Source organism: Brevibacterium luteolum (assembly GCF_025147615.1).
GTDB lineage: Bacteria > Actinomycetota > Actinomycetes > Actinomycetales > Brevibacteriaceae > Brevibacterium > Brevibacterium luteolum.
On the sequence record NZ_JALXPM010000015.1, the window covers coordinates 1 to 54,150 of the forward strand.

The window sequence follows — 54,150 nt, forward strand, 5'->3', positions numbered from 1 at the left end:
TGGTCGGCACTCCGATCGGCAACCTCGACGACGCCTCAGCCCACATGCGGGCTGCGATCGAGTCCGCCGACGTCATCGCCGCTGAGGACACCCGCCGGTTCCTCGGCTTGGCCGAACGCCTCGGACTCCGCCACACCCGGGAGATCACCAGCCTGTTCGATCACAATGAGGCGACCAAAGCCGAAGCCCTCATCGACGAGGTCGCAGCCGGCAGGCATGTCGTGCTCCTCACCGATGCCGGGATGCCGGCCGTCTCCGATCCCGGATACCGGGTCGTCGCCGCCGCCTACGCCCGCGGCGTGATCGTCACCACCGCCTCGGGCCCGTCAGCCGTCATCACCGCACTCGCCCTGTCCGGGCTGCCGAGCGATCGGTTCGCCTTCGAGGGGTTCCTGCCCCGCAAGGCAGGGGAGCGGCGCAGGAAGCTGGGCGCACTGGCCGCCGATGAGCGCACACTCGTGTGCTTCGAAAGTCCCCACCGGCTCGTCGACGCGCTCGCCGACCTGGAGGCCGCATGCGGACCCGACCGGCAGATCGCAGTGTGCCGGGAGCTGACGAAGACCTACGAAGAGGTCATCCGCGGCACCATCACCGAGGTGCGCGCGCGAGTCGGCGACGGGGTGCGCGGGGAGATCACCCTCGTGATCTCCGGCGCCTCACCCGAGGCCGCCGACGCCGGTGACTACATCGAGGAGATGCGCAGGCTCGTCGACGCCGGCATGCGGGTCAAAGACGCTGCCGGAGAAGTCGCCACCCGGCACGGGGTGTCCAAGCGGCAGGCGTATGAAACGTACCTGCAGGCGGAGCGTTAGACTGAGCGTCTATGACGTTCTACCTCACCACAGCGATCGCCTACCCCAACGGCACCCCGCACATCGGCCACGCCTACGAGTACGTCGCCGCCGACATCATCGCCCGGTTCAAGCGACTCGACGGCGAGCAGGTGTTCTTCCTCACCGGCACCGATGAGCACGGGCTGAAGATGCAGCAGACCGCCCAGCGTGAGGGCATCACCAGCCGCGAGCTCGCCGACCGCAACGCCGCCGAATTCCGGCACCTGCAGGATGTGCTCGGCTCGACGTACGACCGGTTCATCCGCACCACCGACACCGACCACTACGCGGCCAGCCAGGAGCTGTGGCGGCGGATGGAGGCCGCCGGCGACATCTACCTCGACTCCTACTCGGGCTGGTACTCCGTGCGCGATGAAGCGTACTTCGCCGAAGACGAGACCGAGGTGCGCGACGGCGTGCGCGTGGCGGTGTCCTCCGGTGCCGAGGTGACGTGGACGGAGGAGGAGTCCTACTTCTTCCGGCTCTCCCGCTACGCCGAACCGCTGCTGAAGCTCTACGAAGAGCGCCCGGAGTTCTTCGGCCCTGAGGGCCGCCGCAACGAGATCGCCTCGTTCGTCCGCTCCGGGCTCAACGACCTGTCGATCTCCCGGACCACCTTCGACTGGGGCGTGCCGGTGCCCGGCGATGAGAAGCACGTGATGTACGTGTGGGTCGACGCACTGACGAACTACCTCACCGGCGCAGGCTTCCCCGGCGAGGCCAGCTCCGGTGACCGGTTCGGGCAGGTGTGGCCGCCGGATGCACAGATCATCGGCAAGGACATCGCCCGCTTCCACGCCGTGTACTGGCCGGCCTTCCTCATGAGCGCCGGCATCACCCTGCCCGAGCGCATCCACGCCCACGGCTTCCTGTTCAACGCAGGCGAGAAGATGTCGAAATCCGTCGGCAACGTCGTCGACCCCTACGACCTCATCGACGCCTTCGGACTCGACGCCCTGCGCTTCTTCCTGCTGCGGGAGATCTCCTACGGCCAGGACGGCTCCTACTCACAGGAGTCGATCATCACCCGCAAGAACACCGATCTGGCCAACGAGTACGGCAACCTCGCCCAGCGCTCCCTGTCGATGGTCGCCAAGAACTGCGGCGGCCAGGTGCCCACCCCAGGCTCACTCACCGCCGAGGACGAGGAGCTGCTGGCACTGGCCCGCGGCGTGCTGCCCGAGGCGCGCCGGCATGTCGATGTGCAGAACCTGCACCTCTACGTCGGCGCCTGCTGGAAGGTGCTGTCCGAGGCGAACAGGTACTTCTCGGCCCAGGAGCCCTGGAAGCTGAAGAAGACCGACACCGCCCGGATGGAGACCGTGCTGTGGGTGACCCTGGAGGTCGTGCGCATCATCACGCTGCTCATCCAGCCGGTGATGCCCGAATCGACTGGCAAGATCCTCGACCAGCTCGGCGTGCCGGCAGGGGAGGCGGCGGCAGCAGCCGGTGCCCGCAACGTCCATGCCGCCAATGAGGGCGCTCCGGCGATCACCCCGGTGCACGTCGGCGGAGCCGCAGAGGGCGCAGGCGACCCGGAGGCAGGCCGGCCCGAACCGGCCCGCCTGTTCACCGCAATCGACACCCCGCTGGCCGCAGGCACGCCGCTGCCCAAGCCGGCCCCGGTGTTCCCCAAGTTCCAGGTGGAGGAGTAAGGCTCAATGGCATCACGGGCTGCAGGCACGTATCCCGAGGTTCCCCAACCGCTGAGCACACCCGGCGTCGACACCCACTGCCACCTCGACATCGGCGTGGGCGCACGCGGGCCGATCAAGGACGGCGAACCCGCCCCCGAGGTCGAACCCGAAGCAGACGAGACCTTCCCGCCGCTGTCGTTCTTCCACGACACCGCGATGGCTGCCAACATCACGCGCATCGTGCAGATCGGCTGCGAGATGGCCTCGGCCCGCTGGACCGCCGAGGTCGTGGCCGCCGAGGCCGCCGCTGGTCGCGACTGGATGCTCGGCGGGGTGGCGATCCACCCGAACGAGGCGCCCCGGCTGGCAGCCGCAGGCCTGCTGGAGGAGTCGCTGACCGAGATCGAGCAGCTCGCCAGTGCCGGGCGGATCCGGGTGGTCGGCGAGACCGGGCTCGACTACTACCGCACCGCCGACGACGGCGTGGCCGACCAGCAGGAGTCCTTCCGCGCCCACATCGAGATGGCCAAGCGGCTCGACAAGGTGCTCGAGATCCACGACCGGGAGGCCCATGCCGATGTGCTGCGCATCCTCGCGGAGGAGGGCGCACCGGCCAAGACGGTGTTCCACTGCTTCTCCGGCGACGTCGAGATGGCCCGCATCTGCGCCGAGCGCGGCTACTACATGTCGTTTGCGGGCAACGTCACCTTCAAACGCTCCGACGACTTACGGCATGCCGCCTCCGTCGTGCCCGATGAGCTGCTGCTCACCGAGACCGACGCCCCCTTCCTCACACCGCATCCGCACCGCGGCAAGCCCGGCGGACCGTACCTGACGGCCCTGACCGTGCGCATGCTCGCCGAGGTGCGCGGCGTCGACGAGGACCACATCGCCGGGACCGTCGGCGAGAACGCCGAGCGGATCTTCGGTTCCTGGGCGCTGAGCTGAACGTCCCGGTCGGCTGAGCAGCCTGGGCTAGCCGCGGGTCGCGTGGCCCACGGCTTTCTCGATCTGGGCTGCGGTGAGCAGGCCACGGAAGTTGATGACCTGCGAGACGAACAGCAGCACGAGAGACGTGCACAGCCACGCGATGAAGGCACCGGCGATCGTCCAGGCTTGCCGGCGCACTTCGGCTGCGACTTCGTCGGTGACATTGGTGATGACCATGGAGTCGGCCAGTATCGGCAGCAGCCCGGCCACCAGGCCCAGCAGTGCCGTCAGCCCGAGGGCGATGAGATACAGGATGATGAGCACCCGCGGGAGCACACTGGCCGGCATCGCCCGGTAGGCCAGCCCGCCGCGCAGGGACTGCAGGGCCGCCCGGGCGCGAAAGCCCACAGCGCCGAGCAGGATGAGCAGCCCGTGTGCCGCGAGCCAGACGAGCAGCGGCACGACGGCCAGGCCGGCGAGCTCCCGGACGCCGGCGGCACCCTCGGCCGTCGGGGCCAGATCCGGCAGCCAGCCGAGCATTGCGTAGAACCAGCCGCTGGCGAAGATGAGGAACCCGGCCGCCGAGAAGATGAGCGTGCTGATGAGCTGCCGGTTGAGCCGATTGCGCAGCATGCGGATCTGGGGATGACGGCTGACGGGATCGCCCAGCCAGCTGGTGGGGGCGGCACCGGAGGGGAATGCGCGAGTGGGCTCGGACATACTGTGCACATTACGGCGAAACCCGCTGCCGCAGGACTGCCGCCCGCCTGCCGAACGTCATGTGTAACACCGTCTGTGACCCGCCGCCAGCCGCAGATTCGGGCCGCTGACCAGCGACGACGTCAGGTTTCAGCGCGGCCTATGTCACAGCTTTGCAATGTTGGTAACGAATCGGTTACGCTGGGTCTCGTTGTCTTCACGCCTGCCGTCGATCCAGCGGCGCAGACGGGCCCGCACACAGCAGGCCGGACAGCCACTCACTTGGGGCCCGCCACCGCGGGTCTTCACTGCAGAGAGTCTATTGGGGTAGTTTTCGTGATTCCTTCTATTCGCAATCGCAAGGTGCAGATCGTCGCGCAGTCGGTCGTCATCTCCGCGCTCGTCGGCGGCACCGGTGCCTTCTTGGCACTGAACAAGCCCGTCAACGTCACGGTCGACGGCGAAGCCGAGCAGGTCCGCAGCTTCGGCTCGACCGTCGACGACGTGCTCGCCGCACAGGACATCACGCTCGACGAGCGCGACCAGGTCCAGCCCAGCCGCAGCACCCAGGTCGAACGCGACATGAACATCGTCGTGAACAAGGCCAAGGACCTCGACCTCACCGTCGACGGCAAGCCGATGGACGAATGGACCAACGCCTCGACCGTCGGACAGGCCCTGGCCGACCTCGGCATCGAACACGAGGGCGCTGAGGTCTCCGCAGCCCTCGATGACAAGATCAGCGACGGCGAGACCATCGACGTCACCACCGCGAAGACCGTCAGCGTCATGGCCGACGGCAAGACCCAGCCGGTCGAAGCCGCCGCCAAGACCGTTCAGGACGTCATCAGCGAAGCCGGCATCGAACTCGGCACCGACGACATCACCTCTGCCCCACTGACCTCCAACGTCTACGACGGCCAGGTCGTCAACGTCATGCGCGTGGTCAACGAAGAGAAGACCGAGACCGAGACGATCAAGAAGAAGGTCACCGTCAAGAAGGACTCCTCGCTGCCGCGCGGTGAGAAGAAGGTCGAGAAGAAGGGCAAGGACGGCAAGCGCGAGGTCGTTTTCAAAGTCCGCACGGTCAACGGCGACGAGGTCAGCCGCGAAGAGGTCTCCTCCAAAGACATCGAGAAGCCGGTCGAAGAGGTCGTCGTCGAGGGCACCAAGGCCCCGGAGAAGAAGCGCCAGTCCGACAAGAGCTCGCGCAGCAAGGACGACAGCGGCTCCGGCGGCTCGGACAACTCCGAGGACAACTACTCCGGCAGCATGACCACCGCCCAGATCAAGGAGATGCTCGGCGGACCCGGCTCCAAGTGGTACTCGGTCGTCAAGTGCGAGTCGAACTTCAACCCGCGGGCGATCAATCAGTCCAACCGCGCCCACTTCGGGCTCTTCCAGTTCAAGCTCGCCACCTGGCGCTCCGTCGGCGGCTCCGGCAACCCGATCGATGCCAGCCCCCAGGAGCAGTTCAAGCGCGCTAAGATCCTGCAGAAGAAGGCAGGATGGGGACAGTGGGCCTGCGCCTGATCTGAAGCCAGCCACCACCTCGGGCCCGGTCATCGTACCGGGCCCGAGGTGTGTCATCCCGTACCCTGGTCAGGTGGCCAGACGCCTGGAAGGGGGCATCCGTGAAGAAGTCGCAGACCGACATCGACGAAGCCGCCGCCACGGTCTCCTCCGGCGCCAAGCGGCTCAACCGCACATGGACCGAACCTCATCGTCACCGGCCTATTCGGCGGCATCGACGTCTCCTTCGGGATCCTCGCGATGATCCTCGTGCTGCAGGCCACCGGCAGCGACATCCTCGCCGGCATGGCCTTCGGCATCGGCATGTTCGCCCTCAAGATGGCCCACTCGGAGCTGTTCACCGAGGAGTTCCTGCTGCCCATCCACGCGATCGCAGCCGGACAGGGCACCTGGGGCCAGCTGGTGCGGCTGTGGAGCGTCAAACTCGTGACCAACCTCGCCGGCGGCTTCGCCTTCATGTGGCTGACGGTGCTCGCCCTGCCGGACTACCACGGCACCCTCGTCGACAAGGCGGCCAGCTACGTCGACAATCCCTCGCTGCTCGTGATGATCTGCCTGTCGCTGCTCGCCGGTGCCTCCATCACGCTCACCACCCGCATGCAGCAGGGCACCGACAACCACGTCGTCTTCGCTGTCATCTCGATGATCTCCGGGCTCATCGTCATCGGGCTGGGCCTGCTGCACGGTGCACTCAACGCGATGATCATCTTCGGCGCCATGGTCGCCGGAGCTGACATCTCGGTCACGGACTTCCTTGTGTGGATGGCGATCGTCATCCCGTTCAACATGCTCGGCGGGCTGCTCATCATCACGCTGCCGCGGATGGCGCGCACGTGGCGGATCCTGCGGGCAGTGCGCCGCGGTGAGCTGAGCTTCGAAGACCTCGAAGAAGAGGCAGCCCGCGACTGAGCCTGCGTGCTGGCTGTGGCTCCGCGACGGAATTGGCACTCGAGTTGACCGAGTGCCAAGCAGCGCTCTAAAGTCGAATTAGCACACTAAGCCAATGAGTGCTAACAGCCCCTGAAGCGGATCGGCACGCTCGGCACCCGCGACGACGAGCAGGCCACAGCACCACCCAGTGCCCGAGTCAGGACGCTGTTGAGGACTACAGACAAAGGAGAGTGTCCGCACATGTCGGTCTCCATCAAGCCGCTCGAAGATCGGATCGTCATCCGTCAGGTTGAAGCCGAGCAGACCACTGCCTCCGGCCTCGTCATCCCTGACACCGCCAAGGAGAAGCCGCAGGAAGGCGAAGTCGTCGCCGTGGGCCCGGGTCGCGTTGCCGACAACGGCAACCGCGTGCCGCTCGACGTCGCCGTCGGCGACAAGGTCATCTACTCCAAGTACGGCGGCACCGAGGTCAAGTACGCAGGTGAGGAATACCTCGTGCTCTCGGCGCGTGACGTGCTCGCCGTCATCGGCTGAGCATCTGCGCCTGAGCAGACTGTTCGTACTTCACAGAAGGAAGTGACACATGGCTAAAACACTTCAGTTCAACGACGACGCGCGCAAGGCCCTTGAGCGCGGCGTCAACGTGCTGGCCGACACCGTCAAGGTGACCCTCGGCCCGCGCGGCCGCAACGTCGTGCTCGACAAGCAGTGGGGCGCTCCGACCATCACCAACGATGGTGTGACGATCGCCCGCGAGGTCGAACTCGACGATCCGTACGAGAATCTCGGCGCCCAGCTGGCCAAGGAAGTCGCCACCAAGACCAACGACGTCGCCGGTGACGGCACCACGACTGCGACCGTGCTCGCTCAGGCCTTCGTCCACGAGGGCCTGCGCAACGTCGCTGCCGGTGCCGCCCCCAGCCAGCTCAAGCTCGGCATCGAGAAGGCCGTCGAACTCGTTGAGGAGAAGCTGCGGGAGACCGCCCGCGACGTCTCCGGCTCCGAGGAGATCGCCCACGTCGCCGCGCTGTCGGCGCAGTCGCGTGAGATCGGCGAGATGATCGCCGAGGCCTTCGACAAGGTCGGCAAGGACGGCGTCATCACCATCGACGAGAGCCAGGCCGCATCGGTCGAGCTCGAGTTCACCGAGGGCATGCAGTTCGACAAGGGCTACCTGTCGCCGTACTTCGTCACCGACGCAGACCGCCAGGAAGCCGTCCTCGACGACCCCTACATCCTCATCAACCAGGGCAAGATCTCCAACATCCAGGAGCTGCTCCCGGTGCTGGAGAAGGTGCAGCAGGCCTCCAAGCCGCTGCTCATCGTCGCTGAGGACGTCGAGGGCGAGGCTCTTTCGACCCTCGTGGTCAACAAGCTGCGCGGCATCCTCAACGTCGCTGCCGTCAAGGCACCGGGCTTCGGCGACCGCCGCAAGGCGATCCTGGAAGACCTCGCCGTGCTCACCGGCGGCACCGTCGTCACCGCCGATATGGGCATGAAGCTCGACCAGGTGACGCTCGACGATCTGGGCAACGCCCGCACCGTCACCGTCACCAAGGATTCGACGACCGTCGTCGACGGTGCCGGTTCCGATGATGCCGTGTCCGACCGGGTGGCGCAGATCCGCGCCGAGGTCGAGAACACCGATTCGGACTGGGACCGCGAGAAGCTGCAGGAGCGCCTGGCCAAGCTGGCCGGCGGCGTGGCAGTCATCAAGGTCGGTGCCGCGACCGAGGTGGAGCTCAAGGAGCGCAAGCACCGCGTCGAGGACGCAGTGTCGGCCACCCGTGCCGCCATCGAAGAGGGCATCGTCGCCGGCGGCGGCGCAGCCCTCGTCCATGCCGGCAAGGCCCTGGAGAACGTCGACCTCGGCATCTCGGGCGACGCCCAGACCGGCCTGACGATCGTGCGCCGCGCGATCGGCGAGCCGCTGCGCTGGATCGCCGAGAACGCCGGCCAGGACGGCTACGTCGTCGCCTCGAAGGTCGCAGAGCTCGACGCCGGTCAGGGCTTCAACGCCGCCACCGGCGAGTACGGCGATCTCATCGCTCAGGGCATCATCGACCCGGTCAAGGTGACCCGTTCGGCGCTGCGCAACGCAGCCTCGATCGCAGCACTCGTGCTCACCACCGAGACCCTCGTCGTGGAGAAGCAGGAAGAAGAGGACGAGGACTGACCCTCTGCCCCTGAGCCTGCCTCAGCACTGACACCGCGCCCCTGGGATGGCCTCCCGGGGGCGCGGTGCTGTCATCAGAGTCAGGAGGTCCTGCGGCGGGCCGCTCACCCGATCATCGAAGCCGCCATCCCTGTGAAGTAGGGGACGAGCCAGATGATCCACACGATGAGCGAGAAGCGGTGGAAGGTGCCCTTGGCCTCCTCGGTGCCGCGGATCATGACGATGACGGCCCACACGAAGTGGACGGCCATGAGCAGCAGCGCCAGCGCGCCGGTGAGCGCCATCGTCAGACTGAGGAACCCGGCAGCTGAGCCGGAGAAGAAGTTCGCATCCCCGGATTCGGCGATGCGGCGCATGAATTCGGTGCCGGTGGCATCGCAGACGAGACCGAGGCCGAAGAATACGACATGAGTCCAGGTGAGGTTCTTGCGCAGGTGCTCGGCCCAGACGCCGACGGTGTAGAAGATGAGCGCGAGGGTGATGAAGATGATGGCAGGTGTCAGCATGTCGCCATCGTCGCGCGGCAGGAAGCCGCGCACATCGGGCCGGCGGCTGACCTCGGCATCAGCCGATCGGTTGATGCTGGCTGCACGAGCCGATTGATTGATGCCGGCTGCAGGAGCCGCACGGAATCCTCGGCGCGAGCGAAGAGGACTGCTGAACCCGTAGGCTGGGCACATGCCCCGCAGCCCACTGCCCCCACGTGAGGGGATCTCCGCCACCCGCCTGCGCGCCCCCGGCGGGCATGAGACCCACGCGCTGGCCGGCGCCCCGGTGCCGGACAGCGTCGATGAGATGCTCGCCGTCCTCGTGCCGGACTCCACACCCGAGGCGCGGGCAGCGCTCGTAACCGACGGCCGCCTGTGCACCGCTGAGGCCGGACCCGCTCGGCTGGAGGACCCGGTCATCCCCGGAGCCTTCTACTGGTTCCACCGCCCGGTTCCGCCCGAGCCCCGGGTGCCGTTCGAGATCGGCGTCGTGGACGAGGACGAGGATCTGCTCGTCGTCGACAAGCCGCACTTCCTGGCCAGCACCCCCAACGGCCGGTTCGTACGCGAATGCGCCGTCACCCGGTTGCGCGTCGACCGCGGCGAACCGGATCTGGTCGCCATCCACCGACTCGACCGGGTCACCGCCGGGCTGCTCGTGTTCTCGCGCCGGCCGGAATCCCGTGGACGCTATCAGCGGCTGTTCCAAGACCGGAAGGTGACGAAGACCTACCGGGCGCTGGCAGTGCTGCCGCCGGGCTTCGACCCGGATTCGCTGCCCGGTGAGCGCCGCACCCGGCTGGAGAAGACCGCCGGTGACCGCCAGGTCCGCGAAGTGGCCGGTGAGCCCAACGCCCACACCCGGATCCGGCTGACAGCCGTGCACGAGGTGCCAGCCGGCGGCCAGGCGCCCACCGCCTCGGGAACGGGGGAGGGAGGCGTGCGCATCGGGGAGTTCGAGCTGCAGCCGGTGACCGGCAAGACCCACCAGCTGCGGGTGCACATGCACGCACTGGGCCTGCCGATCCTCAGCGACCCGGTCTACCCGGTCGATGACAACCCGGATCCCTACGACTTCTCCTCCCCCTTGCAGCTGCTGGCATCCACCCTGGCCTTCACCGACCCGTTGACCGGACAGCAGCGGCGGTTCGCCACCGGGCTGCGGCTCGACGCGGCCGCCGCGTGGGCGCAGCTGGGTGGATGAGGATGTCACAGGGCTGCCACAGCAGCGAAACCTGAGGTGGGTCGGCCCGCCATTACAGTGGCACCATGACCGATCCCAACCCGCCTTCGGACCGGACTGTGCCCCCGCAGCCTCACCGGCCGCCAGCACAGCCTCCCCGGCCGCCGGCGCAGCGGACGCCGCCGGGACCGCGTGTGCCGCACCCGCAGCGTGGCGAGCCGTACATGTACGCTGCCGGTGTGCCGCGGGTCGACGGGCGCTACGATCTCAGCGAACTCGACCGGCAGCGCGAGATGGTCTTCTCCGATGACAGCGAGAAGCCGATCAGATGGCTGCCGCGCTTCGGCCGGGCCGTACTCGTCAGCCTCGGACTGGCCGCAGCCGGGGCCGTCATCGTCTCGTTCGTCGGGGCGGAGATGCTGCTCGGCAAGACGGGAGAGGTCGTCCCGGCCGAGCAGGCGGGACTCATGGGCCTCATCTTCCTCGTCGTCCTGTCCTGGATGTTCCCGTTCATGGACTACAGCATGGTCTTCTCCACCGCTGGCCAGAAGCGGCTGCCGGTGGCGGCGTTCATCTTCGCGACCTCGGCGGTGAACGCCGGGCTGCTGACAGTGTCGACGCTGGTGTGGCCGTACGTGGTCGACTTCGCACCTTCGGGGCTCTTCATCGACAGCTGGGAACCGGATGCGGCACACCTGCTCGTGGTGTTCCTGTGCTGCTGGTCCGTGACGCTTTCGGTTCTCGGTGGGGCTGTCTTCATGGTGCGCATGATGGCGGTCAACCCGATCATCGCCTTCATCCTCGGTGGCGGCTGGGTGCTCGGGAGCTTGGGCCTGGCAGTCGGAATCGTCATGTTCATCAAGGCTGTGCCGGCCTACGACACGACAAGCGTCATCGTCCCTGCCGGGATCACCCTCGCAGTTGTCATCTTCCTGTTCGTCTGCCTCATGCCGATCACGTCTCTGCGCAGGCCGACTCCGGAGCACACCGGCCCCGTCGGCGGCCCCTGTGCAGGAAGACATCGCCGGTGAGCCATCCGCCTGAGCACGCGGAGCGCCCCGGTGTGAGCATCGTCGTGACTTTCCGGCGGATCGCCGAACGCGACGCTGACCTCAGCGGCCGGCCAGCCGGTGCTCCAGGCCCCGCTTCACCGTGGGCCATTCGCAGGCGATGATCGAATAGACCGCCGTATCCCGCAGCACCCCATTGAACAGCTGGTGGGAGCGCAGCACCCCATCGGGCTTCGCGCCGAGGCGTTCGATCGCCGCTCGGGACTGGAAGTTGTGGAAGTGCGTGCGGAACTCCACCGCAATGCAGTCAAGGGCCTCGAACGCGCGGGTGAGAAGCAGCAGCTTCGCCTCCGCATTCACTCCGGTGCCCTGCACCGCAGGAGACAGCCACGTCGAGCCGATCTCGACCCGCCGGTTGGCCGCATCGATGTTCATGAACGTCGTCATGCCCACCGGCCGGCCGTCTGCCACGACCGCGAACGGCGCCATGGACCCAGCTGCCTGCAGGCCCTGCCGGCGCACGATCTCATCAGCCATCGCCTCGGGCGCGGGCACACTCGTCACCCACGAGGACGGGAGATCACCGGCAGCGGCGGCCAGCACCTCGGCGTCGGAGACCTCGACCCGGCGCAGCAGCACCCGTGTGCCGGCCAGCTGCGGGGTCGCAGCGAAGGCATGGGGAACAGACACATCATCGTGATCGATCATGGGCTCAAGTGTAGACCGCGCCCGAGGCGTGGGCAGACTCACAGCCGGAGCTGCAGGCAGGCCTTGTCCTGGGTGTGGTGCCGGGCCGCTGCGACGGACTACGATTGAGCCAGCGACCCCACGCCGTATTCCGCCTCGGGAGGTAGACACAGGTGAACATCGAGCAGCACTTCAAAGCAGCGGAGGATCCTTTCGCGCTGACCGGACTGACCTACGACGATGTGCTGCTGCTGCCTGGGGACACCGACGTCATCCCGTCCGAGGCCTCGACGACGACGCGGCTGACGCGTGAGATCGACATCAACGTCCCGCTGGTCTCAGCGGCGATGGACACGGTGACCGAATCGCGGATGGCGATCGCGATGGCGCGCATCGGCGGCATCGGCATCCTGCACCGCAACCTGAGCAAGGAAGACCAGGCCGACCAGGCCGACTACGTCAAGCGCAGTGAATCGGGCATGATCAACGACCCGCTGACGATCACCGCCGACCGCAGCCTCGCCGAGCTCGACGAGCTGTGCGGGCAGTACCGGATCTCCGGGCTGCCGGTCGTCGATGAGGACAATGTGCTGGTCGGCATCATCACCAACCGCGACCTGCGCTTCGTCTCCCGCAAGGACTTCGCCACCACCACCGTCGGTGAGATCATGACCCGCGCACCGCTCATCACCGCCCCGGTCGGTGTGTCAGCCGAACGGGCCTTCGAACTGCTGGCCGAGAACAAGATCGAGAAGCTGCCGCTGGTCGACGACGCCAACGTCATCCGCGGTCTCATCACCGTCAAGGACTTCGTCAAGAGCGAGGAGTACCCGCTGGCGACGAAGGACGATGAGGGCCGGCTGCGCGTCGGCGCTGCCGTCGGCTTCTACGGCGACGCATACGATCGCGCCGGACTGCTGGCCGAAGCCGGCGTTGATGTGCTCGTCGTCGACACCGCCAACGGCCACGCCCGCGGAGTCACCGAGATGATCCGCGCCCTGAAGAAGGACCCGAAGTTCGCTAGCGTCCAGATCATCGGCGGCAATGTCGCCACCCGGATGGGCGCCCAGGCGCTCATCGACGCAGGAGCCGATGCCATCAAGGTCGGTGTGGGCCCTGGTTCGATCTGCACCACCCGGGTTGTCGCTGGTGTGGGCGTGCCGCAGGTGACCGCCATCCACCTGGCCCACCAGGCCGCCCGTGAAGCCGGCGTGCCGGTGATCGGCGACGGCGGACTGCAGTACTCCGGCGACATCGGCAAGGCGCTTGTCGCCGGTGCCGACTCCGTCATGGTCGGCTCCCTGCTCGCCGGATGCAACGAGAGTCCCGGTGAGCTCATCTTCGTCAACGGCAAGCAGTACAAGGCCTACCGCGGGATGGGCTCGCTCGGTGCGATGGCCCCGCGCAAGGGCGCCTCGTACTCCAAGGACCGCTATTTCCAAGCCGATGTGTCGACCGACACCGACCTCATCCCCGAAGGCGTCGAGGGCCGGGTCGCCTACCGCGGTGAGCTCAAGCAGGTCGCCTACCAGCTCACCGGCGGACTGCGGCAGACGATGTTCTACGTCGGCGCGCGTACGATCCCTGAGCTCAAGGAGAAGGGCCAGTTCGTCCGCCTCACTGCAGCCGGACTCAAGGAGAGCCACCCGCACGACATCCAGATGACGGTCGAGGCACCGAACTACACGGTGAAGTGACAGTGGCTGCTGCCGAGAAGCCGCAGGCGGCACCGGTGGATGGGCCTGCCCCGGCAGGGGAGCGCGCACCGTCGGTGTCCGAGCTGACAGCCAGTGCGCAGAACTACCTCAAGATCATCTGGAGCATCCAGGAATGGGATCCTGAGCGCGAGCCGGTTCAGCCCAGTGTCATCGCCGAGAAGGCCGGCCTGCGCATGTCGACGGTCTCCGATGCGATCAAACGCCTCGGCAGGCAGGGACTGGTGACCCACACCCGCTACGGCGCGGTGTCGCTGACCGAGGCCGGCCGGGCGCACGCGGTGCAGATGGTGCGCCGCCACCGGCTCATCGAGACCTTCCTCGTCCAGGTGCTCGGCTACGGCTGGGACGAAGTCCACGACGAGGCCGAAGTGCTCGAACACGCCGTCTCCGATGAGCTCGTCGACCGGATCTCAGCCCACCTCGGCAATCCCGACCGCGACCCGCACGGCGACCCGATCCCAGCCGCCGACGGTCAGGTCGCCACACCTCGGGCCCGGCAGCTCACCGACTGCGAACCCGGTGCCGACTACCGGCTAGAGCGGATCTCGGATGCCGATCCGGAGCTGCTGCAGTTCCTCGCCGAGCGGGGCATCGAGGTCGGCACGGTCTTCACACTCGCCGCAGGCGCACCCTATTCGGGCACGCTTGTGCTCGAACGAGAAGGCCAGCCGGCCCTCACCCTCGGGGCCGAGGCGGTTGCGGCGATGTGGGCCTCACAGCGCTGAGCGGACCCGGCGGCGCTTGAGCTGCCGGGCGATGACGCCCTGGCGCGGGCTGAAGAGATAGATGAGGGTGAAGACGAAGCCCTGGGCCAGCACGATCATGCCGCCCGACGCGGTGTCGGCGTAATAGCTGGTGTACAGGCCGATGAGCGAACAGCCGACCGAGATCGCCGGGGCGATGATGAGCATCATGCTCATCCGGTTCGTCAGCAGGTAGGCCGAGGCACCGGGGATGATGAGCATTGCGACGACGAGGACGACGCCGACGATCTGCAGCGTCGCCACTGCGGTGACCGCGAGCAGGGCGAGCATGACCGCGCCGATGAGACGCGGGCTCATGCCGATCGCATGCGCGTGCGTCGGGTCGAAGGCGTAGAGGGTGAAGTCGCGGCGCTTGAGGAGCACGACGAGCAGCACGGCGATCGTGAGGATGAGGATCTGGGTGAGGTCCTGCCGGGAGACGCCGAGGATGTTGCCGAAGATGATGTGCATGAGGTCCGTATCCGAAGGGGTGACGGACACGAGCACGATGCCCAGGGCGAACAGCGTGGTGAACACGATGCCGATCGCGGCATCCTCCTTGACCCGGGACGTGTCGCGCACCGCCCCGATGAGGATGACGGCCAGGAACCCGAACACGAGCGCGCCGATGGCGAACGGCAGGTCGAGGACATAGGCGAGCACAACCCCGGGCAGCACCGCATGGGAGACCGCGTCGCCCATGAGCGACCAGCCGATGAGCACCAGCCAGCACGACAGCAGCGCGCAGACGATCGAGACCATGACCGCGGCGATGAGCGCGCGGGTCATGAACTCATAGGACAGCGGGTCGGCGAGCAGGTGGATGATGTCCATCAGCGCTCACCATCCCAGTCGTCAGTGCCGCCTTCGCCGTCAGCTGGTGTCTCCTCGGTCCGGCGGGTGTCGGTCGGCCGGCCGAGCGGGTCGAGTCCGAAGGCCAGTGCGAGGTTCTGCGGGCGCAGCACCTCGGCAGGCGAGTCGTGCAGCAGCACACGGCGCATGAGCAGGATCGCCTCATCGGTCAGATCCGGCAGAGCGTGCAGGTCATGGGTGGACACGACGATCGTCGTCCCGGCATCGGCGGCTTCGCGCAGCACGCTCGAGATCATCTGCTCGGAGCGTTTGTCGACTCCGGCGAAGGGCTCATCGAGCAGCAGCACTGAGGCCTCCTGGGCCAGTCCCCGGGCGACGAAGGCGCGTTTGCGCTGCCCGCCGGAGAGCTGGCCGATCTGCCGGCCGGCCAGCTCGGTGAGCTCAACCCGGGCCAGTGCGGCCTCAACGGCATCCTGGTCGGCTCGCGTGAGCCGGCGGGTGATCCCGGTGCGCCCATAGCGGCCGGTGCCCACCACCTCGCGCACGGTGATCGGGAAGTCCCAGTCGACGATCTCGGCCTGCGGCACGTACCCGATGAGCCCGGCCCGCCGGGCCTTGGCAGGCGGCAGGCCGGCGATGCGCACGGAACCCGACTGCGGTTTGAGGCTGCCGACGATCGACTTGAACAGGGTGGACTTACCGGCGCCGTTCATGCCGACCAGACCGCAGATGCGGCCGCGCCCGATGACGGCACTCGCCTCGTCGAGAGCCAGCACGGAGCCATAGCGCACCGTGACGTTCCGGACCTCCAGGGCGGTGGACGCGCCGGATCCGGGCGGGTGTGCCGCAGGCTGGTGCGGGTGCCGGGAAGAGTTCATCGGTGTCCAGTCAAGCGCAGTCGGATGAACGACGCCAGTAAGGCTGTGGTGGCCGTCATGCACCTTGAGCCCCGGTCAGGGCATCGGCGATGGTCTCGGCATCGTGGGTGATGAGATCGAGGTAGGTCGGCACGGGGCCGTCTGAGGTGGTGAGCGAGTCGACGTAGAGGGTGCCGCCGAAGCTCGCGTCGGTGGCGTCGACGACCTGCTGCATCGCCTTGTCGTTGACCGTCGATTCGCAGAACACGGCCGGGACGTCATTTTCGCGCACGAACTCGATGGTCGAGGCGACCTGCTGCGGGGTGGCCTCGTGCTCAGCGTTGACCGGCCAGATGTACTTCTCAGTCAGACCGGCGTCGCGGGCGAGGTAGGAGAACGCCCCTTCGCAGGTGACGAGCGCACGCTGGTTCTCCGGCAGGGTCTCAAGCGTGTCGGTCAGCTTCGTCTCGACCTCGGTGAGCTTGGCAGTGTAGTCCTCGGCGTTGGCCTCGAAGTCCGCAGCGTGGTCGGGGTCGAGCTCCGAGAAGGCCGTCGCCATGTTCTCGACGTAGATCGCGGTGTTGGCAGGCGACATCCAGGCGTGCGGGTTCGGCTTGCCGGCGTCGGCGTCCTCGGTGATGTCGATCGGTTCGACGCCGTCGGTGAGCACGACGTGCTTCGTGCCGGCGACGTCGATGAACTGCTCGAACCACTTCTCCAGGCCCATGCCGTTCTCCATGACGAGATCGGCTTCCTCGGCGTGCCGGATGTCGCTGGGGGAGGGCTCATAGCCGTGGATCTCCGCGCCTTCCTTCGTGATCGACTCTACGCGCAGGTGCTCGCCTGCGACATTGGCGGCGATGTCCTTGAGCACGGTGAAGGTGGTGAGCACCAGCGGGCGGTCATCATCCGTACCCGAGGTGTCAGCCGGGCTGCAGGCCGACAGGGCCAGTGCGGCTGTGGTCACCAGGCCGGTGATGAGAAGGGGGATGCGCCAGGTGCGGCTCTGCGCGCGGGGTGTGCGCAGCTGTGAGAGGGGAGAACGAAATGCCATGGCATCACAATAGTTCCCCTCAGCGAATTTGCAAAGTTCGCCCATGCGAACTTTTTGATGTGCGCAAGTGAGCGCGGAGCGCTGCGGTCTCAGTCCTTCTTCGGCCGGCCGATGCCGCGGTAGTGCTGCAGCTGCTCTGGGGTGAGCCTGCGGAACAGCGCCTCCTGGGCGACCGAGGCGACGAGCACGCCGTCCTGGGTGGTGATGTCGCCGTTGTACAGGCCGCGACCGTAGGCGGCGGAGCGCGGGGCGTAGTCGCACAGCACCCAGTCGTTCATGTTCACCGGCCGGTGGAACCACAGCGAGTGATCGAGGCTGGAGCCGGACTTGAACTCCTCGGTGTTGAATGCGCCCAGGCCCGAGGAGATGTCGGACAGGTAGGTGAGTGCGCAGATGTGCAGCAGCTCGGAGTCGCCGAGGTCCTCGGTGCAGCGGGCCCAGAACCGGACCGGGTAGTCGGTGGTCTCGAAGGGCTGGTCGGTGCTGCGGGCTTCGAAGGAGAACATCCGCGGCATCGGCGAGGGGTCGCCGAACCGGATCTCCTGCTGGGCGGCTGCCGTCGGGCCCTGCAGGTCGGGGCTTTCGTTGCCGCGGGTGAAGTTGATGGCCATGTTGAAGATGACGTCGCCGTCCTGGGTGGCGACCACGCGGCGGGCGGAGTAGGAGCCGCCGTCGCGGTCGCGGAAGACCTGGAAGACCGTCGGCCGGGCGGCGTTGCCTGGGCGCAGGAAGTATCCGTGCAGGGAGTGGGGCTTGCGCTCTGCATCGACGGTCAGGGCCGCGGCGTGCACGGACTGCGCTGCGACCTGGCCGCCGTAGAGGGCGTAGGGCTCATCGAAGACGTAGCCGGCGCGGTAGATGTTCTTGTCGATCTTCTCCAGCTGCATGAGCTCGAGGAACGAGCCTTCGCCGGTTTCGCTGGGTGAGAAGAGCACATCGCTCACGGGATTCCTCCGATTCGGTCAGGACAGATGACGCCGTACCCTTCGATCCTAGCGACCCGGAGTCACTTGGCCTGCAGCCGTGCGGCAACCGGAGCAGTGGGCGTGGCCTCAGACGACTGGCCAGGACAACTGGTGGCTAGCGTCTTGGGCAAGGCGCCGGATGACGGGGTGGTCGAGTGGCAGCGATATTGCCGGCGCGATCGGGAATGCCGAATGAGCTGAAGAGAAGAGTACGACGTTCTTCCCTGGCATCATCGTCGAGTGCACGTACAAGCCGTCGAGCTCCAAGCTGAGCTCTGCGGAAAGCTCGTGAATTCCGCGCGCCCAGTTACGGCATGTCGATTTCGGTGCAGCGAACAGTGAGAACGAGGCACCATTGCGAGTCGGCCAGTTTCCCGTGAGGTCAAGCAACCGCAGATCGCGAGCCGGAAACCACGCGCTGAGGGCACGCAACGAACCGATGCGGATGCGTCGGCGTTCTTGGAATACTTCGGCAAAGGTGGTGACGGGATCCGTCGCACAGTAGGCGACGCCTACGCCGTGGTGATGCGAAGGAGGTGGGGGATGCGGATCCCAGCGCATGCTCTGCAACGGTCCGAAATCGCGAAAGCCGTTCCATGCGATTGGGTGCCGGCCACCTGCCGAGTGGATGCGGAACAGGGGCTGAGTGGAAGGGAGGTCGCGAAGATCCGCCGGCCGAATCGACAGATGCCCGGGCCGCTTGGGATTCTTCGCCATCATTCCCAGGAAAGCTCGTCGGCCAGTGAGGAGACAGCCGATGGTGGTCTGTCAGCTGCGAGCCATTCAGATGGGGTCTGCCCTTCGAGCGACTCAGCGGGCTGGGTCATGAACTCTTCGATGTCCACGGGAAGATAGTCCTCTGGAAGCGCCCTTATAACTTGTGACAGACCGGGGAGTGCGCGACCGTCGATGAACTGCCAGCGCGGAAAGAGGAGATCTCGGCGGCTCTGAGACGTGAACGCATAGAGATCACCGCTGGCGGCAAGGGCTCTGACATCAGCGGTGCCAAGGAGAAGCAGGCGGGCGACTTCGTCGACGGCCAGGGTGTTCCGTTCGGCGCGTTGCGCAGCCACGGCGCGGTTGGCCGCAATCTCGATATCGACATCGGCCAGCCCCTCAGGGATGAGGTCGACAGGGGTGAGACCTGTGTGCTCGGCTAGGAAGGCGCGTTCCTCCGCTGGCAGCGGTGCAGCAGGTTCGACCGTATCGGCGAGGACGGTCAGCACGTCGCTGACGGACACAGGCAGTTTCCGGGCCTCGATTGCCCGCTTGAGCCGATCCTCCCATTCGGATTCGGCGACCGGTCGTGGTGCGCTCATGCCACGATTCTACGCCGCTCGCGAGAGACCAGCCAGAGTTATCCACAGGCAGTTGGATTCAGCGCGGTCGCTTCCGAGCGCTACGCCACCCCCACACATTCCAGCGCAAAGTGGCGTCATCCGCCAGGACTGTTAGAGTGGCGGACAGACATGGGGTGCCTGGCGGGCCGGGCTGAGAACACACCCATCGAACCTGATCTGGATCATGCTGGCGAAGGGATTGTCGTGACACAGCAGCACCCATCTGCCGCCGCACAGTCGGCGGCCTCGATACCCGACCTCGCAGCGGCGGTGACCGCAGTGCGGGAGTCGAATCCGCTCGTCCAGTGCATCACGAACACCGTCGTGCAGCCGCTGAGCGCCAATGCGCTGCTGGCGATCGGCGCCTCACCGGCGATGATCAACCACGAAGCCGACGCCGCCCAGTTCGCCCGCATCTCCGACGGCCTGCTCATCAACTTCGGCACTGCCAGCTCACACAACTTCCTCGCCGCCGACGCCGCCATCACCGCCGCCCGTGAGACCGGCACCCCGTGGGTGCTCGATCCCGTCTCCTATGGTGTCATCGACTACCGCACCACCCGCATCAAGCAGGCCCTGACATGGCAGCCGACCGCCATCCGCGGCAACGCCTCTGAGATCGCAGCCCTGGCCGGCACCGGTGCCGGCGCCCGCGGCGTCGACTCCACCGACGAGGTCGAAGCCGCCCTCGAGGCTGCGATCCAGCTCTCCCACGCGCTCGGCTCTGTCGTCGCCGTCTCCGGAGAGGTCGACGCGATCGTCCACGCCGGTGAGCAGGTGCGCATCGCCCGGGTCTCCGGCGGTTCGGACTACATGCCGCTGGTCGTGGGCACCGGCTGCTCGCTCGGCGGAGTCGTCGCCGCCTACCTCGGCGCCCTGCCGGCCGACCCGTTCGCCGCGGTCGTCGCCGCCCACGCCCACTATGCGGCCGCTGGCACCCGCGCGGCCGGCACGAGCCGCGGGCCTGGCAGCTTCGCCGTCGAGTTCCTCGATGCCCTGCATTCCGTCACCGCCGCTGACATCACCGCCGTCGGCGTCAGTTACGACACCGTGGAGGTCACCGCATGAGCCACGATCGCCTCGCCGGCATCGACACCGCCCTGTACTTCATCACCGACACCGCCCAGTGCGCGTCCGCCGGCCGGTCGGTGGCCGAGACCGTCGCCGAGGCGGTGGCCGGCGGGGCGGGGATGGTCCAGATCCGGGACAAGGACATCACTGACGACGCCATGTACGACCTCACCTGCGAGGTGCTGCGGGCCGTCGACGAGGTGCTCGGCGATGCGAAGATCACCCGGCCGGTGCCGGTGTTCGTCAACGACCGCGTCGCCGTGGTCGAACAGCTCAACAGTGAAGGACACCTCGTGCACCTGCACGTCGGCCAGGACGACATGCCGTTTGCCGAAGTCCGCCAGCACATCGGCCAGGAGGCCCTGCTCGGGCTCTCGGCCACCACCCCGGATCAGTTCGCCGCCGCCCGCGAGGCCGGATCGGTCGACCTGCTCGGCGTCGGCCTGGCGTTTCCGACGACGACGAAGAAGAACGCCCGCGACGTCCTCGGACCCGGCAAGATCCGCGCACTCGCCGGCGAGGCCGGTCTGCCGGTCTTCGGCATCGGCGGCATCGACCTGGCAGGTGCTGCCAAGATGCACGGCACCGGAGTCGCTGGAATCTGCGTCGTCTCCGCCATCTGCACAGCCGCCGACCCGCGCGCAGCCGCTGCTGCGATCAAGGCCGCGTTCCTCACCGGCCAGACACCCGACACCGAGGACCGGACTGAGACGCACGACAACACCGGCTCCCACACTGCAGACGGAGGACGCTGAACAATGACTGCACCCGCATCCCGCCCGCCGGTTGCCTTGTCCATCGCCGGCACCGACCCGTCCGGCGGCGCTGGCATCCACGCTGACCTCAAAGCCTTCTGCGCCCGCGGCGTCTACGGCACCACCGCCATCACCGCCCTGGTGGCCCAGAACACCCACGGCGTCAGCGAGGTCTACGGCATCGACGAGGCCTTCGTCGAAGCCCAGCTGGCCAGCGTCCTCGATGATGTGCCCGTCGACGCGACGAAGACCGGGATGCTCGCCACCCGCAGCCTCGTCGAACTCGTCTGTCACACCGCCGATGAGAAGGACCTCGGCTACTTCGTCGTCGACCCCGTCATGGTCGCCACCTCCGGACACCGGCTGCTCGACGACGACGCAGTCGACTCCGTGCGCCGCCAGCTCATGCCGCGCGCGGACCTCATCACCCCGAACCTGCCCGAAGCCGCACTGCTGCTCGGCGAATCCGAACCAGAAGCCGCAAGCATCGAGCAGATGCGCGACCAGGCCGGCCGGCTGATCGAACACGGTGCCCGGGGCGTGCTGCTCAAAGGCGGCCACGGTGTCGACGACGAGGTCATCGACGTCCTCGCCCTGGCCGACGGCACTACCGCGGAGTTCACCCACACCCGCATCCGCACCCCGAACACCCACGGCACCGGCTGCACCCTCTCAGCGACGATCACCGCCGAGATGGCCGCCGCCCGCCACGCACAGGCGAGCGTCGCCTCGGGAACGGACACCACCGCCTCGGGAGCGGACGCCACCGTCTCGGGAGCGGACGCCACCGCCTCGGAAACCACCACTGCCTCGGAGACCATCACCGCAGCCGTCGAACGATCACTGGACTACCTTGCCCGTGCGCTCGCCTCGGCAGATCACTGGCAGCTGAGCCTCAACCCCGACGGCGCCCACGGGCCGGTCGACCACCTCGTCGACCTCACCGTCACGCGCTGAACCCGCCCGCCTCGAAGATCAGCGCCCGCCTGCAGCGTGAACCCTACGAAAGGACAGCCATGACCGACCGCAACCGCTTCGTCGCTGGCGAGCAGTCCCAGGCGATCTGGGATTCCGTCGCCGGCACCCTCGATGAGATCGAGAACCTGCCCTTCCTCGAGGCACTCGCCACCGGCGAACTGCCGGTGAAGACCTTCGTCAATTACATCCTGCAGGACGAGCTGTACCTCAACGGTTATGCCCGGGCGATGAGCCAGCTCGGTGTGCGCGCACCGAACCGCGAGGACACCCGCTTCTGGACGTTGGCCGCAGGCGAGGCCGTCACCGTCGAAGAGGAGATGCATGCTGCACTGCTGGCCGAGGAGCGATTCGCCTCGGCCCGCCGCCAGCTGACCGACGCAAACGGCCAGCCGCAGCCCTCGCCGACGACCCTGGGCTACACCTCCTACCTCATCGCCCAGGCCGCAACCGCTGCGTACCCGGTCGGTGTGGCCGCAGTGCTGCCGTGCTTCTGGGTCTACGCCCACATGGGCAAGGTGCTCACCGAACGCGTCGGCGACGCCATGGATACGCACCCGTACCGTGCCTGGATCGAAACCTACGACAGCCCCGAGTTCGATGAATCGGTCGACGGTGCCGTTGCGATCCTCGAACGCGAGATGGCTGCAGCCGATGAGCCCACCCGGCAGGCGATGATGGCCGCATTCGCGCAGGCCACCGTGTACGAACTGCACTTCTGGGCCTCCGCCCACGTCTTCCAGTCCTGGGACGTCGCCGCACTCGGCGAACCGGCAGTCGAGGCCGCGCTATCCTGAGCGGATGACGGCGATGAGCGACACCCCCGAGACCAGCCCAGCCAGCACCTCCCAGGACAGCGCTGGTGAGGCCGACCCCGGGCGGGTCGTCATCGGCGGATCCAGCGGCTTCATCGGCCGCCACCTCGTCGCCAAGTACCGGTCCGAAGGCCGGGAGGTCGTCACGATCTCCCGGTTCAACGCCGACCTCACCTGGGATGACGCAGGCGGCATCGCCGCCGCCGTCGACGGGGCGGGCCTCGTCATCGGGCTGGCAGGCAAGAGTGTCGGATGCCGCTACACCGCGAAGAACCGGGAGGAGATCTTCACCTCCCGGCTGTCCACCACCACAGCCCTGTCCGATGCGATCGGCGCAGCGGACAACCCGCCGCCGCTATGGATCAACGCCTCGACCGCGACGATCTATCGGCATGCCGATGACCGGCCGATGACCGAATCCGGCGGCGAGATCGGCGAAGGCTTCTCCGTCGACGTGGCCCGCGCCTGGGAGCGCGCGCTCTTCACAGCCGACCTGCCGGCCACTCGCCGGGTCGCCCTGCGCACTGCGATCGTGCTTGGCCACGACACCTCCGAGGCCGCGACCGGTTCAGGTGCCGGCAGCCGCAACGGCGCCCTCGGCCCGCTCATCAATCTAGCCCGCATCGGCCTCGGCGGCGCCCAGTACGACGGCCGCTGGCCGGCCACACCTGGCCGCAAACGCGCCGGCACCGCACACACCTACGGCACACCTGGAGCCCGGCAGCGGTTCAGCTGGATCCACCTCGACGACGTCGCCGGCATCATCGACTTCCTCGAAGCCCACCCCGGGCTCGACGGGCCCATCAACGCCGCGGCCCCGAACCCCTCGGACAACCTCGGGTTCATGGCAGCGATCCGGTCCGCGACCGGCATGCCGGGCGGTCTGCCGGTGGCCCGCTGGATGCTCGAGATCGGCGCGATCGCGATCCGCACCGAGACCGAACTCGTCCTCAAGAGCCGCTGGGTGCTGCCCGAACGCCTCCAGGCGGCCGGCTATGAGTTCGCCTACCCGGACCTGGAGCCCGCCGTCGACGACGCCGTCAACGGCTGACCGCGCCGGCCGGGCGAGGGAAGCTGTCAGGCCGGAAAGTCAGCACCAGGGGAGTGCCCGGCTCAGAGGGCGAGGATGAGCACGCCGAGGATGCTGAGCACGCTGGCCGAGACGATGTCGAGGACCATATCGGCTTTCGGGGTGCGCAGCAGCGATGACACCAGGTCGGCGACGAGCACGAGACCGGCGGCGTAGAGGCCCAGGCAGCCGACGATCGTGCCGACGACGATCGCATAGTCGACCAGCGTCGGGTCAGCCGGGATGAACGTCGGCAGCACCGCGAGGAAGAACAGCCCGGACTTCGGGTTCGTCAGCGCGGTGAACAGGCCGGTCGTGAAGCTTGAGAGCGCCGTCGGTGTGCGCAGGGAGGCGTTGACCGCGGCCAGGTCGAGGGAACCAGTGCTCGCCTCCACCGCGCCCGAGGCGGTGGCTGCGGTGAGCACGCCGCCGCGGCTGCGTGCCCGGCGGGTGGCCCACCAGCCGCGCAGCAGCGGGTAGGCGGCTTTCGCGCCGAGTAAGAGCAGGTAGATGCCGCCGACGGTCTTGACCGCGGCGAGCAGGGCCGGTTCGCGCTGCATGATCGCAGCGACTCCGGTGATCGCCAGCACCGCCCACACGAGTGCCCCAAGCGCAGTCCCCGTTGTGCAGAAGAGGCCCGCCCGCCGGCGCAGGGCGCCGTAGCGGAGGACGAGCATGGTCTCGGGACCTGGCGTCACGGAGATGCCGACCGAGGCGGCGAAGAGCGCGCCGAACACGGTGAGAGTCACGAGAACCTCCTCTGAACAACGGGGACTGCATCCTTTGTGAGCGCCGGCCATGCACTCCTACATGCAGTGCCGACAGGAACATTGTGGAACCCGCAATCATCAGGCACAAGCAGAGAAACGCTGATAACCATTCGGTTTTGCCTACATGTCGGTTAGGCTGTGCGCATGCGCTCCTGGGACCTCAACCGGCTCCGCATCTGGCGGGCCGTCGTCACCGCCGGATCCGTCGTCGAGGCCGCCGCCAACCTCGGCTACCGGCCGGCGACGATCAGCCAGCACATCGCCACCCTCCAGCAGTCGACCGGCCTGGAGCTCTACCGGCGGGCCGGGCGCGGCATCGAGATCACCGAGGCCGGCCGCAAACTTGCCGAGGAGGCGGCCAAGATCCTCGACCAGGTCCGCCGGCTCGACGGCACCGTCGATGACATGACCTCCTCACCGGACCCGCGCATCGTGTTCTCCGGGTTCACCTCCTTCCACGAGACCCTGCTGCCACCGGTCGTCGACTCCGTTGTGCGGACCTTCCCGACGATCCGCTTCGAGATACTCGACAATGAGCGCGACTCCGCACCCTCCCCGCGGCTGCCGGACATCGAGATCCGCAGCGAGGCCGGCTTCGCCACCGCCACCGAGCTGCCCGGCACCATTCGCACGCCGCTGTTCGACGACGAGTTCCACCTCGTCGTGCCCACCAGCCACCACCTCGCCGACGCCGGCGAGGTGCCGCTGGCCGAGATCGCCGAGGAGCGCTGGATCGACGCCGAATCCCGCGCCACAGCCGGGATGAGCGCGATCCGGCACGCCTGTGCCGCTGCCGGCATCTCCCCGCGGGTCATCGCCCGCTCCGAAGGCCACTACGCAGCGCTCGCCCTCGTCGCCGCCGGCCACGGCATCACCCTGCTTCCGGCCCTGGCTCTGCTCAGCCTGCCGGCCGGGCTCACGAGTGTGGCACTGACCCACCCGGTGCCCTCCCGTCGGGTGTGCATGCATGTCGTCGAGCAGTCCGCCCACCTGCCGCACATCAGCTTCACCGCCGATGAGATCATCGCCCAGGCTGAGGGCTTCGGACTCGTCTGACAGAACGCCGCCGTGTGCCAGGACGGTGACACCGACGTCACCGCGGTGACGCAGACGGCGGTCACGCTGGAGGCATGAGACTGACCACCTGCCTGCTCGCCGTCACCGCGATCGCCTGCCTCGCCGGCTCGCTGACGATGCCGGTGCTGCGCTATGCGAACCGGGACTTCGCCCGCCACGACATCTTCATCGCCACCGGTGAGGCCCCGGCTCTGCCGCTGCTGGCCGTGCCGGTCTTCTTCATGGCCGCCGTCGTCATCGTCGCTGCGCTCTCCGGTGCGCACACGCGGGAGGCCGGGGCATTCGGTCTCGCCGCGGGCGCCTTCCAGCTCCTCGGCGTCGGCGAAACGATCCGCGTGCGGCGCGACCACGTCATCATGTGGGACGGCATCGCGCCCAACGGGGAGCCGATCGGCAGCACCGAGCAGCCTGAGCTCGGGTGGGGGCTGGCGTTTGCTGCGGCGGCCGGTTTCGCTCTTGTTGCCGCTGGCATTGTGCAGATCGAAGAGCACCGCTACCGCGCGCCTGAGCAGCGCCACGGGCCGTGACCGCGCGACCGAGGCGGTGCCCGCCTGCGCCTGTGTCGGAACCGGCACAGCGGCGTCACCACCGGCACGCTGAGTCATCAGAGACTGGAGATATGAGAACGACAACCCGCGTCCTGACCGCCGTGACGGTCGCACTGTTCGCTGCGGCCTTCTGGGTGCCGGTGTTGCGCTTCACCGACCGCAGATTCAGCTCCGATGACATCGGCCTCATCTCCGCAGCGACAGCCGGTGAGCTCTCACCGCTGATCTTCGCCGGCATCCTCGCCGCCGTGGTCCTGTGCTTCTGCGCTTTCACCGGCATGCTGCCGCGGGCCAGCGGCTGGATCGGGCTCGCCGGCTGCGTGTGCATTGCCGCCGGGGCGGTTTCGGTGGTGTCGAATCTGTGGACGTTCGGCATCCTGTGGGACGGCGTCACTGCTGACGGGATGCCCACCGGCGGGCTGATCCTGCCTGCGCCCTGGTGGGGCACGGCACTCATCGCCGCAGCCACGCTGACCCTGGCACTCGCCTCGGTTCTGCAGCTGGTGACAGCCCATCGCAGCCGGCGCGCCCAGGCTCAGCGTGCCGACCCGGCACCGGCAGGGGAGGAGGACGGATCATGATCATCGCCTCACGTGTGCTCTCCATCGCCGCGCTCGTGCTGCTGGCAGCCACGATCCCAGTGCCCGTGCTGCGCGTCGAGGACGCGCACTACGACGACCTCGCCGTCAACGTCATCACCGCCGTCGGCCTCTCACCGGTGGCCGCGCTGCTCGCACCCGGCATCCTCATCGCCGTGCTCATGGTCATCCAGTCCTTCGCCGGCTGGCGGCCCGGCATCTGGGCCTGGATCGGCTACATCGGAACGCTCTTCCTGACTGTCGGGGCGTTCGGGGCCTTCACCGGGGACAACCGGCCCTCGCTCATGTGGGACGGCGTCGACGATCAGGGCCGGCCGACCGGCGGCATGGAAGTCCCCGAACCCTGGCTCGGCCTGCTGCTCATCGTGTGCGCGGCAGGAGTGCTCGCCCATGTCGCGACCCTGCAGCTGCTCGCTGCCCGGCAGGCACCACCTGCCGCTGCGAACCCGGATCCGGCATGAGGGAGAACGCCCGCCTGTGCGCGATCGCCGCACCCCTGCTGCTCGGCCTCACCATCGGCTTCCCGGTCTACGAGTCAGTCGAACCCGGTTTCGCCATGCTCAACTCCAACGTCCTCCAGGCCGCTGACCGTTCGATGGCCACATGGCTCCTGCGGCCGGGAACAGCCATCAGCGTCCTCATGGCCATCCAATCGCTCACCGGGTGGCATCCGCGCGTATGGGGATGGATCGGCCTGGCCGGCAGTGCCTGCCTGTTCACCGGCGCCGTCGGCGTCGTAACCGCCGAATGGCCGCACATCATGTACGACCACATCATCGACGGCGAGCTCGTGCCCCACGGTCCGGTCCAAGCTGAGCCGTCATGGGGTCTGCTGCTCGTCCTCGCCGCAGCCGTCTCGCTGGCCGTCGCCTCGATCCTGCAGCTCGTCATTGGCAGGCGCCGCACTGAGCACGCGCACTGGCTTCCGCCAGCTCACGCCACCGCACCGCGGGCCCGGCCAACGAGAGCACTCACCAGCGCGGCGACTTCACCGGTTGCCTCGGCCCAGCTCCAGCCTGGCACCCCGTGCCCGAGGTATTCCTCCCGTGCCCGTGCCAGCAGCCTGCGCTGGTGCTTGGGCAGGGACGCGGCCACCGCCTCGGCGGCGGCATCTTTCGACACGATCCGGCCGGTCTCGGCGGTGACGACGATGCGCGCCAGGGTCAGCAGCGCATTGCGCTCATCCCCAGCGGCCTCAGCTGCCACGGCCGGTGCGAGGTCGGCGGCGGTGCGGCGCAGCAGTCCATCGGGCACCGGCGGCAGCAGCTCAGCAAGCGGGCGCCCGCGCAGCACTCGGTGATGGGCGGCTGCCGTCGCGGCGAGGATGATGAGATCCGCATCCGGCGTGGGCGCGGGGAGCAGGCCGTCCGCGATTTCGGCGCGCAGCCATTCGCCGTACTGGAAGTCGATGACCGGTGCGCTCGCCCAGGAGTCTGTCTCCGGGCGGACGATGCTCGTGAGCTCAATCGGCCTGCGAGCCGCCGCCTCGGGAAAGGAATCGGCATGCCCGGACCAGCCGGACGTCTCCAGCAGCACCGCGACGAGGTCGCGGCGTTCGGACGCGGTGAGGGAGCGCGCTGTGATGACGAGGAGGTCGATATCGCTGCCGGGGCACAGCCCGGTGCTGGTCGCCGAACCGTACAGGTACACGCCGAGCACTCCACCGGGATCGGCGGCATCGAGGTGGTCGAGCGCAGCAGCGGGCACACAGTCCATGCCCCAACGGTAGTGGCCAGCGGCAGCAGGTGGCGGCTGTTACACTTGGCTGCCCACGGCACCATTGTGAGTGAGGAGACACGTCGTGCTCATCTACCAGCGTTCATCGCGCCCCGGCCTGCGCTGACGCTGCTGCTGCCGTGATTCCGGCTCCGCCGTCAGCGACTCAGCTGACGAACTCTGGAGCCCCATGTCCATCATTCACCGCCCTTCCGCCGTCCTGACGGATCTCTCCTTCGCCTGGCCTGACGCCACCCCGGTGTTCTGTGGTCTCACCGCCGCCTTCAACTCCGGGCGCACCGGCCGGCGGCACAGTCACATCCACCGGCACCGTCGGCTGGCTGCCGCAGAACCTCACCCTGCGTCCGTTCATGACGGTCGCCGAACTGCTCGGCATCGACAGGCAGCTCACAGCGCTGCGCGCGATCGAATCCGGCTCAGTCGCCGTCGAAGACTTCGAGGCCGTAGGCGCGGACTGGGACATCGACTCCCGCGCCCGTGCCGCCCTCGACAGCGCAGGACTGGTCTCCCTCAGCCTCGACCGCCCGGTCGGCACACTGTCGGGCGGAGAGACCGTGCTCACCGCCCTCACCGGACTGCGGTTGGCCGGTGACAGCGTCGTCCTGCTCGACGAACCGACGAACAACCTTGACCGCGGCGCCCGCCAGCGGCTCTACGACACGATCACCGCGTGGACAGGGGCGCTCATCGTCGTCAGCCACGACGTCACGCTCTTAGAGCTCATGGATGAGACCGCCGAGCTCTACAACGGGTCGCTGTCGGTCGTGGGCGGCCCCTACAGCGCCTACCGTGCCCAGCATGAGGCTGAACAGGAAGCGGCTGCCCAGGCGTTGCGCACCGCCGAACAGCAGCTGCGTCGCGAGCAGCGACAGCGGATCGAGGCGCAGACGAGGCTCGCCCGCCGGCAGCGCTATGCGCGCACCGACTTCGAGAACAAGCGCAAACCGAAGATCATCATGAACCAGCGCAAAGCCGAAGCGCAGGTCTCAGCGGGCAAGCTGCGCGGCGAACTCGATGCCAAGGTCTCAGCCGCGCAGGAGTCAGCCGATGAGCAGTCCGAGCGGATCCGCAGCGATAACCGGATCATCATCGACCTGCCCGACCCCCACCTCCACAGCGGACGCCGGCTCGCCGAACTGCGCAGCGCCACCGGCACCTCGGTTCTGGTGCAGGGCCGGCAGTAGATCGCCCTGACCGGCGCCAACGGGGTCGGCAAGACCCAACTGGTGACCTCCCTGCTGCACCCGCTGAGCAGCGACAGCCCGACGACCCCGCAGGTTGAGGCGATCGCCCACACCAGCCGGATCGGACTGCTGCCGCAGCGCCTTGACCACCTCGCTCATGACAGGAGCATCCTCGACACCGTCGCAGCGGCTGTGCCGGGGACTCCACCCGGCCAGCTGCGCAACCGCTTAGCCCGGTTCCAGTTCAGAGCCGAGACCGTCCACCGGCTGCTCGGCGACCTCTCCGGAGGCGAACGATTCCGAGTCGCGCTCGCAGCCCTGCTGGCAGATCCACCGCACCAGCTGCTGGTGCTCGACGAGCCGAAGAAGCTCAAGGGGGATACCAGTTGCTTGCGCTTCCAGTCTACAGCCTACGGCCTGGCAGCGTAGTAGCTCCGGGCGGCAATGCGCAGAGAACGAGTGCCGTTGTCGGCCAAACGGGCCAGCGTTAAGTACTTCGTCCCGCCACCCTGTCATTTGCATCAGCGACGAGTCCAGCCATGCCAGCAATGTGTCTTTCGCCCGAGTGGGAGTATTCCTGTTAGGAGGCCGCCTCGCCCTCAGTGAAGGATCGCAAGGAGACGGATGTACCCGCAGGACGTGCCCCCAGGGCGCTGCCTCCGCTCGTGTCGAGCATTGTGCCTGTGATCCGTCGAGAACGGCTTGAAAGCAGGAAGGCAACAGCTTCGGCGACGTCGTCGGGGGGGAAGCCACATCGCCCAGGACAGAGAAACTTCCCATGTATTCCCTGATTTCTGGCTCGCTGAACGCCGGGTGTCCATTGTCGGTGAATCCCGGGATCACGGCGTTGATGCGAATATTCTTCGAAGCGAGCACTTCTGCGGCGTGCCGGGTAAAGGCTTCTACGGCCGCCTTGGAGATGGCGTATACAATATCTCCGGGGTTTGAGAAATGCACCCCAGCCGATGATACGTTCACAATGCTTCCGCCGCTCTCCATTCGCAGTGAGAGTTGTTGGGTCAGGAAGAATGGTGCGCGCGTGTTGAGTGCCATGTAATGGTCGAATTTCTCGACGCTTGCTTGCTCGAGTGACGGTCCGAGCAGCGCCGCGGCATTGTTGACGATTCCGACTAGCTCCGAGCCTTGGCTATCTCCGAGCAGAGTGTCGATCTCAGAAATGACTTGCTCGATGTCAGCCGCGTTTGCAAGGTCAGCCCGAACCGGCCAGCACTTTCGGCCCTGTGCGGCGGCGTACTCGGCGAGCGCTGTGACTGCGCTGAGATTCTCGGCGTAGTGGGCGATGACATGGTATCCCTCGCGGAGGAGTAGGCGGGTTGTCGCTGTACCGATGCCGCCTGATGCGCCTGTCACGAGGACGATTGGGGATGAATTCATAGCTGCTCCTCGTGCTCCAAGGCGTGCGTGGGCACCATGAGTTGGATCATTGATCGTGCTGTTTGTGAAAGCTCGTTTGGAGCTTCATGCCACAAGTTCTTGGTTCGGCAGTAGTCCATCGTGCCCATGCCGGCGGTAACGATGAGCCAGGCCGCCTCGCGTGATTCAACGTGATCTCGGAGTTTGCCGTGTTCGCGGGCAGTCTCAAGCAGGACGCTGAGGTAGGACCTCCATGTCCGGAAGGGGTCGAGTCGGCGTTCGGGGAAGAATCGCCGCGCCCCAGAGGCGAGGCACACACCCGCTCGGACGATGGGGTCATCGGCCAGGTTCTCGGCTACTAGTCGAAAGGCGAACGGAATAGCTTCGAGCGCTGGGACATCTTGTTGAGCGATGTCATTCTGGATTGCGTGCATGCGGGACCGTTCATGATCGAGAATGGCTGAGCCTATATCGTGAACGGTAGGGAAGGCGCTCAGCACAGCTTGGAGAGAAACCCCGGCGTGGGTAGCTATGTCGGGCATACTTACCTCGGGAAACGAATGCTCGACAAATAGATCGGCGGCGGCATGTAGAACGTTTCCGCCGACCTGGTCGTAGCAAGCCGTCATACCTCTGCTCCTTGATTAGAAGTGAATCCCGGCTCCACGTACGCAAGGTCCGCACGGATCCGGGCAGCTTCCTCGATCGTTGATTCAGTCCTGAGAGAGTGGGTCCGGCGTTCCCCGCGTACAAGCAATTGATCACGCACAACTCGCGTCCGGCTACGAAGAGCGCAGGGTAAGGCTCGTGGAGAGTTGTCCAGATCGATCGTCATCGACCGCAGCCAGAGCTCACCTCGCCGAGCAGACTCGTCGACGCGGCGATAGATCGCTGCCTGTGTTACCTGCCCCATCGTGACGAGCAAGTCGACGACGCTGATGGCGGGCGAGAATGCCGCTTCGATGTCGGTTGTGTTGGGCATGCTCTCCGAGGCAAACCGATGTGAAGCGTCGAGTCGATCCCTGTCGGAGGTTTCCCTGAGGTAGGTCTCGGCATGCACGTGGCGAAATCCCTCGGAATATACCGTGGCTTCCTGCTGAAGCGCAGATATAGACGATGGGATCTCTTCTGGGGAGAATAGCGTAAGCCGGGTGCGCATCCCCCCGACGACGCTGTCCAAGGCCAGCTCGGCATGCCCTGGAAATCCTTGGATACTCAGCTGCAAAGGGATGTGAGTAGGAAGGAGTGCATCATGCAGACGTATGAGGCACCGGCGATCGTCGAGGCAGGCGAGTTCAGTGAGCTGACTCGCGGCGTCATCGGCGTCCGTCATGAGGCCGTTGGATACTTCTTCGGCTGACAACGATGAGCCTCGGCAACACCAGGTCTTCTGGGTCACAGTCGCGGGGCAGGCGGTAGCCGCCACAGACGCCAGGCTCCTCGCCGAACTAGCGGGGGCTACCGAGGACTAAGACATCTTGGCGACCTGGGCGATATCTCCTCAAGGCCCATACCCATTCGGCCTTCAACCGCCCTGGAAGAACGTGCATCTCGTACCGCCCGGGCACTTCCTCACATTTCACACTGACGGAACGCACCCGTCCGTCGAGCAGCATTGGTACCCTCCGTCGCCTGATCGCGACGCCCGAGAATCGAGAGCCCGACTCCGCGACCGCATGATCGAAGCGGTGAGAGTCCGCGTTGAACGAGCCGACGCCCTCTCCTGCGACGCCTCGGGAGGTATCGATTCAAGTATCATCCTGGCGCTTGCGTCGCATGAACGCAATGACATAACAGCGTTCACCACCGGCCCCGCAGCTCTGTTCGATGAAGAAACTAGCTGTACTTCCCCGTGAGGTTGTGGACGCAACGGCCATCGAGCACTGGACGACTGCCGGGCCGAATGCGTTCCCACAGGTGTTCGACCGCATTGACGAAACACTCACGAGAACCGACCTCCCGTTCGCCGGAGAAGCGGTCAAGATGCGGAGCCGGTTCATCTCATCGGCAGTAAGCGCTGCAACTTCGGGTGCCGTCACGACCCATCTCACCGGTCGCTTCGGCGACGAGCTGTTCTCCAGCGGTATCGCGCACCTACGCGACCTCGGCCTCCGACGGCCAGCAGAGGTCAGGAGACGCGTCGAACTCCTCCAGTGGCATTCGAACTAGAGGTCGGCTTCGTGAGCGACAAGGAACTGCGGCATGGGTGGGCGTTGGAGAAAAAAAGATGCTTATCCCTCACGCCCCCTGTTCTCTGTCGTGACGCTGGAACGCGGCGGCATGAGGAATACCGTGTCGCGAATGCTGGCCCGTTCTCAGCCGCATTTACACATTGCAACGACGCTTTTGGGGGCCGTGAAGCGCAGGGGCCCCAGATGTTGCCATGGCTTTAACAGCATCCGTTGCCACGCTGCCCCGGGGAACGGCAGTCCGAGCGATCACTTCAACCACCGATACGTCTTCGACAACCCAACGAAATTCGCTGGGTTCCCGGCCGGCCGCGACCGCCCCCGCCGTCTTAACGCTCATCGCACACATAGGCCAACGAGGCGTTGCATCCGATCGCCCCATCCAGCTCAAACTCGACCTGGAAGACCCGACAGACTTGGTCTTTCAGCTTGACCGTCTTCGCTTCGACAACCCAGCAACAAAGCCGATGCTCCACCGACTGCAATACGCCTGGGTGTAAGGGGTAGAACGTCGCGGACCGCATCCAGATATTGGTCGTAGCGGTCCGTTCCGTGCCATCGATAGAATAGATCAGAACCTGAGCCGCCTGGGCCGCGAGTCGCAGGAAGTCGGGGTAGCTGACCTCACATCCAGGGCAAGAATAGATCAGCGGGGCCCGGTTCTTCGATTCTCTCTGCTCAACATGCCGTGACACCATTCGCCGCGTCGTCCTATCCAGACTCAAGACTGAAGAAGTGAACTTGCACTCCGGCCTCGGTACTGAATAGGTTCCCGCAGCAAGTGATATGCTACGTTGATCGACATCGGTCGGGGGAATATTGGAATCAACGCGGAACGACGCACTAAACGTCATGTTCCCAAATTTACCCTTTGTACTCAGCGCGCCGGAAGTAAGTCCTGCCGACCAGCTGCCCGCAATTTCGGCACGAACGCTCACAGGCTTTGCGCCAGCACGGACCATGAGCCGCGACAACTCCAGGCGGGCTCCTTGCGTGGCCGTGGCCTTAAAATCTGGACAGAACAAGTCAGTGAGGCCTAGATGTATGAGGTCATGACGTTGTCTACACGTTCGTGGACTCGGCTGGCCGGTGGCTGATCTGCACAGGCGGTATGAGGCCGATGATAGTTGTAGTGATGGACCCACACCCCGACCGCCTTCCGGCGGGCCTGCTCGGACTCATAGACGCGCGCATAGAGGCACTCCTCGGCAAGCAGCCGCTGGTAGCGTTCGACCTTCCCGTTATGCCGCGGCGTGTACACACGTGTGCGCTGATGCCGCGAGGCGTGCGACTGCACGGCCGCCACGAACCGTGAGGCCCGGTAGTTCGCCCCGTTGTCCGTCACGACTCGGATGAGTCGGGTGATGCCGTGGGCGGCGAAGTACGCGCGAGCCCGGGCGAAGAACCCGATCGTGGTCTGTGCTGTCTCGTCCTCGAGGGCTTCGGTGTAGGCCAGCCGGGAGTACCCGTCAATGGCTGAGTGCAGGTAGGTGTAGCCGACGCGCTGCTTGTGCGCGCGCTTGGACGCCAGCGCTTTGCTGCTGCCGCGTCCGTGCGCCCACCAGCCGCCCCCGTCGGGGATCTTCCCGACCTTCTTCACGTCCATGTGGAGCATGTGGCCGGGGAACCTGGCGGTGATCGTCCCGACTGTCCGGTTGTTCTCTCCTGTCGGGTCGAGGTCGCGACGACGGTTGATCCCGAGCCGCTTCAGCCAGCGGGACACTGTGCGCAGGCAGCAGTGATGGCCGAGCCGGGCCAGTTCGTGGTGGATGCGCCGTGCTGACCATTTGTGATCGCGACGCCAGCGGTCGATCAGCTCCAGCACCTCGAGGGGGATTCGCGTGGGGCGGCCTGTTGGCGCGCTGGGGCGGTCCTCAAGCCCGTCGGTGCCTTCGGCTCGGTAGCGTGCGACCCATTTCGTGAGTGTGGAGCGAGCGATGCCGGCTTCCGTTGCGACGTGAGCGATGGGCCGGCCACCTGCGAGGACGCGGGTGACGAGGCGGTGTCTTCCTTCCGGGGTCAGCGGGGCGTTAGCGTGGGTCATCGGAACGGGTCTCTTTCTGCTGGATGGTTGCTTAGACACCACCCATCGTGCAGTCCAGGGGCCCGTTCCTTCATCCCCGGTCGGTGACTACAACGTCATGACCCACAACACCTAGAGGGCTCAGCGACAGCATCGCAGGCGTCCTCGCGGCAGCGGCATCTGGTCAACGGTGCGCAGCCGCTGCGGCCCGGTTCGGTCTCAACGGCACCCCGGCTGCGATCGAGTACGTCGGCTGCGAGATCATCCCGCGGGTGCGTGCGCTCGAAGCCGACCTCGCCCGAGCCCGTGGCGTCGAGTTGCAGGCAGGCCCGCAGCCGGCGGCGGCGATTGCGTGGGGTGATGCGACAGACAGCAGACCGAAATCCGGCGCGCAGGGGCCGGAACCGTAGAGGTTTCGGTCCCCAAAGCTTCGCTGCTCTCCGGCGTCAGCCGACGGGTACGCGCACCGGCGGTTCGAGGGGCTGCCGTTGAGAAGGACAATGCGCGGCATGGGTTCCGGCCTTTCGCCACGGGGACGGGCTGACCGTTCACACGCTCAAGCGCACCGCGGGCAGGCGCGCTTCTGACCGTCATGTCATCGCCTGTCATATGACGTCACGTCCAGGCAGCCGGCAGCCCTCAGCCGAGGCGCTTGAGGTCGTGGGCGCTGACGCCGCCGACGCTGACCCCGCACATCGCCCGGCACACCCACAGCGAGCGGGCGGCGTCGCCGAAAGCCTTCTGCGTGCCCTTATAGGCAGAGCGAAGGTACCAGAACATGTTCTCCAGCTCGCGGACGACCGTTGCGCCCATGCCGTAGGCGGCTTCGATTTCGGCGTGATGACACAGCCGGTGGGCGAACTCGCGCAGCCACTGTGCCTGCTCTTCACCGGTGGGCCGGGGGATCTCATACAGCCGGTTCCACAGGACCGGGGCGACCATATAGGCCGTCGGGCCGGTCAGCGGCTGCGGGTCGATCGCCTTCCAGGTGGCTACCCCGCTGAGGTCCGGGTGGCCGGCGAGGATGTTGTAGTAGTGAAGGTCGGCGTGCAGCAGCCAGTGCTCATCGGAGGATGCCAGCTTCTCCATCCACATCCGGGCGCTGTCGAGCACCTGATAGTCCTGGGCGGAGAATTCCGGGAAGTCGCGCACGAGCGCGCAGTCGGCCTGGAAGGTCTCCAGCCATTTCGCGGCGATGTCCTGCACGCGCACGAACCCCGGCACGCCGGGGACCTTGAGCGCGCGGACGAGCTGGCCCCAGATCGGCGGCACGCTGCCCAGCGGCTCGGTCGAGAGGTTGACGGTGGTGCGCAGCCGCTCCTGCAGCGTCGCCCGGAACGAGCTGTCCTGTTCGAACACGCGCACCGCACCGTGGCCCTGCCAGGCCTGCAGGGCCTCGAGGACCTGCCGGTGGACCTGCGGGTTGGCGGTGTTGGGGGCGGCGAAGCGGATGATCGCCTGATAGTTCTCCTGTGTCAGCACGGGGATGACAAGGCTCTCAGCTCCAGCCCATGGCGAACCGGGCACCGGGTCGCGGGTGAGATTCCACCGGTCGAGCAGCTCGATGAGCATGAAGTCCAGCGCCTGCGCCCACGCGCTGGCGTATTCGGCGCCGATCACCTCAGCAGCCGAATTGAACAGCACAGCAGGTACGCGCATCGTCATCCTTCCGTTGTCGGCGTGGCGGTGGCAGGGTCGGTGATGTCGAAGCGCAGCGTCTGCAGCTGCCCGAGCTGTGCGCGGGCTGAAGCTGACTGCCACAGGCTCGCCAGCCCCAAGCGCGGGGCCTGCACATCGTCACCGAAGAGCGGCTGGATCCGCGTGATGAGCGCATCCTCATAGGCGGATCCGGCCGTCTCTGCTCCGGCGCTGGCCGGATCTGGGTCGATCTGCCAGGCCGGCCGATTCTCCGCTGCCGGGTGGCCGGCATCGGCCAGCCGCTCATTGGCCAGGTCGGCTGCGACATCGAGTTCGGTGATCCGGGTGCGCATCATCTGGCGGGCGGGCGCGTCAGCGGGGATGAGCACGGCGGTGCGCTCGTAGGCGTACGAGCCCTGATAGCAGGCCTCGGCGAAGGCGGTCAGCGCCTGCTGCTGCGGATCGGAGTCCTCGTCCTCGCCGGCCGGGGTATCGCTGCCGTCGCTCGGCGCGGCACCGGCGTTGGTGTCCGGCCGGTCGGCCGGCACAGCGCGGATCGTCTCCAGCAGCGCCTCAGCCCGGTCATCGCCGGCCTGCTGTAGGTGCAGCACCGCACCGACAGCGACATCGGCCAGCACCGCGCGCATCGAGTCGAGGTCATCGAAGCGGGTCACGATCGCCTCGGCGGCGGCATGCAGCCCGTCGGCATAGGTATAGGAATCCGGGCCCGAGGTGGGGGTCGGGGTGACGAGTTCTCTCGGCGGCGCCCACTCGGGCCCGACCGCTGCAGCCAGGGTGTCCACGACCTCGGCGTCGGTGCCATCAACCTCAGTGCGGGCGAGGATCCGGGCGACGGTGTTGCGCACCTCATCAGCGGTCGAGAGCGCAGGGACCTCCGGGTCGCGGTCGAGGCGCAGGCCGCAGCCGGAGAGCGCGAGCACCAGCGCTGCCGCCCCGCCGATGAGCGTCCGGCGGCTGATCCTCTTCCCCTGCAATGCCATGCTGACAATCCTAACGGCATGGACCTCCCCGCCGGCCCACCGCGTGCGGCCCGTCGGCAAAGGTCAGCCCATGTTCAGAGACCGCCCGTAGGGTGTGGGACATGGACAAGCACACAGCCCCCGTCAGGGACGCCATCGTCGAACCGCTGGCCGCCCGCGGCATCGTCGTCGAGGACATCACCGCCCATGTCGCCGGCCGCTTCCGCACGCTGACCGTCGTCATCGACCTCGACGGCACGACCACCGATCCGGTCTCGCTTGACCACATCACCGAGGCCACCCGCATCATCTCCGAGACCATCGACGACCTGCCGCTGTTCAACGACCACGCCTACGACCTGCAGGTCACCTCGCCGGGCGCGACTCGCCCGCTGCGCGAGATCCGTCACTTCCAGCGTGTGATCGGCCGCACCCTGGCCGTGCGCACTACTTCGGACGAGGAGTTCGAAGGCGTGCTGCTGACCGTCAGCGATGGTGACGCTCCCGAGGCGGCCTTCCGGCTTGCCGACGGATCGGAACGCAGCCAGAAGCTGGCTGGGATCGCCCACGCCGAGGCGGTCCTCCAGTTCAAATAGGCCCGCGCCTCGGCCCTGGGCAGGCGGCAGCAGACGACGATCGGATGCTTCCCTGGCCCAGGCAACTCCGCTAGGCTCAAGGGCACATCGCCCATACCGACAACTCAACAGCCGGCACGACCCCCACGGGTCCTGGTGCCGAGAAGGACTCAGCAATGGACATCGACCTCTCTGCGCTCCGTCTGATCGAGCACGAAAGGGAGATCCCGTTCGAAACGCTCGTCGAGCTCATCGAGCAGGCTCTCCTGACCGCCTACCAGCGCACTGAGGGCGCCTACCCGGACGCCCGTGCGGAACTCGACACCAAGACCGGCACCGCCACCATCTGGGCGGTGGAGTTCGACAACGACGACAACCCGATCGGCGAGTTCGACGACACGCCTGACGGATTCGGGCGGATCGCGGCGATGACCGCACGCAACATCATCCACCAGCGGCTGCGCGACGTTGAGGACGCCTCGGTGCTGGGGACCTTCAAGAACCGCGAAGGCGAGATCGTCTCCGGGCTCATCCAGCAGGGCCGCGATGAGCACATGATCCAGGTCGACCTCGGCGAGGTCGAGGCCGTGCTGCCGCCGCACGAACAGGTTCCCGGCGAGGAATACAGCCACGGCAACCGGATCCGCGTCTACGTCACCGATGTGCACAAGGGCCTCAAAGGGCCCTCGATCACGGTGTCGCGCTCGCACCCGAACCTCGTGCGCAAGCTGTTTGCGCATGAGTCCCCGGAGATCGCCGACGGCACCGTCGAGATCGTCTCGCTCTCCCGCGAGGCCGGCCACCGCACGAAGATGGCCGTGCGGGCCACGGTGCCCGGCGTCAACGCCAAGGGCGCCTGCATCGGCGAGCTCGGCTCCCGGGTGCGTGCGGTGATGGCCGAGCTGGGGGAGGAGAAGATCGATATCGTCGACTACTCCGACTCGCCGGCGAAGTTCGTCGCCAACGCGCTCTCACCAGCACGCGCGATGCGCGTCGATGTGCTCAACGAAGCCCAGAAGCTCGCCCGCGCCGTCGTCCCGGCCGACCAGCTGTCGCTGGCGATCGGCAAGGAGGGGCAGAACGCCCGCCTGGCCGCCAAGCTCACCGGCTGGAAGATCGACATCGTCACCCCCGAGGACGACGCCGCCGGCGAGGGCTGAGTGACGGCAGCGCCTGCGGGCAGTGTTAGACTGGCAGGCGTGGTATGTGCTGGTGAACCTCTGCGCATGTGTCTGGCATGCCGGAAGCGGGAGCCGATGAGTCGGCTCGTCAGGCTCGCAGTGGTTGACGAGAGCACACCGCACATTGCGGTTGACGCCCAGCGCAGGCTGCCCGGAAGGGGAGCCTGGATCCATCCCGATCAGCGCTGCGTCGACTCAGCAGTGAAGAGAAGCGCGTTCAGACGAGCGCTGCGCACCCAGGCTCCGGCCGGTGCACAGTTGCTCGATGACATCCGTCGGATTACGGAAAGCAGATGAACCGAATGGAAACCCAGCAGTGAGTGCTCAGAAATGACACCCGACGCATACGGTCGTGAGCAGTGAAATGAGAACTGTTCACTCACGATGAGGTTCCTTCCTGTCCGGGAAGGAACCCGGACAGGAGAAAAGTGGCAAAGCCCCGTGTCCATGAGCTCGCAAAGGAGCTCGGCACAACAAGCAAAGACGTGCTGGCGAAGCTGCAGGAGATGGGCGAATTCGTCCGCACTGCATCCTCGACAGTCGAAGCACCGGTGGTGCGCAAGCTGAAGGAAGCCTACGGCGACTCCGGCAGCGCAGGTGCGAAGAAGGACAAGGCTGCACAGAAGCCTGCCGCCCCGAAGCCGGGCGCGAAGTCCGCCCCCAAGCCCGGAGCCTCCGGCAGCGCCAAGCCTGCCGGCCCGGCAGCCGAGGAGAAGAAGGCAGCTGCCCCGAAGCCGGCCGCCAAGCCCGGCCAGGCAGCCCCGATGCCGGGCGCGCAGCCCGCTCCCAAGCCTGCCCCCAAGCCCGGCGCCGCCGGTGCCAAGCCCGGACCGCGCCCCGGTGGCGGCCGCGGCAGCGCGCGCCCTGGCAACAACCCGTTCGCACCCTCCCAGGGGATGCCCAAGCCCGGCGCCAAGCCCGGACCGCGCCCCGGTGGCGGCCGCGGCGGCGCGCGCCCTGGCAACAACCCGTTCGCACCCTCGCAGGGGATGCCCAAGCCCGGTGCCAAGCCGGGACCGCGTCCCGGCGGCAGCGGTGACGCTGCCCGCACCGGCGGCGGCCCGAAGCCGCGCGGCGGCAAGCCGGCCCCGCGTCCGGGTGCACCGCGCCCGAACCCGGCGATGCTGAAGAACTCCGCCCTGGCCAAGCCCGCGCCTTCGCGCGGCGGCGGCCGGGGACCCGGCGGCCCGGGCGGCCCCGGCGGCGGTCCCGGTGGACCTCCGCGCGGCGGACGTCCGGGTGGTCCGCGCGGCTCCGGTCGCGGTCGCGGCGCCACCCAGGGTGCCTTCGGCCGCGGCGGCGGTCGTGCACGGAACAAGAAGTCCAAGCGCGCAAAGCGCCAGGAGATGGAGCAGATGCAGGCTCCGTCGATCGGCGGCGTCACCGTTCCGCGCGGCGACGGCAGCACCCCGCTGCGCCTGCGCCGCGGATCCTCGCTGGCCGACTTCGCCGAGAAGATCAACACCGATCCGACGAACCTCGTCACGGTGCTCTTCCACCTCGGTGAGATGGCCACGATCACCCAGTCGCTGGACGAGGAGACCTTCCAGATCCTCGGCGAGGAGCTCGGCTACAAGATTCAGATCGTCTCGCCTGAGGACGAGGACCGCGAGCTGCTCGAGAGCTTCGACATCGACCTCGAGGCCGAAGCCGAGGCTGAGGACGATGAGGATCTGCAGGCCCGTCCGCCGGTCGTGACCGTCATGGGTCACGTCGATCACGGTAAGACGAAGCTGCTTGATGCGATCCGCTCGGCTGACGTCACAGCCAAGGAGGCCGGCGGCATCACCCAGCACATCGGCGCCTACCAGGTGTCGATGGAGCACGAGGGCGAGAACCGCCGCATCACCTTCCTCGACACCCCCGGTCACGAGGCGTTCACCGCCATGCGTGCCCGCGGTGCCAAGGCCACCGACGTCGCGATCCTCGTCGTCGCTGCCGATGACGGTGTCATGCCGCAGACCATTGAGGCGCTCAACCACGCCCAGGCTGCCGGTGTGCCGGTCGTCGTGGCGGTCAACAAGATCGATAAGGACACCGCGAACCCGCAGAAGGTCATGTCGCAGCTGACCGAATACGATCTCATCGCCGAGGAGTTCGGCGGCGAGACGATGTTCGTGCCGATCTCGGCGCTGCAGCGCAAGGGCATCGACGACCTGCTCGAGGCCGTGCTGCTGACCACTGATGCGGCACTGGACCTCAAGGCCAACCCGGACAAGTCCGCCCGCGGCATCGCCATCGAAGCCAAGCTCGACAAGGGCCGCGGTGCCGTTGCCACCGTGCTCGTCGAGTCCGGCACCCTCAAGCAGGGCGATGCGATTGTCTGCGGCACTGCCTACGGTCGTGTGCGTGCGCTGTTCGACGAGAACGGCCAGTCGGTCGAAGAGGCCGGACCCTCGCGTCCGGTGCAGGTGCTGGGACTGTCATCGGTGCCGCGCGCCGGTGACACGTTCCTGGCCACCGATGACGACCGCACTGCCCGCCAGATCGCGGAGAAGCGCGATGCCATCGAACGCAATGCCGCTCAGGCACGCGGACGCAAGCGCATCAGCCTCGAGGACTTCACCAAGGCGCTCGAAGAGGGCAAGGTCGACATGCTCAACCTCATCCTCAAGGGCGACGTCTCCGGTGCAGTCGAAGCACTCGAGGATTCGCTGCTCAAGATCGATGTGGGCGAGGAAGTCGACCTGCGGATCATCCACCGCGGCGTCGGTGCGATCACCGAGAACGACATCAACCTCGCCACCGTCGACAACGCGATCGTCATCGGCTTCAACGTCCGGCCCGAAGCCAAGGCCCGCGACCTGGCGGAGTCCGAGGGCGTCGATGTCCGGTACTACTCGGTCATCTACGACGCGATCGACGACATCGAGAACTCGCTCAAGGGCATGCTCAAGCCCGAGTTCGAGGAAGTCCACACCGGTTCGGCCGAGATCCGCGAAGTGTTCCGCTCCTCGAAGTGGGGCAACATCGCCGGCTGCATGGTCAAGGACGGCGTCATCAAGCGCAACTCCAAGGCCCGCATCACCCGCGATGGAGTCGTCGTCGGCGACAACCTCACAGTGGAGTCGCTGCGCCGCTTCAAGGACGACGCCACCGAGGTCCGCGAGGGCTTCGAGTGCGGTGTCGGACTCGGCAGCTTCAACGACATCCGCGAAGGCGACCTCATCGAGACCTTCGAGATGCAGGAGAAGCCGCGCGACTGACGCGACAGCATGACTGCCCGGCGCCTGCCCGTGACCTGCGGGCCGGCGCCCGTTCCACCGAAGAGGCCCGGCACACGAAGAGAAGGAACCACCATGGCTGATGCCACCCGCGCCAGGAAGATCGCCGACCGCATCAAGGTCATCGTCGCGCAGACGCTCGAGAAGCGGATCAAGGACCCGCGCCTGGGCTTTGTCACCGTCACCGACGTCCGCGTCACCGGCGACCTGCAGCACGCCTCGATCTTCTACACCGTCTACGGTGACGAGGATCAGCTCGTCTCCACGCAGGCAGCGCTGAATTCGGCCAAGGGGCTGATCCGCTCCGAGGTCGGCAAGGGACTGCAGATCCGGCTGACCCCGTCGCTGGAGTTCATCGCCGACTCGGTGCCGGCCGCAGCAGCCGAGCTCGAAGAGCTGCTCGCCCAGGCGGCAGCCCGCGATGCCGAGGTCGCAGCACTTGCCAAGGACGCCGCCCCGGCAGGGGAGGCCGATCCGTACCGCAAGCCGCACGAGGACGACGAGTCCCGCGACTGAGGCACCGGTCAGCATGACTGACTGCGCGCCGCGCACACAGAACTGAACAGCTGCAGGCAGGCACTGGAACCCCTCCGGTGCCTGCCTGACTGTCTGCCACGAGACACACCTGTGTCACCGGAACCAGGGGAGGAGCAGCCTGCATGGACTGGCCGATGAACACCGGTAGCATCGACGTGACGATGACTCTCGTGCTGCTGCTCCTGGCCGCCGGCCTGCTCGCCGGATGGATCGACGCCGTCGTCGGCGGCGGAGGCCTCATCCAGCTGCCGGCTCTGCTCATGGTCCCCGGCATCACCCCAGTCCAGGCGCTGGCGACGAACAAGGTCGGGTCCATCGCCGGGACCACCGCATCGGCACTGACCTATCTTTCCCGGGTCAGACCGGACAAGTCAGCGACGATCCCCGCCTCGGTCACCGCGCTCCTCGGGGCGATCCTCGGCGCCCGCGTCGCCACCCTGCTGCCGACGGCCGTGTTCGAACCCGTGATCCTCACTGCGCTTGTCGCCGTGGCCGTCTTCACCCTGCTCAAACCCCAGCTCGGTCTGGTCGCCCAGCTGCGCTTCGGCGAGCACTCCAAACGACACCACGCGATCTCCTGGCTCATCGGACTGCTCATCGGGTTCTACGACGGTCTGCTCGGCCCGGGCACCGGCTCCTTCCTCGTCATCGCCTTCGTCTCCATCATCGGCTTCGACTTCCTCCACGCGTCGGTCATGGCGAAGATCGTCAACTGGGCGACCAACCTCGGGGCGCTGCTGTACTTCGTCCCCAACGGCCACGTCATCTGGGCACTCGGGTTGGCAGTGGCGACCGGCAACGTCGTCGGCGGGTTCATCGGCGCCCGCACCGCGATCCGGCTCGGCAGCGGGTTCGTGCGCGTTGTGTTCCTCGTCGTCGTCACCGCGCTCATCCTCAAACTCGGGTTCGACTTCCTCTTCTGACACCGCGTTAACCCTGGTGAGCGGCAGTCCTGCCGGCTGGTGGAAACGTCCGGCGCCGAGGTGTGACAGAGCTCGCAGAGATGAGCTTCCGTCATCGTTTTGTTATCGCCTGGGATGCCGTTACACTTTTACGAGATCACAGAACGATTACAGCTTTGTTAAGGGATAGTCGAATTGGGTAAGCACTCTGATCCGAACCAGTCGTCCTGGGCCTCCAGCGCCCGCACGCTCGTCCGCGATCTCAGCCGCGTCGGACGCTCCGGCAGCGGACGGCACTCCGCCGATCAGGCCTCAACCGCCACCGGCGTCATCAAGACCATCAAGCGCAAGCCGATGGTGGCAGCCATCGCCATTCCGGCCGCTGCGACCACTGCGATCGTCGCCTCCTCCTTCGCGCTCGGACCCAACAGCGAGTCCGGCGTCGTCAAGACCGAACAGCAGGCAGCCTCCTCGCCGGTGCCCGAAGAGGACATCAGCCTCGTCGACGAAGACGCGCTCAACCAGCAGCGCGAAGAAGCCGCCAAGGCCTACGAAGAGGGACTGAAGGACAACAAGGACTACCAGAGCAAGTCCGGTGCCGTCAGCGCAACCACCCCGAAGCCGGAGCCGAAGCCGACCGCCGCGTCGAGCAGCTCCTCGAAGTCGACGACCAAGCGCGGCGGCGATGACACCGCCTCCCGCTCCAAGGGACGCGACACCAGCGTCTCCTACGAAGCCTGCAGCGTGTCCTCGAGCATCGAATCCGGTCTGCAGCCGGTGGCCGTTAACGGCTACCGTGCGATCTGCGCGAACTTCCCCGAGGTCAAGTCCTACGGCGGACACCGCAACCAGGCCGGCTCGGATCACAACAGCGGCATGGCCGTCGATGCGATGATCCGCGGCTCGGTCGGCGACCAGATCACGAAGTTCCTCATCGACAACCGCCAGGAGCTCAACGTCAAGTACGTCATCTGGGAGCAGAAGTACTACGCCTCCACCAACGGCTGGAAGGGCAAGCCGATGGAGAACCGCGGCGGCGACACCGCCAACCACTACGACCACGTGCACGTCTCCTTCAAGTGACGTGACCGGCGGGCCGCCCACCCGCACCGACTCTCCCACAGCAGGCTCAAGCGCTAGGCTTGAGCCTGCTGTCATGTCCGCCGAGAGACCGGAGACCCCTCATGGCCAAGCGCACCGACTCGCCGGTCAACGGCATCCTCATCATCGACAAACCCACCGGCATGTCCTCCCACGCAGTCGTCTCCCGGCTGCGCCGCTGGTACGGCACCCGGCGGGTCGGCCACGCAGGCACGCTCGACCCGATGGCCACCGGGGTGCTCGTGGCCGGCCTGGGCCGCGGCACCAAACTGCTGACCTACCTCGTCGGCCTCGACAAGACCTACACCGCCACCATCCGGCTCGGCGCCTCCACCCCATCCGATGACGCCGACTCAGCAGCCGACCGGTTCGCCGACCCCGCCGCCCTGGCCGCCGTCACCGACGAGCAGATCCACGCCGGCGTCGACTCGATGCGCGGGCCGATCGAACAGGTGCCCAGCGCCGTCTCGGCGATCAAGGTCGACGGCAAACGCGCCTACCAGCTCGTCCGCGCCGGTACCGACGTGCAGCTCGCAGCCCGGCCGGTGACGATCACCGGCTTCGACATCCACGACATCCGCCGGCACCTCGACACCGACCCGCCGGCCATCGACCTCGACGTCACCGTCTCCTGCACCTCGGGCACCTACATCCGGGCACTGGCCCGCGACCTCGGCGCAGGCCTCGGTGTCTACGGCCACCTCACCGCACTGCGCCGCACCCACGTCGGTCCCTTCGAACTGCCCGGCCACCAGCTGCCAGACGACCTCACCACTCCCGAGGCGGTGCAGCCTCCCGTACCGATCGACCTCGCCACCGCTGCCGCGCAGGTCCTGCCGGTGCGCGATCTCACAGCCGAGGAGTCACGAGCCCTGCTCAGCGGCCAGTTCATCGACCCGGCCACCGCCTCGGGACCGGGGCCCTGGGCCGGCATCTGCTCCGGTGAGCTCATCGCCGTCATCGAACGCCGCGGCGAGAAGCTCAAGACCGCCGCCGGCATCGCCCAGCAGCCCCCGGCATGAGCAGAGCAGGGCTGAGCGTGCGGTAACGTTGTGGCGGTATTCGACACCAGCGATATGAGACCAGCGACGCCTGGGAAGGGGCGAGAAGTGGAAGTTCTCTGGGACATCGACCAGATCCCACCCGATTTCGGTCACACCGCCGTCACGCTCGGCAACTTCGACGGCGTGCACCGCGGCCACCAGGCCGTGCTCGGCCAGCTCGCCGAGCTCGCCCGCGCACGCGGCCTGCGGTCCCTGGCGATCACCTTCGACCCCCACCCGCGCAGCGTCCACGCCCCCGACTCGGCACCCGAGCAGATCACCGGGCTGACCGAGCGGCTGGCCCGGATGTCGGAGACCGGCATCGACGCAGTGCTCGTGCAGCGCTACTCACTCGACTTCGCCGACCAGACCGCTGAGGACTTCGTCAACGACTACCTCGTCGGCCGGCTGCGCGCCAAGCTCGTCGCCGTCGGCCGCGACGTGCGCTTCGGCCGCGGCAACCACGGCACCATCGAGACCCTCAAACGGCTCGGCGCCGACAACGGCCTGGAGATCGTCACCATCGACGACGTCGGCCACGCCCCTGATACGACCGGCCGGGACTCCTCGACTCTCGTGCGCGAACTGCTGGCCGAAGGCCGCGTTGACGCCGCCGCCGAGGTGCTCGGCTCCCCGCACACCGTCGTCGGCACCGTCGTCCACGGCGATGCCCGCGGCCGTGAGCTCGGTTTCCCGACCGCCAACCTCGGCGAGGACAGCGAGGGAATGGTGCCCGCCGATGGCGTCTACGCCGGCATCGCCCACTTCGATTCCGACCCCGAGGGTTACCCGGCGGCGATCTCCGTGGGCACCAATCCGACCTTCGACGGCGTCTGCCGGCGGGTCGAGGCCTATGTGCTCGACAAGGAGTTCGCCGACTTCGACGTCTACGGATCGACCATGAGCCTGGAGTTCGTCAAGCTCATCCGCGGCCAAATCACCTTCGACGGAATGGAGGACCTCATCGCCCAGATGCACGAGGATGTCTCCGAAGTCCGCAGTGTGCTAAGCTGATCGACGCTGTCTTTTCAGCATGCCGTCACGCCGGCCGCGGTCTGACAGGGCCGGAGCAGAAGGCTCCGGCGCCGCGCAACGACGTGGAAGAAGGAGAGATCTCATGGCACTTGATCCGAAGGTCAAGCAGGACATCATCAAGGAATATGCAACTCACGAAGGCGACACGGGATCTCCCGAGGTCCAGGTCGCAATCCTGACCAAGCGCATCACCGACCTGACCGAGCACTTCAAGGAGCACAAGCACGACCACCACTCGCGTCGTGGCCTCCTGCTGCTCGTCGGTCAGCGCCGCCGCATGCTCAAGTACCTGCAGCAGATCGACATCGAGCGCTACCGCTCGCTCATCGCTCGCCTCGGCCTGCGCCGCTGAGCGAAAGCGATCTGCTCGACGCGACAGGGAATCGCCCGACACGGCGGTTCCCTCTCGCGTTTTCAGTGCAGGAGACCTGCTTGTTACACTGACCATGAGCCTGGAACCGGCAGCTGACGAAGCTCCGGTGGTCGGTAGTGGCCTCCGCACCTCGTGCGTGGGTCTCGATCGATGACCGGATCCCTTGCAGCCGGCTCGCGTGTGCGCAGTCCTGCCCACCCGCCGCAGATCTTTCAGCGCAGGCGATCCGCGCGCCGGGCAGAGAGCCCGAGCGCAGAACCCGAATGGAGAAACACTTGGGAATCAATCCCGAATCTGCAGTTGCCCACATTGACAACGGGCGCTTCGGCTCCCACACCGTCCGCTTCGAAACCGGCCGCCTGGCCCAGCAGGCCGCAGGCTGTGCTGTCGCCTACCTCGACGACGAGACGATGCTGCTCTCGGCGACCGCCGTGAGCAAGAACCCGAAGGAGCACCTCGACTTCTTCCCGCTCACCGTCGACGTCGAAGAGCGCATGTACGCCGCCGGCCGCATCCCCGGCTCGTTTTTCCGCCGCGAGGGACGCCCCTCGACCGATGCGATCCTCGCCTGCCGCCTCATCGACCGGCCGCTGCGCCCGTCGTTCGTCAAGGGCCTGCGCAACGAGGTGCAGATCGTCGTCAACGTCATGGCGATCCACCCCGACCACATCTACGACACCCTGGCCATCAACGCCGCCTCGATGTCGACCCAGCTCTCCGGTCTGCCGTTCTCCGGCCCGATCGGCGGCGTGCGCGTCGCCCTCATCGACGACCAGTGGGTTGCGTTCCCGAACCACTCGCAGCTGGAGAACGCCGTGTTCGACATGGCGGTTGCCGGCCGTGTCGTCGGTGACGACGTCGCCATCATGATGGTCGAGGCCGAAGCGTCGGAGAACGCCTGGAACACCATGCGCACCGGCGGCACCGTCCCGACCGAGGAGATCGTCGCCGAAGGCCTCGAAGCCGCCAAGCCGTTCATTCAGGAGCTGTGCCGCGCCCAGCAGGAGCTGGCCGACAAGGCCGCCAAGCCCGTCGCCGAGTTCCCGGTGTTCAAGCCCTACGAGGACGACGTCTACGCCGCCGTCGAATCCGCTGCCCGCGAGCAGCAGACGAAGAACTTCCAGATCGCTGACAAGAAGGAGCGCGAAGCCGCCGGTGACGAACTCCTCGCAAAGGTGCTCACCGACCTCGGCGAGCAGTTCGAAGGCCGCGAGCAGGAGATCGTCGCAGCCCTCGATGCTCTGACCAAGGACATCGTGCGCAAGCGCATCCTCACCGACCAGATCCGCATCGACGGCCGCGGTCTCAAGGACATCCGCCCGCTGACCGCCGAGACCGGCGTCATCCCGCGGGTGCACGGCTCAGCCCTGTTCGAGCGCGGCGAGACCCAGATCCTCGGCGTCACCACGCTCAACATGCTCAAGCTCGAGCAGCAGATCGACTCGCTGTCGCCGGTCACCTCGAAGCGCTACCTGCACCACTACAACTTCCCGCCGTATTCGACCGGTGAGACCGGCCGAGTCGGCAGCCCCAAGCGCCGCGAGATCGGCCACGGCGCACTCGCCGAGCGCGCGCTCGTGCCGGTGCTGCCCAGCCGCGAGGAGTTCCCGTACGCGATCCGCCAGGTCTCCGAGGCCCTCGGCTCGAACGGTTCGACCTCAATGGGCTCGGTGTGCGCTTCGACCCTGTCGATGCTCGAAGCCGGTGTGCCGCTGCGCGCCCCGGTCGCCGGCATCGCCATGGGCCTGGTCTCCGACGTCATCGACACCGCTGACGGACCGCAGACCGCCTACGCCGCACTGACCGACATCCTCGGTGCCGAGGACGCCTTCGGCGACATGGACTTCAAGGTCGCAGGCACCAAGGACTTCATCACCGCCATCCAGCTCGACACCAAGCTCGACGGCATCCCGGCCTCGGTCCTGGCCGCAGCGCTCAAGCAGGCCAAGGACGCCCGCCTCGTGATCCTCGATGTCATGAACGAGACCATCTCCGCACCGGCGGAGATGAACCCGACCGCACCGCGGATCATCTCGGTCAACATCCCGGTCGACAAGATCGGCGAGGTCATCGGCCCCAAGGGCAAGATGATCAACCAGATCCAGGAGGACACCGGCGCTGAGATCAGCATCGAAGACGACGGCACGGTGCTCATCGGCGCCACCGACGGCACCTCGGCTGAAGCGGCGCGCTCGGCGATCAACGCGATCGCCAACCCGCAGGTCCCCGAGGTCGGTGAGCGCTACCTCGGCACCGTCGTCAAGTGCATGTCCTTCGGTGCCTTCGTCTCGCTGACCCCGGGCAAGGACGGCCTGCTGCACATCTCCGAGCTCAAGAAGCTCAACGGCGGCAAGCGCGTCGAAGACGTCGAAGACGTCCTCGGTGTCGGGCAGAAGATCCAGGTCGAGATCACCAAGGTCGACGACCGTGGCAAGCTCTCGCTCGTCCCGGTCGCAGGCGAAGAGGAAGAAGCAGACGAACAGGAGTAATCCTCTGCACACCGAACAGCTCCTGGGGGAGGACAGCAGCGTCTGGCGCTCTGTCCTCCCTTCGGGTATCCGTGTCATCACCGAGACCATGCCCTCGCTGGCATCGGAGACCGTCGGCGTGTGGGTCGACTCCGGCTCCCGCGACGAAACCGACCTGACGGCAGGCTCGACCCACTTCCTCGAGCACATGCTGTTCAAGGGCACCACCAGCCGGTCAGCCAAGCAGATCGCGCAGATTTTCGACCGCACCGGCGGCGAGTCCAACGCCGTGACCTCGAAGGAGTACACCTGCTACTTCTCCCGCTGCCTGGTCGACGACCTGCCGCCGGTCACCGACCTGCTGTGGGACATGGTGCTGCACGCCACGCTCGATGCCGGCGAGTTCGAACGCGAACGCGGCGTCATCGTCGAAGAGCTCGCGATGGCCGCCGACGACCCGACCGATGTGCTGTACGAGAAGTTCGACACCCTCGTATACCCCGGCCACCCGCTCGGCCGGCCGGTCGGGGCGACGAAGGAGCAGATCCGCACCCTTGCCCACACCGTGCTGCGCGAGCACTACGAGACCGCCTATATCGGCCCGCGGCTGGTCTTCACCGCAGCCGGCGGGGCCACGCATGAGCAGATCGTCGAGCTCGTCACCAAAGCGACCGCGCACCTACCGCAGGCCGCGCCCGAGGTGGTCCGCCCGTCGCGTGTCGCGCCTGAATTCGCCTCGGGAACCGCATGCATCGGCAAGGACACCGAACAGCAGGGCATCATCATCGGCATGCCAGGGCTGAGCGAAGGCGATGAGCGCAGGTTCGCGTTCTCCGTCATGTTCTCGCTGCTCGGCGGCGGCATGTCCTCGCGGCTGTTCCAGTCCGTGCGCGAAGACCGCGGGCTGGCCTACTCCGTGCACGGCATCGCCTCCCGGTATTCGGATTCAGGCCAGTTCGGCATGTACGCCGGCTGCGCCCCGCAGGCCGCCCAGGACGTCATCGACCTGTGTGTTGCCGAGTTCGAACGCCTCGCCTCCGACCTGCCCGCCGAGGAGGAGGTCGCCGACATCGTCGCCCAGGCAGCCGGGTCGATGATGCTGAGCCTGGAGAGCTCCGCTGTGCGGATGAACCGGCTGGCCCGCTCCGAGCTCGCCAGTCTGCCGCTGGAGTCCCCGCAGAATCTGCTCGACACCGTCCGCAAGGTCACCCCAGCCGAGGTCTCGGCGGTCGCTGCCGACCTCGCTGCCGGCCCGCGCGCCCTCGTCACCCTCGGCCCGCGCGAGGACCTGCGCCTGCCGCACTGACACCGGCGACAGGCACAATGACGCGGGCTCCAGGCGCAGTGACACGGGCTCTAGGGGAGCGACACCGGCACCAGAGGAACTGGCGCGGGCTGCTCAGCTGAGTTCGGAGCTGGCTGCGCCGCTGTGATCTGTGCGCAGGTAGAGCCCGGCCGCATTGCCCCACAGTGCCGCCTGCGCCTGCTCAGCAGTCAGCACGTCGCGGACGAGGGTGAGATCGTCGTCGGCGAACGGCCGCGGCGCTCGCGTCGAGGGCAGGTCGGTGCCGGCCATGAGGGCCTGCGGGTTCGCCTCGGCGATCTGCTGCAGAGCGCGGGCTGGGTCGAGATCGATGCGGCCGAGACCGGTGGCCTTGACCTTCGCCCCGGCCTCAGCGAGGCGCAGCAGCTGCGGAAACCCAGCCTGCGAGAGCCCGAGGTGGTCGATGCTCACCTGCGGCAGCCGGGTCAGCAGCGGGCTGAGCTCGCCGAGATCGCGGGCGTCGAGATAGAACTCGGCATGCCAGCCGGCACGCTCCCAGACCCGGGTGGCGAGCTGCTCGACATCGTCGATGCCAGCCGAACCTCCACGGCGCAGATTGAACCGCACCGCCCGCACCCCAGCGGCATCGAGCGCATCGATCTGCGCGTCCGTGACACTGACCGGCACCTGCGCGACCCCGACGAAACCCGGCCCGAGCGCCTCAAGCGCTGCGACAAGATACGTCTGGTCGAAGCCCTGGAACGACCCGGAGACCACCGCGCCGCCGGTGACCTCCATGCCGACCGAGTCAGGCAGGCCTGCGATGCGCTGCCGGTAGTCGGCGACGGCGAAGGGATCGGGCAGATACCCGTCATTGGCCGTGAGCGGAAAAGCAGGGTCGATGATGTGCAGGTGGGCGTCGAAGACCTGCTGCATCATGACTCCTCATCTCAGGTGATCCGGTTGCCGGCCATCCTAACCGCGGCAGACCCCGGCAGGCCTGCGGCAGCGCTGTGCGCAGGGGAGAGGAGTAGGATCGGAGACCGCACCCCGCCTCCCCGAGACGAATGAGACTCCCATGACCCCCTCGTCAGCCGAGCAGACCAGCACCTCGGACACCACCGCCTCGGGCCCAGTGACCGGCACCCGCCTCCCGCCCCGTCCGCCATCGGCACTATCGGCGCCGTCTGCGCGCCGTTCCACCACCGGCTGGAGGGGGCTGCGCGGATCGCCTGGGGATTCATCTCGCTCATCGGCGGCGTGTGCTGCGTGCCGACTGCCATGTACGTCGGCACCTTCCTCTTCGGACCATGACGAGATATTCACTTCCTTAGTTCTGAAACTGATTGAGCGATGGAATAAGGTGGGTAGCGAGCTCGTTATGCCGGACAGAGCCTGGCACAACCGACGGGCCGTCATCCACGTATGAGGAGGATTCTCATGGTTGAGCAGTACACGCTCCCGGACCTGCCCTATGACTACGCAGCACTTGAGCCGCATATCTCGGCCAAGATCATGGAGCTGCACCACGATAAGCACCACGCCACCTACGTCAAGGGCGCCAACACCGCCTTGGAGCAGCTGGCCGAGGCCCGTGAGTCCGGCGACCTGTCGAACCTGCCGAAGCTCACCCGCGACCTGCAGTTCAACCTCGGCGGCCATGTCAACCACTCGATTTTCTGGAACAACATGTCCCCGGACGGCGGCGACAAGCCGGTCGGCGAACTCGCAGCAGCCATCGACGACGCCTTCGGCTCGTTCGACAAGTTCCGCGAGCAGTTCACCACCGCCGCGACCACCATCCAGGGTTCGGGCTGGGCTGTGCTGTACTACGACGCACTCGGCGGAAACCTGCTCATCGGCCAGCTGAAGGACCAGCAGTCCGATATCCAGCTCGGCGGTGTGCCGGTTCTGCAGCTCGACATGTGGGAGCACGCCTTCTACCTCGACTATCAGAACGTCAAGCCCGACTACGTCAAGGCCTGGTGGAACGTCGTCAACTGGGAGGACGCCGGAGCCCGCTTCGAGCGCGCCCGCCAGCAGACCAAGGGCATGCTGCTCGGCTGAACCGCCGCGCACTGAACCC

General features: G+C 67.0%; 54 protein-coding genes, 1 pseudogene and 1 riboswitch. Of the genes and pseudogenes, 38 read left to right on the forward strand and 17 right to left on the reverse strand.

The window, feature by feature from the left end; all coding sequences use genetic code 11:
- From rsmI to M3C25_RS05400, 3 genes are all read left to right on the forward strand, one after another.
- Window positions 1-812 (forward strand): 16S rRNA (cytidine(1402)-2'-O)-methyltransferase (gene rsmI / locus M3C25_RS05390; RefSeq protein WP_259855292.1); only part of this gene is annotated, 812 nt, incomplete at its 5' end.
- A gap of 11 nt (window positions 813-823) precedes the next feature.
- Window positions 824-2,488 (forward strand): methionine--tRNA ligase, encoded by a 1,665-nt coding sequence (gene metG, locus M3C25_RS05395; RefSeq protein WP_259855293.1) that lies wholly within the window; start codon window positions 824-826, stop codon window positions 2,486-2,488.
- 6 nt (window positions 2,489-2,494) lie between these two features.
- Complete coding sequence (locus M3C25_RS05400; protein ID WP_259855294.1) at window positions 2,495-3,418, forward strand: TatD family hydrolase; 924 nt, start codon at window positions 2,495-2,497, stop codon at window positions 3,416-3,418.
- A 27-nt stretch (window positions 3,419-3,445) separates the two neighbouring features.
- Here M3C25_RS05400 and M3C25_RS05405 read toward each other — a convergent pair whose 3' ends face one another.
- Window positions 3,446-4,120, reverse strand: coding sequence for a hypothetical protein (locus M3C25_RS05405; protein WP_259855295.1), 675 nt, complete (start codon window positions 4,118-4,120; stop codon window positions 3,446-3,448).
- 315 nt (window positions 4,121-4,435) lie between these two features.
- Between M3C25_RS05405 and M3C25_RS05410 the strand changes: the two genes are divergently transcribed.
- From M3C25_RS05410 to groL, 4 genes are all read left to right on the forward strand, one after another.
- Entirely contained in the window at window positions 4,436-5,632 is a 1,197-nt protein-coding gene (locus tag M3C25_RS05410; RefSeq protein WP_259855296.1) for a resuscitation-promoting factor, read from the forward strand.
- Window positions 5,633-5,872: 240 nt separating this feature from the next.
- Window positions 5,873-6,541, forward strand: coding sequence for a formate/nitrite transporter family protein (locus M3C25_RS05415; protein ID WP_259855297.1), 669 nt, complete (start codon window positions 5,873-5,875; stop codon window positions 6,539-6,541).
- Window positions 6,542-6,763: 222 nt separating this feature from the next.
- Window positions 6,764-7,057: a co-chaperone GroES gene (gene groES / locus M3C25_RS05420; protein ID WP_102161854.1), complete on the forward strand. Its 294-nt coding sequence runs from the start codon at window positions 6,764-6,766 to the stop codon at window positions 7,055-7,057.
- A 49-nt stretch (window positions 7,058-7,106) separates the two neighbouring features.
- Window positions 7,107-8,699: a chaperonin GroEL gene (gene groL / locus M3C25_RS05425; RefSeq protein WP_259797743.1), complete on the forward strand. Its 1,593-nt coding sequence runs from the start codon at window positions 7,107-7,109 to the stop codon at window positions 8,697-8,699.
- A 104-nt stretch (window positions 8,700-8,803) separates the two neighbouring features.
- Here groL and M3C25_RS05430 read toward each other — a convergent pair whose 3' ends face one another.
- Window positions 8,804-9,205, reverse strand: coding sequence for an HsmA family protein (locus M3C25_RS05430; protein ID WP_259855298.1), 402 nt, complete (start codon window positions 9,203-9,205; stop codon window positions 8,804-8,806).
- 172 nt (window positions 9,206-9,377) lie between these two features.
- Here M3C25_RS05430 and M3C25_RS05435 point away from each other — a divergent pair, with 172 nt between their 5' ends.
- Both M3C25_RS05435 and M3C25_RS05440 read left to right on the forward strand, forming a co-directional pair.
- Complete coding sequence (locus M3C25_RS05435; protein WP_259855299.1) at window positions 9,378-10,391, forward strand: pseudouridine synthase; 1,014 nt, start codon at window positions 9,378-9,380, stop codon at window positions 10,389-10,391.
- A gap of 173 nt (window positions 10,392-10,564) precedes the next feature.
- Window positions 10,565-11,401, forward strand: coding sequence for a hypothetical protein (locus tag M3C25_RS05440; protein ID WP_259855300.1), 837 nt, complete (start codon window positions 10,565-10,567; stop codon window positions 11,399-11,401).
- Between the two features lie 81 nt (window positions 11,402-11,482).
- Here M3C25_RS05440 and M3C25_RS05445 read toward each other — a convergent pair whose 3' ends face one another.
- A complete protein-coding gene (locus M3C25_RS05445) occupies window positions 11,483-12,088 on the reverse strand; it encodes a GNAT family N-acetyltransferase (protein ID WP_259855301.1) in 606 nt (201 codons plus the stop codon).
- A 152-nt stretch (window positions 12,089-12,240) separates the two neighbouring features.
- Here M3C25_RS05445 and guaB point away from each other — a divergent pair, with 152 nt between their 5' ends.
- Window positions 12,241-13,764 carry an IMP dehydrogenase gene (gene guaB, locus M3C25_RS05450; protein ID WP_259855302.1) on the forward strand — a complete coding sequence of 508 codons (1,524 nt, stop codon included), beginning with the start codon at window positions 12,241-12,243 and terminating at the stop codon, window positions 13,762-13,764.
- Between the two features lie 2 nt (window positions 13,765-13,766).
- On the forward strand, window positions 13,767-14,510 hold the full coding sequence (locus M3C25_RS05455; RefSeq protein WP_259855303.1) for a metal-dependent transcriptional regulator: 744 nt from the start codon (window positions 13,767-13,769) through the stop codon (window positions 14,508-14,510).
- Here the strand turns inward: M3C25_RS05455 and M3C25_RS05460 are convergent.
- The 6 genes from M3C25_RS05460 to M3C25_RS05485 form a co-directional block, all read right to left on the reverse strand.
- Window positions 14,499-15,362, reverse strand: coding sequence for a metal ABC transporter permease (locus tag M3C25_RS05460; RefSeq protein WP_259855304.1), 864 nt, complete (start codon window positions 15,360-15,362; stop codon window positions 14,499-14,501). The genes M3C25_RS05455 and M3C25_RS05460 overlap by 12 nt on opposite strands.
- Window positions 15,362-16,219 (reverse strand): metal ABC transporter ATP-binding protein, encoded by an 858-nt coding sequence (locus M3C25_RS05465; protein ID WP_259855305.1) that lies wholly within the window; start codon window positions 16,217-16,219, stop codon window positions 15,362-15,364. The genes M3C25_RS05460 and M3C25_RS05465 overlap by 1 nt, the downstream gene beginning before the upstream one ends.
- A gap of 55 nt (window positions 16,220-16,274) precedes the next feature.
- The gene (locus M3C25_RS05470) at window positions 16,275-17,252 is read right to left on the reverse strand and encodes a metal ABC transporter substrate-binding protein (protein ID WP_259855306.1); all 978 of its coding nucleotides are present in this window, start codon (window positions 17,250-17,252) and stop codon (window positions 16,275-16,277) included.
- 89 nt (window positions 17,253-17,341) lie between these two features.
- Window positions 17,342-18,196 carry an acyl-CoA thioesterase gene (locus M3C25_RS05475; RefSeq protein ID WP_257995088.1) on the reverse strand — a complete coding sequence of 285 codons (855 nt, stop codon included), beginning with the start codon at window positions 18,194-18,196 and terminating at the stop codon, window positions 17,342-17,344.
- 108 nt (window positions 18,197-18,304) lie between these two features.
- Window positions 18,305-18,934, reverse strand: coding sequence for an RES family NAD+ phosphorylase (locus tag M3C25_RS05480; RefSeq protein ID WP_259797772.1), 630 nt, complete (start codon window positions 18,932-18,934; stop codon window positions 18,305-18,307).
- Window positions 18,934-19,536 (reverse strand): hypothetical protein, encoded by a 603-nt coding sequence (locus M3C25_RS05485; protein ID WP_102161837.1) that lies wholly within the window; start codon window positions 19,534-19,536, stop codon window positions 18,934-18,936. The genes M3C25_RS05480 and M3C25_RS05485 overlap by 1 nt, the downstream gene beginning before the upstream one ends.
- A gap of 141 nt (window positions 19,537-19,677) precedes the next feature.
- Window positions 19,678-19,774: riboswitch (TPP riboswitch) on the forward strand.
- Here M3C25_RS05485 and thiM point away from each other — a divergent pair.
- The 5 genes from thiM to M3C25_RS05510 all read left to right on the forward strand — a co-directional run bounded on the left by thiM (window position 19,762) and on the right by M3C25_RS05510 (window position 24,224).
- Complete coding sequence (gene thiM / locus M3C25_RS05490; protein WP_259855307.1) at window positions 19,762-20,625, forward strand: hydroxyethylthiazole kinase; 864 nt, start codon at window positions 19,762-19,764, stop codon at window positions 20,623-20,625. It overlaps the preceding riboswitch by 13 nt.
- Window positions 20,622-21,383 (forward strand): thiamine phosphate synthase, encoded by a 762-nt coding sequence (gene thiE / locus M3C25_RS05495; RefSeq protein ID WP_259855308.1) that lies wholly within the window; start codon window positions 20,622-20,624, stop codon window positions 21,381-21,383. The genes thiM and thiE overlap by 4 nt, the downstream gene beginning before the upstream one ends.
- A 3-nt stretch (window positions 21,384-21,386) precedes the next feature.
- Window positions 21,387-22,340 carry a bifunctional hydroxymethylpyrimidine kinase/phosphomethylpyrimidine kinase gene (gene thiD / locus M3C25_RS05500; RefSeq protein ID WP_259855309.1) on the forward strand — a complete coding sequence of 318 codons (954 nt, stop codon included), beginning with the start codon at window positions 21,387-21,389 and terminating at the stop codon, window positions 22,338-22,340.
- A gap of 59 nt (window positions 22,341-22,399) precedes the next feature.
- A complete protein-coding gene (locus tag M3C25_RS05505) occupies window positions 22,400-23,155 on the forward strand; it encodes a TenA family protein (protein WP_259855310.1) in 756 nt (251 codons plus the stop codon).
- Between the two features lie 4 nt (window positions 23,156-23,159).
- Complete coding sequence (locus M3C25_RS05510; RefSeq protein ID WP_375545099.1) at window positions 23,160-24,224, forward strand: epimerase; 1,065 nt, start codon at window positions 23,160-23,162, stop codon at window positions 24,222-24,224.
- Window positions 24,225-24,286: 62 nt separating this feature from the next.
- Here the strand turns inward: M3C25_RS05510 and M3C25_RS05515 are convergent, their stop codons facing one another.
- Window positions 24,287-24,991 (reverse strand): LysE family translocator, encoded by a 705-nt coding sequence (locus M3C25_RS05515; RefSeq protein WP_170275090.1) that lies wholly within the window; start codon window positions 24,989-24,991, stop codon window positions 24,287-24,289.
- Window positions 24,992-25,156: 165 nt separating this feature from the next.
- Between M3C25_RS05515 and M3C25_RS05520 the strand changes: the two genes are divergently transcribed.
- From M3C25_RS05520 to M3C25_RS05535, 4 genes are all read left to right on the forward strand, one after another.
- Window positions 25,157-26,068 (forward strand): LysR family transcriptional regulator, encoded by a 912-nt coding sequence (locus M3C25_RS05520; protein WP_170275089.1) that lies wholly within the window; start codon window positions 25,157-25,159, stop codon window positions 26,066-26,068.
- A gap of 74 nt (window positions 26,069-26,142) precedes the next feature.
- A complete protein-coding gene (locus M3C25_RS05525; protein ID WP_170275088.1) occupies window positions 26,143-26,616 on the forward strand; it encodes a hypothetical protein in 474 nt (157 codons plus the stop codon).
- 92 nt (window positions 26,617-26,708) lie between these two features.
- Window positions 26,709-27,218 carry a hypothetical protein gene (locus M3C25_RS05530; protein ID WP_259855312.1) on the forward strand — a complete coding sequence of 170 codons (510 nt, stop codon included), beginning with the start codon at window positions 26,709-26,711 and terminating at the stop codon, window positions 27,216-27,218.
- Window positions 27,215-27,697 carry a hypothetical protein gene (locus M3C25_RS05535; protein ID WP_259855313.1) on the forward strand — a complete coding sequence of 161 codons (483 nt, stop codon included), beginning with the start codon at window positions 27,215-27,217 and terminating at the stop codon, window positions 27,695-27,697. The genes M3C25_RS05530 and M3C25_RS05535 overlap by 4 nt, the downstream gene beginning before the upstream one ends.
- 472 nt (window positions 27,698-28,169) lie before the next feature.
- Here M3C25_RS05535 and M3C25_RS05540 read toward each other — a convergent pair whose 3' ends face one another.
- A complete protein-coding gene (locus M3C25_RS05540; RefSeq protein ID WP_170275085.1) occupies window positions 28,170-28,952 on the reverse strand; it encodes an aminoglycoside adenylyltransferase domain-containing protein in 783 nt (260 codons plus the stop codon).
- A 266-nt stretch (window positions 28,953-29,218) separates the two neighbouring features.
- On the opposite strand from M3C25_RS05540, the gene M3C25_RS05545 reads away from it, so the two are divergent.
- Both M3C25_RS05545 and M3C25_RS05550 read left to right on the forward strand, forming a co-directional pair.
- On the forward strand, window positions 29,219-30,157 hold the full coding sequence (locus tag M3C25_RS05545; RefSeq protein WP_170275084.1) for an ATP-binding cassette domain-containing protein: 939 nt from the start codon (window positions 29,219-29,221) through the stop codon (window positions 30,155-30,157).
- Between the two features lie 6 nt (window positions 30,158-30,163).
- Window positions 30,164-30,586 carry an ATP-binding cassette domain-containing protein gene (locus M3C25_RS05550; protein ID WP_259855319.1) on the forward strand — a complete coding sequence of 141 codons (423 nt, stop codon included), beginning with the start codon at window positions 30,164-30,166 and terminating at the stop codon, window positions 30,584-30,586.
- Window positions 30,587-30,916: 330 nt separating this feature from the next.
- Here the strand turns inward: M3C25_RS05550 and M3C25_RS13150 are convergent.
- Window positions 30,917-31,552, reverse strand: a pseudogene (locus M3C25_RS13150) (SDR family NAD(P)-dependent oxidoreductase); the annotation flags it as partial.
- Entirely contained in the window at window positions 31,549-32,160 is a 612-nt protein-coding gene (locus tag M3C25_RS05555) for a TetR family transcriptional regulator (protein WP_259855314.1), read from the reverse strand. The gene M3C25_RS05555 and the pseudogene M3C25_RS13150, both read right to left, overlap by 4 nt.
- A gap of 623 nt (window positions 32,161-32,783) precedes the next feature.
- On the opposite strand from M3C25_RS05555, the gene M3C25_RS05560 reads away from it, so the two are divergent.
- The 3 genes from M3C25_RS05560 to M3C25_RS05565 all read left to right on the forward strand — a co-directional run bounded on the left by M3C25_RS05560 (window position 32,784) and on the right by M3C25_RS05565 (window position 33,700).
- Window positions 32,784-32,891 (forward strand): keywimysin-related RiPP, encoded by a 108-nt coding sequence (locus M3C25_RS05560; RefSeq protein ID WP_165770432.1) that lies wholly within the window; start codon window positions 32,784-32,786, stop codon window positions 32,889-32,891.
- Between the two features lie 316 nt (window positions 32,892-33,207).
- Entirely contained in the window at window positions 33,208-33,387 is a 180-nt protein-coding gene (locus tag M3C25_RS13155) for an asparagine synthase-related protein (protein WP_375545100.1), read from the forward strand.
- A complete protein-coding gene (locus M3C25_RS05565; protein WP_259855315.1) occupies window positions 33,359-33,700 on the forward strand; it encodes a hypothetical protein in 342 nt (113 codons plus the stop codon). The genes M3C25_RS13155 and M3C25_RS05565 overlap by 29 nt, the downstream gene beginning before the upstream one ends.
- A gap of 1,056 nt (window positions 33,701-34,756) precedes the next feature.
- On the opposite strand, the gene M3C25_RS05570 is transcribed toward M3C25_RS05565, so the two are convergent.
- The 3 genes from M3C25_RS05570 to M3C25_RS05580 form a co-directional block, all read right to left on the reverse strand.
- A complete protein-coding gene (locus M3C25_RS05570) occupies window positions 34,757-35,764 on the reverse strand; it encodes an IS481 family transposase (RefSeq protein ID WP_259855316.1) in 1,008 nt (335 codons plus the stop codon).
- Window positions 35,765-36,382: 618 nt separating this feature from the next.
- The gene (locus M3C25_RS05575; RefSeq protein ID WP_102162605.1) at window positions 36,383-37,402 is read right to left on the reverse strand and encodes an aminoglycoside phosphotransferase family protein; all 1,020 of its coding nucleotides are present in this window, start codon (window positions 37,400-37,402) and stop codon (window positions 36,383-36,385) included.
- Window positions 37,403-37,404: 2 nt separating this feature from the next.
- Window positions 37,405-38,382, reverse strand: coding sequence for a hypothetical protein (locus M3C25_RS05580; RefSeq protein WP_259855317.1), 978 nt, complete (start codon window positions 38,380-38,382; stop codon window positions 37,405-37,407).
- 101 nt (window positions 38,383-38,483) lie between these two features.
- Between M3C25_RS05580 and rimP the strand changes: the two genes are divergently transcribed.
- From rimP to M3C25_RS05640, 12 genes are all read left to right on the forward strand, one after another.
- Complete coding sequence (rimP, locus tag M3C25_RS05585) at window positions 38,484-38,957, forward strand: ribosome maturation factor RimP (RefSeq protein ID WP_259836000.1); 474 nt, start codon at window positions 38,484-38,486, stop codon at window positions 38,955-38,957.
- A gap of 155 nt (window positions 38,958-39,112) precedes the next feature.
- Window positions 39,113-40,096, forward strand: a complete 984-nt coding sequence (gene nusA / locus M3C25_RS05590) for a transcription termination factor NusA (protein WP_102162608.1) — start codon at window positions 39,113-39,115, stop codon at window positions 40,094-40,096.
- A 66-nt stretch (window positions 40,097-40,162) separates the two neighbouring features.
- Window positions 40,163-40,414 (forward strand): YlxR family protein, encoded by a 252-nt coding sequence (locus M3C25_RS05595; RefSeq protein ID WP_165882585.1) that lies wholly within the window; start codon window positions 40,163-40,165, stop codon window positions 40,412-40,414.
- Between the two features lie 131 nt (window positions 40,415-40,545).
- A complete protein-coding gene (infB, locus tag M3C25_RS05600; protein WP_259828566.1) occupies window positions 40,546-43,323 on the forward strand; it encodes a translation initiation factor IF-2 in 2,778 nt (925 codons plus the stop codon).
- A 93-nt stretch (window positions 43,324-43,416) separates the two neighbouring features.
- Complete coding sequence (rbfA, locus tag M3C25_RS05605) at window positions 43,417-43,857, forward strand: 30S ribosome-binding factor RbfA (RefSeq protein ID WP_102162611.1); 441 nt, start codon at window positions 43,417-43,419, stop codon at window positions 43,855-43,857.
- A gap of 143 nt (window positions 43,858-44,000) precedes the next feature.
- Entirely contained in the window at window positions 44,001-44,801 is an 801-nt protein-coding gene (locus M3C25_RS05610) for a sulfite exporter TauE/SafE family protein (protein WP_259797884.1), read from the forward strand.
- Window positions 44,802-44,975: 174 nt separating this feature from the next.
- Complete coding sequence (locus tag M3C25_RS05615; RefSeq protein WP_259797883.1) at window positions 44,976-45,863, forward strand: VldE C-terminal domain-containing protein; 888 nt, start codon at window positions 44,976-44,978, stop codon at window positions 45,861-45,863.
- Window positions 45,864-45,964: 101 nt separating this feature from the next.
- Window positions 45,965-46,903 carry a tRNA pseudouridine(55) synthase TruB gene (gene truB / locus M3C25_RS05620; RefSeq protein ID WP_259855318.1) on the forward strand — a complete coding sequence of 313 codons (939 nt, stop codon included), beginning with the start codon at window positions 45,965-45,967 and terminating at the stop codon, window positions 46,901-46,903.
- Between the two features lie 87 nt (window positions 46,904-46,990).
- A complete protein-coding gene (locus M3C25_RS05625) occupies window positions 46,991-47,938 on the forward strand; it encodes a bifunctional riboflavin kinase/FAD synthetase (RefSeq protein ID WP_259797879.1) in 948 nt (315 codons plus the stop codon).
- A 103-nt stretch (window positions 47,939-48,041) separates the two neighbouring features.
- Window positions 48,042-48,311, forward strand: coding sequence for a 30S ribosomal protein S15 (rpsO, locus tag M3C25_RS05630; RefSeq protein ID WP_102162614.1), 270 nt, complete (start codon window positions 48,042-48,044; stop codon window positions 48,309-48,311).
- A 296-nt stretch (window positions 48,312-48,607) separates the two neighbouring features.
- Window positions 48,608-50,821 carry a polyribonucleotide nucleotidyltransferase gene (locus M3C25_RS05635; protein ID WP_259828567.1) on the forward strand — a complete coding sequence of 738 codons (2,214 nt, stop codon included), beginning with the start codon at window positions 48,608-48,610 and terminating at the stop codon, window positions 50,819-50,821.
- 76 nt (window positions 50,822-50,897) lie between these two features.
- The gene (locus tag M3C25_RS05640) at window positions 50,898-52,106 is read left to right on the forward strand and encodes a M16 family metallopeptidase (RefSeq protein WP_311200503.1); all 1,209 of its coding nucleotides are present in this window, start codon (window positions 50,898-50,900) and stop codon (window positions 52,104-52,106) included.
- A gap of 93 nt (window positions 52,107-52,199) precedes the next feature.
- Here M3C25_RS05640 and M3C25_RS05645 read toward each other — a convergent pair whose 3' ends face one another.
- Window positions 52,200-53,003, reverse strand: coding sequence for an amidohydrolase family protein (locus M3C25_RS05645; RefSeq protein WP_259797873.1), 804 nt, complete (start codon window positions 53,001-53,003; stop codon window positions 52,200-52,202).
- A gap of 501 nt (window positions 53,004-53,504) precedes the next feature.
- On the opposite strand from M3C25_RS05645, the gene M3C25_RS05650 reads away from it, so the two are divergent.
- The gene (locus tag M3C25_RS05650; RefSeq protein ID WP_102162619.1) at window positions 53,505-54,131 is read left to right on the forward strand and encodes a superoxide dismutase; all 627 of its coding nucleotides are present in this window, start codon (window positions 53,505-53,507) and stop codon (window positions 54,129-54,131) included.
- Window positions 54,132-54,150 lie beyond the last annotated feature (19 nt).

Coding starts and splice junctions, on each gene's coding strand:
- metG (WP_259855293.1), top strand. CDS start 824: ATGACGTTCTACCTCACCACAGCGATCGCCTACCCCAACGGCACCCCG.
- M3C25_RS05400 (WP_259855294.1), top strand. CDS start 2,495: ATGGCATCACGGGCTGCAGGCACGTATCCCGAGGTTCCCCAACCGCTG.
- M3C25_RS05405 (WP_259855295.1), bottom strand. CDS start 4,120: ATGTCCGAGCCCACTCGCGCATTCCCCTCCGGTGCCGCCCCCACCAGC.
- M3C25_RS05415 (WP_259855297.1), top strand. CDS start 5,873: ATGATCCTCGTGCTGCAGGCCACCGGCAGCGACATCCTCGCCGGCATG.
- groES (WP_102161854.1), top strand. CDS start 6,764: ATGTCGGTCTCCATCAAGCCGCTCGAAGATCGGATCGTCATCCGTCAG.
- groL (WP_259797743.1), top strand. CDS start 7,107: ATGGCTAAAACACTTCAGTTCAACGACGACGCGCGCAAGGCCCTTGAG.
- M3C25_RS05430 (WP_259855298.1), bottom strand. CDS start 9,205: ATGCTGACACCTGCCATCATCTTCATCACCCTCGCGCTCATCTTCTAC.
- M3C25_RS05435 (WP_259855299.1), top strand. CDS start 9,378: ATGCCCCGCAGCCCACTGCCCCCACGTGAGGGGATCTCCGCCACCCGC.
- M3C25_RS05445 (WP_259855301.1), bottom strand. CDS start 12,088: ATGATCGATCACGATGATGTGTCTGTTCCCCATGCCTTCGCTGCGACC.
- M3C25_RS05460 (WP_259855304.1), bottom strand. CDS start 15,362: ATGGACATCATCCACCTGCTCGCCGACCCGCTGTCCTATGAGTTCATG.
- M3C25_RS05465 (WP_259855305.1), bottom strand. CDS start 16,219: ATGAACTCTTCCCGGCACCCGCACCAGCCTGCGGCACACCCGCCCGGA.
- M3C25_RS05470 (WP_259855306.1), bottom strand. CDS start 17,252: ATGGCATTTCGTTCTCCCCTCTCACAGCTGCGCACACCCCGCGCGCAG.
- M3C25_RS05480 (WP_259797772.1), bottom strand. CDS start 18,934: ATGGCGAAGAATCCCAAGCGGCCCGGGCATCTGTCGATTCGGCCGGCG.
- M3C25_RS05485 (WP_102161837.1), bottom strand. CDS start 19,536: ATGAGCGCACCACGACCGGTCGCCGAATCCGAATGGGAGGATCGGCTC.
- thiE (WP_259855308.1), top strand. CDS start 20,622: ATGAGCCACGATCGCCTCGCCGGCATCGACACCGCCCTGTACTTCATC.
- thiD (WP_259855309.1), top strand. CDS start 21,387: ATGACTGCACCCGCATCCCGCCCGCCGGTTGCCTTGTCCATCGCCGGC.
- M3C25_RS05505 (WP_259855310.1), top strand. CDS start 22,400: ATGACCGACCGCAACCGCTTCGTCGCTGGCGAGCAGTCCCAGGCGATC.
- M3C25_RS05510 (WP_375545099.1), top strand. CDS start 23,160: ATGACGGCGATGAGCGACACCCCCGAGACCAGCCCAGCCAGCACCTCC.
- M3C25_RS05520 (WP_170275089.1), top strand. CDS start 25,157: ATGCGCTCCTGGGACCTCAACCGGCTCCGCATCTGGCGGGCCGTCGTC.
- M3C25_RS05525 (WP_170275088.1), top strand. CDS start 26,143: ATGAGACTGACCACCTGCCTGCTCGCCGTCACCGCGATCGCCTGCCTC.
- M3C25_RS05530 (WP_259855312.1), top strand. CDS start 26,709: ATGAGAACGACAACCCGCGTCCTGACCGCCGTGACGGTCGCACTGTTC.
- M3C25_RS05535 (WP_259855313.1), top strand. CDS start 27,215: ATGATCATCGCCTCACGTGTGCTCTCCATCGCCGCGCTCGTGCTGCTG.
- M3C25_RS05540 (WP_170275085.1), bottom strand. CDS start 28,952: ATGGACTGTGTGCCCGCTGCTGCGCTCGACCACCTCGATGCCGCCGAT.
- M3C25_RS05555 (WP_259855314.1), bottom strand. CDS start 32,160: ATGACGGCTTGCTACGACCAGGTCGGCGGAAACGTTCTACATGCCGCC.
- M3C25_RS05560 (WP_165770432.1), top strand. CDS start 32,784: ATGCAGACGTATGAGGCACCGGCGATCGTCGAGGCAGGCGAGTTCAGT.
- M3C25_RS13155 (WP_375545100.1), top strand. CDS start 33,208: ATGATCGAAGCGGTGAGAGTCCGCGTTGAACGAGCCGACGCCCTCTCC.
- M3C25_RS05565 (WP_259855315.1), top strand. CDS start 33,359: ATGAAGAAACTAGCTGTACTTCCCCGTGAGGTTGTGGACGCAACGGCC.
- M3C25_RS05570 (WP_259855316.1), bottom strand. CDS start 35,764: ATGACCCACGCTAACGCCCCGCTGACCCCGGAAGGAAGACACCGCCTC.
- M3C25_RS05575 (WP_102162605.1), bottom strand. CDS start 37,402: ATGCGCGTACCTGCTGTGCTGTTCAATTCGGCTGCTGAGGTGATCGGC.
- M3C25_RS05580 (WP_259855317.1), bottom strand. CDS start 38,382: ATGGCATTGCAGGGGAAGAGGATCAGCCGCCGGACGCTCATCGGCGGG.
- rimP (WP_259836000.1), top strand. CDS start 38,484: ATGGACAAGCACACAGCCCCCGTCAGGGACGCCATCGTCGAACCGCTG.
- nusA (WP_102162608.1), top strand. CDS start 39,113: ATGGACATCGACCTCTCTGCGCTCCGTCTGATCGAGCACGAAAGGGAG.
- M3C25_RS05595 (WP_165882585.1), top strand. CDS start 40,163: ATGTGTCTGGCATGCCGGAAGCGGGAGCCGATGAGTCGGCTCGTCAGG.
- rbfA (WP_102162611.1), top strand. CDS start 43,417: ATGGCTGATGCCACCCGCGCCAGGAAGATCGCCGACCGCATCAAGGTC.
- M3C25_RS05610 (WP_259797884.1), top strand. CDS start 44,001: ATGGACTGGCCGATGAACACCGGTAGCATCGACGTGACGATGACTCTC.
- truB (WP_259855318.1), top strand. CDS start 45,965: ATGGCCAAGCGCACCGACTCGCCGGTCAACGGCATCCTCATCATCGAC.
- rpsO (WP_102162614.1), top strand. CDS start 48,042: ATGGCACTTGATCCGAAGGTCAAGCAGGACATCATCAAGGAATATGCA.
- M3C25_RS05645 (WP_259797873.1), bottom strand. CDS start 53,003: ATGATGCAGCAGGTCTTCGACGCCCACCTGCACATCATCGACCCTGCT.
- M3C25_RS05650 (WP_102162619.1), top strand. CDS start 53,505: ATGGTTGAGCAGTACACGCTCCCGGACCTGCCCTATGACTACGCAGCA.